The following is a 57,671-nucleotide window of genomic DNA, read 5'->3' as shown; positions in this document are numbered from 1 at the left end:
AGTGCCCGCCCCAACCGGCTCCCACAAGGCTCTGAACTGGGTGAACAAGGCTCAAACCTTCGCCCTCGACTGGTTAGAACCAGACCTTCCAATCGCCAAAGCCGTATGGCAAAAAATTGAGACGTGGGCGACTTCTCCCAACAAATTTTTCTGAATCAGGTGTCATTTACGTCTAAAAATGGCACAATGTAAAAGTGCCCAAAATTATCGGATCTACCCTGGCAGAACACCGCCAGCGCACACGCAACCGACTCTTCGAAGCCCTCGCCGAACTACTCTCAGAACGAGCCTTCGAAACCGTCACTATGGCCGAAATCGCGAAAACCGCTGGGGTGGGGCGCACAGCCGTATACAACCACTTTCCAGATAAAGAAGCGCTACTGTTAGCCTTCATCGCGCACGAAACCGAAGAATATTCCAAAAAACTGGAAACCTCCCTAACCCATGTGGTCGATCCAGTACACGGGCTGCGCGTGTACATTCGCAGCCAGCTCGAACTCGGCGCCGCATATTCGCTGGCCCCCGGCCGTGACTTGCGGCGCGTAGTGTCGCGCGAAACGGAACAAAAACTGCACAATCACGGCGACAAAGTTGCCGCAATATTGGAACGGCTGCTCCGCCAGCTCATGGACAGCGAACAGATCCCAGAACAAGACATCCCCATTCTAGTGTCCCTAATCAATGCGACCCTGGCTGGGCGCACACTCCCCAAAGAGCCCATGGCACGCGAATACTTGATCCTGTCGGTACAATCGTTCATTCTGCGGGCGGTAGGCGTCACAGCAGAATTCATCAACGTCCCCGGCATGGCGGTATTTGAACAACTGCGCAAGTCCGGTTCGCTTGAACACGTAGTCGACGAGTTCGGGGCCAGCGCCTGCCCCGTCCACCATTAGTAGGTGCGCCAACAGTGCCGGCAAAAGCTTGGCAATAGCGCTGTTTCTTAGGGCAATTGGGTGCTTTCACTAGCTTTCATACATAAATGGCTGTACGCTCCATACTGTGGGTGAACCAGAACCAAAAGAAAATAACCGGCTAGAAGGTGCCGGTTTTACCTCCCGCGCCCACAACTCACCGAGCCCTAATTCATCTGCAGGTAGCTCCGGGGTAAACAAATCCAGGTCCGGAAACGACGGTTTCTTTGCCACAGTCACCCGAACCAAAGATGGGATAGTAGCCGGTGGAGCCTCCGCAATCAGCGGCGCCCTCGCCAAAAATCCGCAGCCCGCCCACGGGCATACTGAAACCAAAAAGCCCCCAAAGAGCCCCAAAATTACGGCCGTAACCGCCGTAATACTACTAGTGGCAGGGCTGGGCGTGGGCGGGGCCGCCCTAGCAATGATCGACTCCCACCGCACCCTGCCGCACTCGGTATCAAAAACTGAAACCCCCACGCACGGAACTACACCGCCGCGAAGCCACCCCACGCCCTCTAACCCCACCAGCAAAAACACACAGCAAAAAGAAACTAAATCCGCCCGCCCAACCCCCACGACCTCGGCAGAACCACGTGTAACCGAAAAAACATACAGGGAAGAAACGTGGATCCCTGACGGGCAGGGTGTCGAAACCGAACGGGAAAGCCACAAGCCCAAAGACACCTCCACGCCGGAAAAGCACACCAAAAAGCCCGAAAGTGAAGAACCAACCCCCGACGTCAGCCCCATACCGCACGACGCACTGGAAAATCTTCCGGGCTTCACCACCGGCAATGGCAATGTGTCGTGCCAAATCAGTTCCGAGGGCGTCACCTGTTTAGTGTACAAACATGAAGAATTTGGCGGCGAACAAGACCAGCCTCTGCGCGGGGTAATGGATGCCTCCGGCCAAGTGCTGAGCGTGACAAACGCCGGCGCGCAAGAGGAAAGGCCCCACTATCAGGTGTTAGAGGCCGGGCAAACGGCCGCCTCAGGCTCCCTGGCATGCACCAACATTGGCGAATCGGTGCGATGCTGGAGCGCCAAAACGGGGAGCGGCTTCAAGATTGGCCCCGCTGGAGTCACCCTGCTCTAAACGCAGGCAAACAATCGCCCCACGCGAGTCAGGCAAGGCCGGGGTGGCACCCGCTCTAGGCTCCCCCGGCCCGAACCCTTTATTCGGAGGCAGCAGCCTCGGCCTCGGCGCGCACCTTTTCCATGTCCAAGTCGCGAATCTGCTGTACCACAGACTCGAGCTCCGTAGCGGAAATTACGCCGGCCGTACGGAAAACCCCAATGCCATCGCGGAAGGCCATGATGGTTGGAATGGACTGTACCTGCGCCATCCCCGCCAGCTCCTGCTGCGCGTCAGTATCCACCTTTCCAAAAACGATGTCCGGGTGATTTTCGGAAACCTTCTCGTAAATTGGCGAAAACTGTTTGCACGGGCCGCACCAGCTGGCCCAAAAGTCGATGAAGACAATTCCCTTCTCGACTACCTGCGGGAAATTCTGGACGGTTAGTTCTTGGGTTGCCATGTCTGTCCTTAAAGTAGAGGGCAAAGATTTGGGAGCAGCCGGGCGGCCGCCGCCCCTATTTCAGAGCTGCAGAAACCACTTCTTGAGCGGCCTGCTGCACTTGCTTTAGGTGATCTTCACCAACGAAAGATTCCGCGTAAATCTTGTACACGTCCTCGGTACCCGACGGACGAGCCGCAAACCAGGCGTTCTTGGTACTGACTTTGAGCCCGCCAATCGGTTCGTTATTTCCAGGGGCGTTAACTAGTTTGCCAGTGATTGCCTCGCCCGCAAGTTCTGAGGCCGTTACAGCGTCGGGCGACAGGGCCTTTAGCTTGGCCTTCTCTTCCTTGGTGGCCGGGGCGTCAATGCGGGCGTAGGCGGGCTTGCCGAAGCGAGACACCTGCTCTTCGTGCAGTTGCGAGGGCGTCTTGCCTGTAACAGCCAATATTTCAGATGCGAGCAGAGCAAGGATGATGCCATCTTTGTCGGTGGACCATACCTGTCCGTTGCGGCGCAGGAACGAAGCCCCCGCCGATTCTTCGCCGCCAAAACCGATCGAACCGTTTAGGAGGCCCGGAACAAAATACTTGAACCCGACCGGAACCTCTACCAGTTCGCGCCCCAAGTCGGCAGCAACAGCGTCGATCAACCTCGAGGACACCAAGGTCTTGCCCACCGCACACTTGGAATCCCATTGGGGCCGGTGCGTGTACAAGTATTCGATGGCCACAGCCAGGTAGTGGTTGGGGTTCATCAGCCCGTCGGCAGTAACAATGCCGTGCCTGTCGGAATCGGCATCGTTGCCGGTGGCAATGTCGTAGGGGGTGTTGCCATCCGAATCCGGGGTCATTTTTTCTAGTAGGGAAGCCATTGCCGAGGGCGAAGAACAATCCATGCGGATCTTGCCGTCCCAATCCAGGGTCATGAAAGACCAGGTGGGGTCGACAGTAGGGTTCACGACTGTAAGGTCGAGGGCATATTTTTCGGCAATTGCCGCCCAGTAGTCGACGGAGGCGCCGCCCAGGGGATCGGCCCCAATGCGCACCCCGGCGTCGCGGATCGCGTCCATGTCGATTACCGAAGCCAAATCGTCGACGTAGGAGCCCAAATAGTCGTAGCGTTCTACATGCTTGTCGGAATGGATTTGGTCTGCGGGAATCCGCGGGATGGACTGCCAATCCTTCAGCAGTTCGTTTGCCCTAGCCGCAATGGGTTCGGTAGCGTTCGTGTCGGCCGGCCCTCCGGTGGGCGGGTTGTACTTGAAACCGCCGTCGCGTGGGGGATTGTGCGAGGGCGTAACCACAATTCCGTCTGCCAGTCCCTCGCCCTCTTGCCGCACCCCGTGGTGGGTGTTGGCCCCGTTGGCCCGCAATATTGCGTGAGAAACAGCGGGGGTGGGAGTGTAGGAATCGCGCGAGTCGATGCGCACGGTTACGCCTGCGGCTGCCAATACTTGAATTGCCGTGCGCCAGGCCGGCTCGGAGAGAGCATGTGTGTCGCGGCCGATAAATAGGGGGCCGTCGATGCCGCGGTCTTTTCGGTATTCCACAATGGCTGCGGTGGTGGCAACGATGTGGGCTTCGTTGAAAGCGCCGTCAAGGGAGGACCCACGGTGGCCCGAGGTGCCGAAAACAACCTGCTGGTTCGGGTTGGTTGGATCGGGTTCTATGTCGTAGTAGGCGGATAGGACTTCGTCGACGTTGATGAGGTCTGCGGATGTTGCTTTGATTCCAGCTCTTTCGTGCATACTTCTATTGTGCACGCCAAAGCCGGCAAAAGCCTGCGCTGCAACTGTGCATTTCATTAACCGGAATGGGCGTCTCAAAAGTTAGAGGCGGGCCCAGTGGACCCGCCTCCTAATATTTCCCCTGTATTTTGGGGATTTTGTTAGCGCAACGAAACCTGCCTGGAAACGATCCCGGCTTTGGCTCGCCGCTCAGCATCGGTCAGGGGGGTGGTCTCTTTCAGTGCAGCTTGCAGCCCCTCGGTCAGTTGGGCAAGTGGTTCAGCAAGATCTGCGCTCAGATGCTCGATTTCGGCCTCGTCGGAAAGTTGGAAGACGGGGGCAACCAGGCCACAGGCGCGGAACGCCCCAATAAAGTCGCTGCCCTCGCCCACGTTCAATTTGCCGGCTGCGCGCAGGCGGGCCAGGGCATTTAGTACGTCCTCTTCGTCTTCAGAGAGGACCCACCGCAAGAACGGGTGGGTCATGTCGGCCCAATAGGCGCCACGGTGGCCAGCAACTTCGCCCATCTGCACAATCGAGTCGGCAGATTCTTCGATGGCGCGTTCCACCTCGGGGGTGCGCTCGGTGGCTTCGTCCAGCCAAAATTCGAAATTGTTGTGCAAGGTAAAGGTGCCCATTTCGGCGGGATCTAAAAGTTCGGTAAGGGCTGGCGCCTCGGTACGCGGGTCTAGACCTTCGATGGTAGTTCCCGGTTTGGCCTTTAGGGCCCTATCCAGCACTAGGGCGAGGTCGTGGGCAGGGTCGCCAGAGCGATTGCGCGTGTTGAGGGCAACCTTTATGGTGCCGTCGTCGTGGATGAGGGCCTGGGCGTTGCGTGGCAGCATAGTGCACAAGGTGACGGGCTTGCCGGAGACGGTTACTTGCAGCGTTGCCGCTGGCAGGATCTCGCGCATCGCCACGAGTTCAATCTCGCGGGCAAAGCCTGCAAAGGGACGTTCGTTGAATTCGACCGTGAAAGTTTCCTTCTTGGGGGCCTTCTTTTCGTTTTCTGCTACCAGGGCGTCGATCTGTGCCCTGCGGGCTGCATACTTGGCCTTGCGGCGTGACTTTTTACTCATGGTCATTACAGTACCTGGCTGTGGCGATATTCCCTATCTTTGTCCTGGCTAAGCTGTGGTTTCTTTGCAATTTTTATGTAAAATATCTACGTAGATTTTATGCCGTTTGGGCACTCCTTCGGCTGTGGGTCTACACTTAAAAACGCCCATTCGCGCAGATAAAAAGGCCAGGAGATCGAGTGTCAGACTCACAAACTCGCAAGGTTGCGGTTGTAATCCCAGCTAAAGATGAACAGGACCGTATAGCTGGCACCGTGCGAGCATGTAAGGCCATCCCGGGGGTGGACTTGATCGTGGTGGTTGACGACGGTTCTACCGACGGAACTCAGCGCGCTGCCCGCCACGCCGGGGCAGCTACCGTGCGGCACACCGTCAATCGGGGAAAGGCGTCGGCCATGGAAACCGGCGCGAATATTGTGGCTATGCACGACGCCGAGGGCGCAAGCCCCCACCTTTTGCTTTTCTTGGATGCTGACCTGGGCGAATCGGCTGCCGAAACTACTCCTCTTGTCGAGGCCGTTTCGGCGGGCAGGGCGGACATGGCCATTGCCGCTTTGCCGCCGCAGCCGGGCGCGGGCGGGCGCGGTTTCGTAACGGGTCTGGCCCGCAATTCTATTGAATGCGCGGTGGGGTGGCGGCCCACCCAACCGCTATCAGGGCAGCGGTGTATTACCCGCGAAGCGTTCGACGCCGCCCAACCTTTGGCCTCGGGATGGGGCGTGGAAACCGCGCTCACTATTGCAGTACTAGGAGCCGGTTACACCGCCCTCGAGGTTCCCTGCGACATTGCCCACCGCCCAACCGGCAACGACTTGCGGGGCCAAATGCACCGCATCCACCAGTACAAGGACGTGCGCATCGCTACGGTGCGGCTGCGTTTAGAAGGGCATTTTCTGAAGCCCGAAATGTACGCTGCCTCCCAGCGCAATCAACGCGATTTTCAGCCCTACCACGTCTACTCGCGTTAGGGGCGGCTCCGCAGCGAATCAATTATGGTGTCTGCCGCCAGCGGCAATGCCATTATGGCAGCCACTCCGGGTAGCACAATTCCCGAATCGTTCAGGCCGAATGCCAGTATCTGGGTAACCAGCAGTGCCCAGGCACAGGGGCGGAACCAGGCGGGCAGAGGCAAAAGATGGACTTTCCCACCAGTTACTTTGGGGTGCTTGCCCAACCAGTTGCGGAACTTTTTATAGGCGGGCCTTAGCATTCGCAGCAACGGAGCGGGGAGGGCAGGTGCCCTGCCCCGCAAACGCGGATACGACAGGCAGAACCACACCACCAAAGCCACGAGTGCGGCTAACACTACCCACCTAAGCGTAGAAATTCCCAGCAGCCGCAGGTTAGTTTGCAATTTGCCCACGACGATCGGCATCAGATCGCCATCAAGAGCAGATTGGACGAAGCGCCCAAGATGCGTACGCGAACTGGGGGGACGCAGCCAGTCCAGTAGTGCCACGAAGCTTGCCCCAAACGCCATAACAAACCCTATGGGCAAAATCCAACGCAACTTTAGCTGGTAGCCGGCCAGCAAAATAACGAGCACGCAGATGCCAGGAATAAAAGCTAAGATGCCGCCAAAATCCGCTCCCAACGAGGGCGCCGCATCAATTAGCAGGAACGGAAGAGACGTGGCAACCACAGCTAAGGCCTTGGCCCAGCGGCGGGTAAACAGCGTGCCCACCCAACCGGAGAGCAGGAGCGCCCCAACGCTTAGCAGCGAAAACGTTTCGTTGCCCACCCCATAGAAGCGAGCGGCGGCTAGGGAATTGAACCCGAAGGGCGAATCTATAAGTGCGTTGGTGCCGGTGGCTACGTCTGCCGCAATGGCAACGGCGGTAGCGACGGCTATGGACAAAGCCGGGCGCCCGCCCTCGCGCCAGGGGCCCGCCAGGCAGGCTGCAGCGAGTAGGCCAGCTAGGGCCATAGTGCCCCCATTTAGGGCGCCGTGCGTGTCTTGAAAGTGCCACCACTTGAAGGCCGGCAGGGCCAAGGTGGCAAGGGGGATAGAAGCCAGTGTGAGGGCGCAAAAACGGGCCAGCAAACGGGCGGAAGGGGCTATGTGTACCCCGTAGGCCATTGCCACCGACAGGGCGGCCAAAATTAAAATGACGGCTACCGCGTAGGTGACCACCATGGCGTAGAACCCTGCGCGCACGTCTCGCATAGCGAAGGCCCGGTCGGCCTGGTCGGTCAGGTAATCGTGGCGGTCGGCAAGGGAGGAGTGGTGTAAACCAATCTGGTTGGTTATGGCACTGCCCGAGCCGGGCATGTCGAAGCCCAGCCACTGCCCTAAGGTTGCGGCCACGTCGGGAAGCTGAATTATGCCGTCTTGGCGCACCGAGGATGAGCGGGCGAGGCCTGCCGTACCAACTCCAGGGCCTGCAGCTAGCGCGGTCTGCATGTAGGAGCGCACCCCAAAGTCGGCCGAGGATACCACCAGTAGGCGCGCGTTGGGGGGTACCGCTCGCACGGCTGCTTCGAGGCGTGCCAGTTGACGTTCGCTCTGGCTGGCAACCAGTTGGGCGCGTTGGGTATTGGTTGCCGATTCCTGGTTTGTTTTTATGGAGAAGGAAGCCTCTGGCAGGTCGGGGGCGTCTTCGGAGTCTGCGTTCAGGTTTGCCTTTACTTCGGGGTTGGCTAGCGAGCGCAGCTGGGGGCGAACCTGTACTTCCGTCGGGGGGTTGCCGGTTTTGTCGGTGGCGTCGCGGATTGCCCTGCGCGTAGCCGCGGCGGCCCGGTCGGGATTTTGAACAGTGCTGATCGCGTTGGCGTCCACCAAAGTCAGATCGTATTTGTGCAGGTCTGTGGCCAGCTTGCGGGCCAGTTCGCCATTATTAGAAGGGGCCTTTTGCAAGGTTCCCTGGGGGATGCCCCGGGCGTTGGCGAGGGCGGCGGCAGCCCCGGGCCCTATGGCACGCACGCGCACTTTGTTTCGCTCTACGGCTTCTCCTAGAGCCCCGAGGGTGGGGTGGTTAGTCATTTGGGCCATAGCCTTCGAATAGTAGTCCCACCGTTTTAGAGCGGGGCGGGGCTGGCCTTGGGACACTTCTGGCATTTTCTGTAAGGACGTACAGATTTCGTATCCGCCCAGGGAATTGCGCCACGCCCTCTGGCCGGCATTTATTGCGAGCCACGAATCTATGGGGCAGGTGGGGCCTGAGAGGGAGAGGGGTACCAGGTTGGCGGCTGCGCCTTGGCTTGCCCTCCGGTACAGGGTGGGGGCATTTTGGGGGGTGACCTTTTCCCAACGGATTCCCTCGGTGAAGATGGCCACCACAGGGGTCTTGGCTGCTTGGATGTGGTGGGTTTTAGAGTCGGTGGGACTCGTAGTAGTGGCAGCTAGAGCTATGCCAGCAAGAATGGTGCAGGCGGTGGCGGCGGCAAAATATGTGGGCCACTGGCGGCGGGCGGGGGCCCGGCTTAGAGCTATTTTTCCCGAGGGCGACCAGGCGGATTTATGGAATAGCCCACCACAGATCAGGCTGCCTTCCAGCAGCAATCCTATGGTCAAGATGAGCATCCCTGAGTCGTTTATCAAAGAGGCGCTCACCAGCAAGATTATTGTTGAGAGCAAAACATTTCGGTGGAAGGGCAGCACCCGCGTCTTGTACCTGGGCGAATAGAGCACGTAGGCGATCGCGCCTATAGCCACCAAGAAGACTGCGGCGGCGACTAGGGTTCCGGCAGATCCCCCGACGGTCAACCAGGCTGCCTCGGCTTTGCGGGCAATTATGGGCCAGGCGTTGCCCTCGACGAGGGAGGCTACAAAGCGGCCCAGGTGGGTGCGGGCTTGGGGAGCCTGCAGGTAGTCGACCACCCCGAAGAAAGCAGTGCCAATAGCGGCGGCGAAAAGCGCCGCTGCCACGTGCCGCAGTCGCACCTTTTTACCGCGCACCCATGTAGCAAGGAGCACCGTCGTGAACAAAATGGCGGGCGGGCCCCCGAAGTCTGCACCCATGGTGGGGAAGCCGTCGATGACAGCCAGCGCCAGCCCCATAATGGTGGTGACCCAGGCGTTTGCGCTCCAGGCTGCGAGCACAACAAAGCAGACCGCCATAAGCGTGAATTCGGTGTTCCCGGAACCGAAGAAACGGTTGCCGGCGATGGTGGTGGTGCCGGTTGGTGAGTCCAGTTGCAACGGGGCGCGTACGGCGATCACCCAGGCAAAAACCGTTAGGGTGAGGGCCGCTAGCACAATGGGGGCATTAAGAGGGCGGGTGAAACTGGCTGGCACGTGCGGGCGTAGCCAGTGGGCTATCCCGTGTGCGGTGAGTACTAAGAATCCGGCTGTGGCAAGTATCGCGGTTAGGAATACCAGCACAGCTGTAGGGGTAGAGGCGGTGGAAAAACGCCAGGTGGGAATCAAATTGGCCAGCAGCGCGGCCAACGGCATTGCCCCTGCCAACTGGGCTAAAACTTTGGGCACCTTTTCTATGGCGGTTCCCTTGCGCCCGCGTACTGAAAGTAGCATCCCCGCCACGATGGTCACTCCGCAAAGGGTGAACCACAAGATGAAGAAGGCCGGCTGGCACACTCGTGCCCGGTCGGTTTTAGCGGAGCGGTCAAGTAGCGAATCGAGCCGGTCTGTAAAAGACATTTTGCCCGTGCGCCCAGCTGTCCACACCTGTGCCCCGGGGGCATTCTCGGCTGGTTCCAAGCCCACTGTCTGCAAAATGGTTTGGGTTATGTCGGCGGTTTGCACCAGCCCGTCCCGGCGCAGCGAACCGGATTTGGCGAGGCCCACAGAGGAGGCGTCCGTTTGCATGGCGAACAGCTGCAGGTGGGGTACCGCGTTGCCCTCCCCAAAGGAAGCGAGCAAAACTTGGGTGTTCTTCGGCAGGGCTTCCAAAATCTGCGAAATTTGGCGGACTTTCGCCTGGGCAAGTTTCGTCTTAGAAGGCTCCGAATCCAAGGTGGGGTATCCGTTTTGCGGTGTGGGGTTGAGTCCGTAACCCACCTGCGGGGCGTGAGCCGGATCCACAGCCCCCGCATCCACAATGGTCACTTCGTTTTCACTTGCGGCAGAGGCCACGGTGGCCGCCAAATCACCCCCGTTGTCTAAGGGGGGCGCATCCAAATGCCCTCGCTTGTCGGCCAGAGCAAGTCCCGCCCCTGGGCCCACTGCCGCCACCGACTTGCCCGCCTGCTTTAGAGACGAGCGCAAAAACCCCAAACCTACCTGCCCGGCCGGAATTACCCCGTCCGTTAGGGGGCCCCACCCAGCCACCGTCTTCGAGCTAAGCCGCGGAAAATAACATTTTCCCCCCGCCCGCGAAAGCGTGGCCCGCTGGCCCACCCCAAGCGAAAGCCACCCGTCCGCCGGGCACGACACTGCTGCTGTAGAACGCGCAACCAGGTTGGCGAGTGTGCCCTCTTCAGCGAATTTAGCGAACCGGGCTGCGCGCGGGTCAGAAAAATCTACGTCCTGCCAGCGCAACCCGGAAGTGCCGATCACTACCAGGTGCCCGCTCTGCCGTTGCAAGGGGGAACTATCTGCGAACGCGCGCAGGGGAAGCAAAACCAACAGTGCCGCGATAACTACTAGCAGCACGCGTTTGGTCCTGGTTTCTACAGGCGGGCAAGAAATCATGGTTTAACTTTAGTCGAGTATCTTTGTAGGGCACTTATACGAAAAGGAGTAACCATGGCTAACCTGGCTTCCACAGCTGCTGAAACTACCTGGGCATTCCTGGGGCCGTTTGGCACTTTTTGTGAGCAGGCACTCAGCCAGGTACTTCCTGAAGGGGCCACGGCGTTGCCCTGCACGGGCGAGAAGGCCGCTCTGGATGCGGTGCGCGAGGGGGTGGCCAAGCGCGCGGTAGTACCCATCGAAAATTCTGTCGAGGGTGGGGTAAACGCCACTATTGACGCCCTGGGGCACGGCTCTGCCCTGGTGATTGTGGGCGAAATCTACGTGCCAGTAGGTTTCACGTTGTGCGTGCGCCCGGGCACTGCGCCTACGCAAATCAAACGAGTCGGCACCCACCCCCACGCCTGGGCCCAATGCCGCAATTGGCTCACCACCCACTTTGAGGGCGTGCGCCACGTTCCCGCTACTTCCACTGCGGCCGGGGCGAAACTGCTTGCCGAGGGCGAAGCAGGCTACGACGCCGCCCTCTGCAGTGCCGTATCAGCCACCCGCTATGGGCTAAAAGTGGTAGAGGAAAACGTGGCCGACAACAAGGGAGGGCGCACCCGCTTTGTAGTAGTTTCGCTGCCGGAGGTGCCAGGCCAGCCCACGGGAGCGGACAAGACTACGTTGCAGATAGAGCTTCGCTCGAATGAGGCCGGCGCGCTGTTGTCTATGCTGGAGCAGATGAAGGCCAGGGGGGTGAACCTCTCTCGCATTGAATCGCGTCCGGTGGCGGCCAGGCCCGGCAGCTACTCGTTTTCTATTGACATTGAAGGGCACGTGCGCGAAGAGCGAGTGCAGGCCGTCCTAAACGGTTTGCACAGGCACTGTTCGCAGGTGCGTTTTATTGGCTCCTACCCGAGGGCGGACCACCAGGTGGTGCAGGTTCCGGAAGGATCGCGCGATCAAGACTTTGTGGCTGCGCGTGCCTGGGTCGAAGACGTGCTGTTGGGGCGTGGCGTATAGCGCTGTGCGAGTCGGCGGCGCTGCCACATACAATCGGAGCTATGAGTCAGTTTCCGAAACGCTACGTGAAAGTGGCGGTGGCAAAAGTTGGGGCGGCAGCCAGGGATTTGTCCGCCTCTTTAGGTAGTGTGCCAAAAACCGCTCGCCGCAGTGGTTTCCACCCTAGGGATTTGCTAGCTATAGCCGCCGGGCAAGGGGCTTCGTGGGCGTCGCGCACTTTGGGGCGCGGCAGCGGCGGCATGATAGGCGGCACTGTGGCGGCGCGCATGAGCCCACATCTTTTAGCAGACTTGGCTAGGCCGATGCGCACGGTGATCGTCACTGGCACCAACGGCAAATCCACCACCACCCGCATGCTTTCTGAAGCCTGCGCGGCTGCCGGTTTAGAGGTGGCCACCAATCGCGGCGGGGACAACATGTCCGAGGGCGTGCTGGCAGCTTTGATGGAAACGCCCACCGCTGACGTGGCAGTGTTGGAAGTTGACGAGATGCACGTGCGGGCAGTGGCCCGCCAGGTGCGCCCCGATGTGTTGGTGTTCTTGAATCTTTCGCGCGACCAGCTCGATCGTGTCGGAGAAATTGCCACCATAGAGCGGCGATTGCGCGCAACCGTCAAAGAACAGCCGCAGGCCTACGTGGTGGCAAACGTAGACGACCCACTGATGACTTCCGCAGCCTGGGACAGTGCCAAACCGGTGTGGGTGGCAGCCGGCAAAGGCTGGTCGGGCGATTCACTCACCGCTCCCCGCACCGGGGGCGCAATCCTCTACACCTCCAAACAGGCTGCCCATTCCGGAAACGATACTAAGGTCTACTGGCATTCGGTGCCCCTAGACGAACTAAAACTCGCGGGGGGAACTACCACAGCCGCCCCCAACGAGGCTGGCGAGGCCGTAGCCGGACTCGATGCGGCAAACCCCCAAGATTTTTACCGCCCCGAACCTACGTGGACCTGGCAGGGCAGCGATTACACCCCAGGGCAAACCATGCGCGTATCCAGCCCCACGGGCACCCTCGACGTGCAAATAAACCTGCCCGGGCGGGCTAACCGGGGCAACGCCACCCAGGCGCTCGCGGGGGCGGTCGCCCTCGGGGTGGATCCGCGCAAGGGGGCCTTGGGGATAGCTCGAGTAGAGGCTGTGGCGGGCCGTTACGCCCGCTTTGACGTGGGCGGAAAGTCGGTGCGGTTGCTGCTGGCAAAAAACCCGGCTGGGTGGCAGGAATCGCTGACGATGCTCGATCCAAAAGCCGCTCTGATCGTAGGAGTAAATGGCCAACGTGCCGACGGTACGGACCTGTCTTGGCTGTGGGACGTGGACTTTGACAAGCTGGCTCGGGCGCGCGTTTGGGCAACCGGCGAGCGAGGCGCCGACTTGCAGGTGCGGCTGCGCTATGCGGGCGTGGACGCCCGGTATGCAAGCACGCCTTTGCAGGGCCTGCAACAGGTGCCCGCTGGGCGTGTGGATATGCTGCTGAACTACACTTCGTTCCGCGATACGCGTGCAGAATTGCTCAGGAAGGGGCTGTTAAAATGACCGATGCGCTTCGAATCGGAGTGCTAATGCCCGAGGTGCTGGGCACCTACGGCGATTCCGGCAATGCGGTAATTTTGGCTCAAAGGGCGCGCTGGCGCGGTTATGAAGCGCAGATCGTTCACGTTGGGGTATCCGAGGCTATCCCTGCCGAGTTGGACATATACACTCTTGGAGGCGGCGAAGATATTGCCCAGACGATAGCTTCCAGGCACCTGGCTGGCGACACTGGGCTGAAGCGGGCAGTCGAGGCCGGCAAACCCGTTCTAGGGGTGTGCGCTGCCCTGCAGGTGTTGGGCAACTGGTATTCGGATGCTCAGGGCAACCGAACTCCGGGTGCTGGGCTGTTAGACGTGGTCACCATGCCGCAAGGAGCTCGGGCTATTGGCGAGCTCGCCACCACTCCCGCCTTGGACGGGCTCACCGAGGTGCTTTTGGGTTTTGAAAATCACGGGGGAGCCACCATGCTGGGCCAGCAGGTTCGCCCTCTGGGGTATGTGCAGGCGGGCATCGGCAACGGGCTTCCCGGGGTGGCGCCTAAGATTGACCAGGGCATTTCCCAGGAGGCGGGCGCCAAGGCAGGGGTGGTTCTCGATACCGAGGTTCCTGACGGCTATCGCGCTCGCATTGACGGGAAGGCTGTCGAGGGCGCAGTTTGCGGTTCTATAGTTGCCACCTACATGCACGGGCCGGTGTTGGCTCGCAACCCCCAGTTGGCTGACTATCTGTTAGCTGGCGTATTGGGCGATTTGGAACCACTTCAGGTCGAGGGCGTAGACCGGCTGCGTGCAGAACGCTTGCAGGCTTGCGAAATTCAGCAGAAGGCACGGAGAGCGACGGAAGGTTAGATATCATTCACTCATGGCTGTTTTAGCTCTTGTACTTGCTGTGGTGGCGTTGCTGCTTGCCGGCTTGGCCCTGTTTTTGGCGTCCGCCGCGCACACTAGGGCCACCCAGCTTGAAACCCGTCTGAGCGCCGCCTCCCGGGCCCGAGGCACGAGCGGACGGGCACTTTCTAAGAAGCCGTGGGTGATCGTGAATCCTGCCCGGGTCGAGAACATGGGCGAGTTCAAAGAGGTGATCGAGGGCTGCGCCTTCGATGCCGGCTGGGAGGCGCCCCACTTCGTGTATACCGAGGTCGAAACCTCTCCGGCGGTGCAAGCCCGCCAGGGGGTCGAAGCTGGGGCCGGGGTGGTGTTGGTTGCTGGCGGCGACGGCACGGTTAGGGCAGTGGCGGCCGGGTTGGCTCACACGGACGTGCCCATGGCGATTTTGCCGGCGGGTACGGGCAACTTGATGGCTCGCAATATGGAAGTGCCCTTAGATTCGCTGCGGGAGGCAGCCTCGATAGGGTTTACGGGCCGCACTCACTCGATAGATCTGGGCTGGCTGCGTACCGAACACCATCCCACTCCTGTTACCGGAGGGGTAAAGAACAAGCGCGTGCCTACCGCGGCGGCCGAGGTGCCGGATCCCGAGGGTCAGGTGCTTGCTCCTTTGGGCCAGCAAAAGTGGGCGCCCGGGCAAGATGAGTATGCTTTCTTGGTTATGGCTGGGGTGGGCTTCGACGCGGACGTCATGGCTACCACCAAGTCCGAGATGAAAGAGAAGATTGGCTGGTTCGCCTACGTCCTTTCGGGTTTGCGCCACGCTGCCAAGCCCACGATGAAGGTGGAATTAACCCTGGGAAAGCACGGGCGGGCGAAACAGGTTTCAGCCACAACGGTGTTGTTTGCCAACTGTGGGGTGCTCACCGCTAACGTGGTGTTGTTGCCCGATGCGCGCCCGGATGACGGGTGGCTGGATGTGGCGCGTTTGGATGCGCGCATGGGCCCGCTGGGCTGGCTTGAGCTGGGGTGGCGATTGCTGTTGCAGGGGCTGGGAATTCGCCCCAAGCTTCCCTCCCTGAATGCCGATTTGGACGCCCGCCGGGCACGCCAGGCCGAGTTGCGCGTGCAAGAGCCACGCTACGTCGAGGTCGACGGCGACGCCATTGGCATGGCCACCCACATTTGGGTGCGCACCGACCGCGGCGCGGTAAAGATTCGCGCCCTCTAAAATTTCTGCCTTTGCACCAAAGGGTGGTGCCTAGGGGGGTGGCTTGAGGGCGCCAAAGTGGGTTAGCTGAGCTTTGGCAACGAAAGTGGCAGACGCGGGCCCAGGTCCGTACGTATTCCTGAGGCGGTAACCGCCCCCTGGCGTACAGCCTGCTCGAAGCTTGTGATTCCGGTGGCCAGGGCTAGCCAGGTGGTCTCGTCGCATTCGACCACAGCCGGTGGGGTGCCGCGCCTGTGCACGGTGCCTGCTATGGCCTGTACGGCGGCAGCGGGGGGAACCCGAATCTCTACGGAGCGCCCCGGGTACACTTCCGCGAATTCTTCTAGCGACCAGCGCACCGCCGCCCTGCGCACCTTGCGGTCAAGGGTTTTGGTGGCTGCAACTAGTTCCGTGCTTTGGCCTGAGGCGCGGGCTGTGGCGGTAACCTTCCACCACTGCCGTAGCGCCCCTAGGCCCTCTTCGTCACTGATTCTGCGTTGCACCTAATGCCTCGTTAAAAATAGCTAGAGCCCTCTCGCGTGCGTCTACCGCGCTGAAAGCTCCGGTGTAGGGGCCGTACATGTCGCCGGGATCTTTCCCGATCACCGCGATGGCTGCCCTCTTGCAAGTGTCCAAGTTTAGTTGCGAAATGTAAGAACCGACAGTTTTTATTGCCGAGGGCGCCATAGACAATCCGTGTACGCCCATGCCGGTTAGCACTGAGGCCAGGACCGGATCGGCCGCGGCCTCCCCGCACACGCAGGCTTGCTTGGAATGGCGGGCGGCGGCCCGGGCAACGTGTGCGATTAGGGTCAAGATTGCCGGCTGCCACGCGTCCAGGTAGCTAGCTAAATACGGGTTCGTGCGGTCGGCGGCCATCAAATATTGGGTTAGGTCGTTGGTGCCGAGGGAGGTGAAATCCACGATTTCGTAGAGCGGGTCAGCTAAGAACGCCAGGGCGGGCACCTCGATCATGATGCCGGGGCTCATGCCGCGTTCGCGCACCAGCTCGGAAAACATTTGCGCCTCGTCCAGTGTGGAAACCATGGGAGCCATTACGCGCAGGGGCTCCTTGCGGTCTTGCGATACCGCCGCTAGGGCATCCAGCTGGTGTTCGAGGACGTCTTTGCGCCGTAAAATAGTGCGCAGTCCGCGCACGCCGAGGGCGGGGTTTTCCTCGGGCTGGGTGCCCGCCCACACCACCGGCTTGTCTGAGCCTGCGTCGAGCGTGCGGGCAATAAAACGTTTGTCCGGAAACACGTCGATGACCGATTTGTAGGCGCGGATCTGTGCATCCAGGGTGGGCTCGTTGTGCGTGCCCAAAAAGGTCAGCTCGGTGCGCAGTAACCCCACCCCGTCGGCGCCGACCTTGCGGGCCTGCAATGCTTGCATGCGATCTTGCACGTTGCCGTACAGGTAGATTCGGATCCCATCTTTAGTGCAAGCCGGCCCCTCCCACGTGTCTTCGGCCTGGTGGCGGGCTTCGTCGAGGGCGATTATCGACCTGGCGTGCCCGGCATCCGGGTTGATAGTGATATTGCCTTTGGCGCCATCCACCAGCGCCAACGAACCGTCTTCAACCTGGTCTATGCCCTTGGCCGAAATGATGCAGGGGATGCCGAGTTGGCGGGCGACTATAACAAAGTGCGAGGTGGGTCCGCCCCCGCGGCAAACCAGAGCCTTCACGTACTTCGGGTCTAGCGCGCCGGCATCGGCAGGAGCCAGATCGTCACAGAACAATATGGCCGGTTCGCTAAGCTGCGGGAGAGCGCCCTCGGGCATGCCGTGGATTTGTGCAACCACCCGGTCGCGCACGTCGATCAGGTCGGTCACCCGCTCGGCAAGCGCGTCGCCAGCCGCCACGAAACGGCGGGCAATGTCGGCAATAGTTTGGGTGGCCGCCGCGTCGGCGGGGGTGCCAGCCCTGATCAGTTTGTGGGTTGCCTCGCGCCAAGCCGGATCGGTGGCCATGGCCGCGGCCACCCGCAAAAGATCTGAGGAGGAACCGATAGACTTTTCGGCCCTCGAAAGTAGGCGGGAGGCTACAGTGTCTGCCGCGGCGGTGAAGCGCTCGACCTCGCGCTCACGCTTGGATTCAGGGACAGCAGCAGAATCTAACGAGACGGTTTTAGGGCGCACAACCCACCGGACGGGAGCGAAAGCAGCGCCCGTAACAACGGGGATGCCGCGCGCGTTAAGACGGCCATCCATGTGTCCTCCTAGGCCTCTGGATAACCCCATAATGCCGCGTAAATTCGCTCCCTAGGGGAAAAATAGCTGTGACGCGTCCCACCAATTGCACTAAACAGGGCAGAAATTCGTAAAAAATCCCGAAATAACGGCAAAAGTCCCAAAATATGCTATTTTGGCCGCGACATTGGACACAAAGATTTCCCCAACCGTGGTCAGTGTGTACCCTATTTACGGCGCCAGAAATTCTGGCTAGCAGTAAGGAGATAGCTTGTTCAGTAAGACCGTCAAAGTTGGTTCCTCTGTAGGACTACACGCTCGCCCGGCTGCCAAAGTAGCGCAGGCTGCTGCAGATTTTGCCGAGCCGGTAACTATTCGCTCTGAAAAGGGCGAACCAGTAGACGCCTCCTCTGTAATGTTGCTAATGACCTTGGCGGCAGGGCAAGGCGACACCCTGATCGTGGAATCCGAAAACGAGGACGCAGTGCGCGCCGTATCCTACGTGCTAGGCAAAGACCTAGACGTATAGCACTATCCCCAAACGCCCACCCAGAGCCTCCGGCTGTAGGGTGCTAGGCCGATTTTGCCGCCTAACTGTGGTTCAGGCGGCATTTTGCTAGCCTTTTCCCGCGCGCCCACGGGTATTACATGAGACCCTGATTACATGACGCGTAGGAGGCAAATCTACCCCGTAGCACCGGGTGTGTTAGTGCCGGTGCTCGAACTAATTCGGAAAAACAACCACGTGCCCACCGATTTTCCGGAACGGGCGAAAACAGAAGCTAAACAGGCGGCAGCCAACTGGCAAAAGTGGGCGGACAAGCTGAAACTAGCGGACCGCTCCGGCGGCCAGCCCTGGCTAGTAGAGGAGCTGGGCTTCGAGGTGGGCGGGGAAGGCTACCCACCCAACTATCCGCGTTTAGATGCCACCGCAATTCCGTTGGTAACGATCGATCCACCCGAATCAAAAGACCTGGACCAGGCTATTGCAATCGCCAAAGTAGCCGATTTGCCTGCCCAGGCTCTGTCAGGGCAGATCCGAGTCCCAGAACACGTGCTGCAGACCCGCCCAGGCCCCTCACCTAAGCCAGCCAAATACCTACTTGCGTACTCGATCGCGGCACTATCCTGCTTCGTAACGGCCGGCTCCGCTTTAGATCGCGAAGTACACGCGCGCGGAAACACACTCTATTTTCCCGACGGATCCGTGCCGCTACACCCGCGCGAACTGTCTGCGGGGGCGGCCTCTTTGCTGCCAGGGCAGGCCACGCCCTCGTTCTTGTGGCGCATCTGCCTAGACGAGGACGGGTATGTAGTCTCCTGGCGCGTAGACTTAGCCGTCGTAAGATCGCGCGCCCAACTCGACTACGAGCAAGTCCAAGCAGTAGTAGACGGAAAGGGTACACTCCCCGCCCAGGCCGACCAACAACTGCCCTCGCTGCTGCGCGAACTAGGCCAGCTGCGCATCGAACGCGAACAAGACCGCGGCGGAGTGTCACTGCCTCTCCCCGAACAAGAGGTCGAAAAAGAAAACGGCGGTTACAAGCTTCGTTTCAGGGCCTCCCTGCCCGTAGAAAATTGGAACGCACACATGTCACTGCTCACCGGCATGTGCGCAGCAGCTGGAATGCGACGTCTAGGAGTTGGAGTAGTGCGCACCCTGCCGCCCGCGTCAAACGAGGACGTCGCTCGCCTGCGCAGGGCTGCCCGCGCGTTGGGAGTCAAATGGCCGCTGCAAATGTCATACCCGCAGCTCGTCCCCACACTGGACGAATCAGACCCGGCCCATAGTGCCTTCATGGACAGAGCGGCCTCGCTGTTCCGCGGTTCAGGCTACCTGGTCTACGGCCCTGCTATCGAGGGGCGCGAAGAAATTGGGCAGATGCACCCGCCAGGCGACCGCAGGGTGGTTCACTCGGCCATCGCCGCCGAGTACGCCCACTCCACGGCACCGCTGCGGCGCCTAGTCGACAGGTTTTCCTTGGAGCTAGCCTGGGCCGACACTAAACGCGAAGACGCAGGCGGCGGCCAGGTAGGTGAGTTTGTTCCCGCGTGGGTGCTAGAGGCCCTGCCCGAGTTGCCCTCCGAAATGGGGCGGGCACGCCAGGCCGGAGCAAAAAACGAAAAAGAAGTCATTGCGGCAATGGAAGCACTCACGCTTTCGGGCCACGAAGGTGAAACCTACTCGGGCGTCATATTGGATGCCAAAGAACACAGCGGGCACATTATGCTTTCCGACCCAGCAATTATGGCTCCCGTCGAGGGCGAGGATCTGCCCGTGGGCGAGCGTGTAGAAGTCGACCTTACCAAGGCCGATCTAGAACAGCGCAAAGTGGTGTTTGCCCTGGCTAAGGCTGCTTGAAGGGAAAAGTAAACTTCGGCGCGAAGCGGCGACCCCACCTTTGCGCTTCGCGCAAATGTCGTATCCGTTGAGCTTAGTGAGTAGGGTGCGCTCCCGCCCTTGCGCTTCGCGCATATGGCCGCCTGCGCACTTGGGTAAGCAGGGTGCTCTCCTGCCATTGCGCTTCGCGCAAATGTCGTATCCGTTGAGCTTGGTGAATGGGGTGCGCTCCCGCCCTTGCGCTTCGCGCAAATGCCCGTCCGCGCCCAGAGCGCACCCCATTCACCAAGCTCTTGACCAATAATGCCCGTCCGCACCCGGAACACACCCTACCTACCCAAGCACGACAATAATGCCGGGTCGCGCCCGTGAGCGTACTACGTACGTGTACTAACTGCCACCCCGCGCTAAGCGGTGAACGCGCCCTCATGCAGCAAGAAGGCCCACCAATTGGTGGGCCTTCTTGAAAGGGATTATGCCAACCTTACTTGGTGGCTGAACGCAGGAACCAAGCCTGCTGCTCCAACCCGGAAACTACGGTGATCAGCAAGTCCCCAGTAATCGGATCGGCATCGTCAGCCTCCGACAGGTTTTCGCGAATCTTGTCGCAAACTGCCTGGACCTTCTGAGCCATTACTTCGTAAGTCTTGTCAACCGGCAGATCCCCGCTCTCGAGCTCATCGAGGCTGGAAGTCTTCGCAACGGTGGCCTCGCGGCCGTCGGGGTTGCCACCGATAGTGGCTAGACGCTCCGCAACTTCGTCAAGATCGTTACGTACTAGAGAGACGACCTCATCAAGTGCCAGGTGGAGGGCGCGGAAGTTGGGGCCCTTAATGTTCCAGTGGGCCTGCTTAGCCTGCAGTTCAAGAGCGATCAGATCGACCAGCGTCTGCTGCAGAGTGTCGCCAACAATTCCTTCAACCTTGACCATGTTGATTCCTTTCTGGCCCAAAGGGCCTAACTGCTTGCCCGCCACAGTGGGCAGCGCCAAAGACATAACTAAGCCTAGCACATAATCTGGAATCAATCCAGAAAAGGTCTACAAAGCGCATTATTCAGCGGATGAATAAAATGTGTATGGCTAGTGAATGGGTGGTGAAAAGTGGGCGCGTGCGGCAGAATGAACCCATGGGCGACTTCAGCGAGCACGCAATAATTTGGCACCTCTACCCGCTCGGGGCACTCGGTGCGCCCAAAGTAAATCCGGCCTTCTCCGGCGAGGGCGACACCACCCCCGGCCGCACCTTGGCCGACCTGGTACCGTGGCTCGACCACGCGCGCAAACTGGGCGCAAATGTTTTACAGCTAGGGCCTATATTCGAGGCGTACTCGCACGGCTACGACACCCTCAACTACTTCAAAATAGACCCGCGCCTGGGTGACATCGATGACTTTCACACCCTTATAGACGCCGCCCACCAGCGCGGATTTTCCGTTATAGGCGACGGCGTGTTCAACCACGTCTCGCCCGCCTGCCCGCAGATGCAGGACTTGGCCAAGCGGGGCCAACAATCCGCCTACGCCAACGCGTTCCGCATAGATTGGCGCGGCTGGCAGCCCGGCCACCTACCCAACTACAAAACGTTCGAAGGGCACGCCGGCCTAGCGGCGTTGAACCATTCAGACCCCACGGTCCTCGCCCTCGTCAAAAACGTAATGGACTACTGGTTAGGCAAAGGGCTGGACGGGTGGCGCCTGGACGCGGCCTACGCGATCGACCCGGCCCTGTGGGCGCAAGTGCTGCCGCCGCTACGCAAAAAATATCCGCACCTGTGGGTAAGCGGTGAGGTCATCCACGGCAACTACACGCAGCTCCTAGAGGCGGCAGGCTGGGATAGCCTAACCCAATACGAACTGTGGAAATCCATCTGGTCTTCCCTAGAACAGAAAAACTTTTACGAACTGCAGTGGAACCTGCGTCGGCACCTGGAATTTTGTGAACATTTTTGGCCCCAAACCTTCCTGGGTAACCACGACGTAACGCGCATTGCCTCCCGGCTCAGCCCCGCCCAAGTGGGCCAGGCCGCAGCCATCTTGTTCACGCTTCCCGGCATCCCCTCCATCTACTACGGCGACGAATGTGGGGCGCGCGGTGTAAAAGAGGAACGCCTAGGCGGCGACGATGCGATACGGCCCCCTCTGCCTGCCTTCCAAGGCCCCCAAAACCGGGGCGAAAAACAATTTTGGCACTACTATGCTTCCCTAATAGCTCTGCGCCGCCGCCACTCGTGGCTGGCCCACGCTAACGTAGAAATAACTCACCTCGAAAACGAAGTAATCGCCTACAGGGCCTTCGCGCGCGAGGGGGACGGGCAGCTGCTAGTTGTGTTGAACAACTCCGAAAAACCGCTTCCTACCAGCCACAGCGCCTTGGCGGGCGCCGGGGAGCAGCTATTAGCTGACGCGTTTCACAATGGGGAACTGGCTGCGGGGGCATTTGGCATCTTTGCGCTGAACCATGAAACAATGGGGCCGTGATACGCGGCGACGGCCAACTGAGCCACACTTTGGATCTAAACGACGACCCTGCACCGCAAGATCAGTGCGGTGTTTTTGGCGTTTGGGCCCCCGATGAAGACGTTTCCCGACTAACCTACTTTGGCATCTACGCTCTCCAACACCGCGGCCAACAGTCCGCCGGCATCGCCACCTCGAATGGCGAGAAGATCCTGGTTTACAAAGACTTGGGGCTAGTCAGCCAAGTGTTCAACGATCAGGCACTGGAAGGGCTAAAGGGGCACGCGGCAATTGGCCATGCCCGCTACGCCACCACGGGGGCCGACGTATGGGAAAACGCCCAGCCCACACTTGGCCCATCCGGCACGGGCACGTTGGCGCTCGCCCACAACGGGAATCTAACTAACACCAAACAGCTGCGGCAGGTAGTCACCCAAAAATTGGGTTCGCGCGGCGAGGTCGCCCGGGGTGCTTCCACCGACACCGCCCTGATTAACGCCCTGCTAGGCTCAGGCGAAAAACTTGCCGAAATTGGTTGGGATCTGCCCGAGGGCGGCATCGAGGCAGCCCGCAATAAAGGCCCGGCAGACGCCCTCGACAACGAACCGCCAGCCCCCCTAATCGAAGCGTCACTACGCGTGTTACCCCACCTAAAAGGCGCCTTCTCGCTGGTGTACATGGACGAACAGCACCTGTACGCGGCCCGCGACCCCCACGGGGTACGCCCCTTCGTGCTGGGCCGCCTACCCCAAGGGTGGGCACTCGCTTCTGAAACCGCCGCCCTCGACATTGTGGGCGCTACGGTGGTACGCGAAATTGAGCCCGGCGAACTACTTTCCATCGACCACTCGGGGATACGCTCATACAGGTTCGCCCCCGCAACCCCCAACGTGTGCGCGTTCGAATACGTCTACCTGGCCCGCCCAGACACGCGCATCGGCGGCAGATCAATAATCCAGTCCCGCCGCGAAATGGGTGCCGCCCTGGCCAGGGAACACCCAGTGGAAGCGGACCTAGTCATGGCCACCCCGGACTCCGGAACCCCCGCCGCCATAGGCTACGCCGAAGAAAGCGGGATCCCCTTCCAACAGGGCCTAGTCAAGAACGCCTACGTGGGCCGCACATTCATTCAGCCCACCCAAATAATGCGCCAGCGCGGCATCAGACTGAAACTAAATCCGATCCGCGAAATTATCCAGGGCAAACGGCTGATTGTAGTAGACGATTCCATTGTGCGCGGCAATACGCAACGCCAAGTCGTAGCCATGCTCCGCGAGGCAGGAGCAGCCGAAGTACACGTGCGCATTTCCTCCCCTCCCGTACTGTGGCCCTGCTTCTTCGGCATCGACTTTGCTACGCGCGCCGAACTAATCGCCGCCTCCATGGACACGGACGAAATCTGCCAATCCATCCACGCCGACTCGCTAGGCTACCTGAGCATCGACGGGATGGTGGCCGCCTCCGGGCAAAACCCATCCACCCTGTGCATGGCCTGCTTCAATGGGGACTACCCAATTTCCATTCCCGCAGGCACCCCCGTACCTGGCGGCAAAGGTGCGGTAACCAGCCAAACTGTTAGTGCCGACTAGCTCACGAAAGGGCACACATGTCTAACGAAATAACCTACGCCTCCGCTGGCGTCGACACCGCTGCCGGGGACCAGGCCGTAGAACTCATGAAAGAGGCCGTCTCGCGCACCTTCACCCCGCAGGTGGTGGGAGGCATCGGCGGTTTCGCGGGGATGGTAGACGCCTCCGCGCTTGCCGGCATGAAAAAGCCATACCTGACCACCTCCACGGACGGGGTTGGCACCAAAATTGCCATCGCGCAGGCGCTAGACATCCACCACACCATCGGCCAAGACCTAGTGGGCATGGTAGTCGACGACATTGCGGTAGTGGGGGCCCGCCCTCTGCTAATGACCGACTACATTGCCTGCGGGCACGTCGAACCACAGCGCATCGCCAACATTGTGCGCGGAGTAGCAGAAGCCTGTGCAGCCGTAGACACCCCCCTGTTAGGTGGGGAAACCGCAGAGCACCCCGGCCTGATGGGTGCTAACGACTACGACATAGCCGGGGCAGCCACCGGCGTAGTCGAGGCCGACCAAATGCTCGGGGCAGACCGTGTGCGCGAGGGTGACGTGCTAGTGGGCCTAGCCGCCTCCGGACTGCACTCCAACGGATATTCACTGGTTCGGCGCGTTTTGGAGGTATCCAAGGCCGATCTGAATGCTCAGGTAGCGGAATTTGGGCGCACGCTAGGCGAAGAACTCCTAGAACCAACCCGGCTGTATTCGCGCATGTGCCTACAAATCAAAGACAAAGTTGGCGTTGAAGGACTACACGCCCTCTCACACGTAACCGGCGGCGGCCTGGCAGCAAACCTGGCCCGCGTTCTGCCCGTAGAACTAGGCGCTGTCATCGACCGTGGCTCCTGGCAGGTGCCCGCCGTCTTCGACTGGGTGCGCACCCAAGGCAACGTTTCGTGGGACGACCTGGAAATGACCTTGAACCTGGGCATAGGCATGGTAGCCGTCTGCGCCGAAAACAGCGTCGACGCCGTACGCGAGAGCGCCAAACAGGCCGGGTGCGAATCGGCAATCCTAGGGCAAGTCGAGGCAGATCCCACCGCCACTGGGCGCGTCGTCTCGGAAGCCAAAGGCGTAAAGGGTGGCAAGGTAGTGCTGACCGGCAACTACACCCTCGCCTAAAAGCCCCCGTTCAACGGGCCGCAACCTAACCCGCGCTTTACGCAACGGCTTGTTCCGCGCACGCTTAGGTGAGTAGGGTGCGCTCCCGCCCTTGCGCTTCGCGCAAATGCCCTTCCGCGCACGCTTGGGTGAGTAGGGTGCGCTCCTGCCCTTGCGCTTCGCGCAAATGCCCGTCCGCGCCCAGAGCGCACCCTACTCACCCAAGCGCACCATGCAAATGCCCTTCCGCATCCAGAGCGCACCCCATTCACCAAGCTCTTGACCAACAATGCCCGTCCGCGCCCAGAGCGCACCCTACTCACCCCAGCGCACCCTACTAACCCAAGCGTGACAGCGATGCCCGCCCTCACCTTATTTTTGATACCTGGCCCAGCATTTAGCCGTTTTTGCAGGTGGGAGCTGTAGGTTTACGATACCTCTTAGAAAAATGGGCAAAGCTGAAAGATAAAAGCCATGCACGCAAGCGATCCACTCAGGCAAAAGCGTCCCTTCCGCACAGAGATTCAGGGGCTTCGGGCTATTTGCGCACTGCTGATAATTGTTTTTCATGCCTGGCAGGTTGGCTCGCCCATTGGCGTCGACGTGTTCATAATGATTTCGGCCTACCTGCTGACTGAATCATATGTGCGCGGGTGCGCAAGCGGGAAGATTCCGTCGGTGCTGAAACGGTGGGTGCGCACCTTCCGGCGCCTACTTCCGCCGCTGGTGGTAACCATACTTTTTGCGGTGGTCTTGACGTTGAAATACCTGCCCAAGACCAGGTGGGGCGAAATCATCAACCAGTCGTGGGCGAGCTTGTTCTACTACCAGAACTGGTATTTACAAACTGAACTCGTCGACTACTTTGCAGCAGACCATTCCCTGTCCTCGCCGCTAATGCACATGTGGTGCATCGCAGTCAGGTGTTCTTACTCTTCCCGGTGGTACTCGCCCTCGTAGCAGCAGTGTCGCGACGGCTTGGCTGGCAGGTGGAAAAAGTAGGCATAGCCGTATTTGCGCTTATAGCAGTCGCCTCCTTCGCCTGGCTCAGCCTCAAATACTTCCAAGGCAGCAGCCAAAACTTCTACTTCGACACCCGCATCCGCATGTGGGAGTTCGCCATCGGAGCCATCGCCGCCCTCGTGCGCCCCAAAAAAGTTCTTCCCCACTGGCTCCGAGACCTGCTGGGGTGGGGAGCACTAGTTGTAGTCGTGACGTTCGGACTGGTGAAAGTGGGCGTGTACCCGGGGCCGATTTGTTTGCTGCCCATCGCGGCAACCGCGGTACTTTTGCTACTGGTACGCACTGACGTGTATTCAGGGAAATTTTTGGCGCTCAAACCACTGGTGTTTCTTGGCAACAATTCCTACGCGCTATACCTGGTGCACTGGCCGCTGTTTGCCGTGTACTTAGGCGTGCGTAAGCAGGCTAATTTCTCCATTGTCGAGGGCGTAATCCTGCTAATTTTGTCTCTGGGGTTGGCCCTGCTGCTCACCGCGGCCGTAGACGATCCGGTGCGCAAGTGGCGGTGGGCGAACAACCGGTGGTGGGCCCAAGCCATCTTGGTGCTCACCTGTTTTGCCGTGGGAGCGGGCGGCATTCATGTGGCAGGAGCCCGAGCCGATTCGCAGCTAGTGCGCGTTGGCACAGCCGGCACGAACAAATTCCCCGGTGCCGCTGTACTGGCCATGAACCAGGAGCCAGCCTATGCTGCAAAGCCAATCCCAGGGCCAGCGGATTTGCCGAAACAGTGGGCAGGATTTCCCAACCCGTGCGTGGGCGCCTTTGCCGGGGCGCCAGATTTCGGGCAGGTGGCCAAGCACGCCAACTCGTGCAGGCAGATGCGCGAGGGCGGGGGCTCCGGCCCCAACGTGTTAGTTTTTGGTGATTCACACGCGGAACAGTACCTGCCCGCAATCGAATATGCTGCGAAAAAGCGAAAGTGGAACCTGGCCGCACTCCTAATGGGCGGGTGCAAGCTTTCCCTCACCTACCAGGGCAATGACGACACGTGTAAAAAGTGGGTGGAAGCTGGCGTGCGGTGGACGGTGAACAAGGTGCGCCCTGATGCGGTGATCGTAGTGTCTACCCTGGCGAGCCCGAAGCACCCCGACGAAGTAGTGCCAGGGCACTCTGAGGTAGTGCGCGCCTTCTTAGACCATGGCATCAAAGTTATTGGGATGCGCGACAACCCGATCTTTGCGACAAACAAGTACGAGTGTGCGGTAACAGCCACCGATCCAAACGAGCAATGTGCAGAACCGTACCGACGCGTGTACGCCACCGACCTGCCCGGCCTCACAGAATCGAAAAACTACCACTTCGTGGACCTGAGCGAACAGATCTGCCCAAACGGGAAGTGCCCCCCGATAGTGGGCAACATCTACGTCTACCAAGACCACGAACACCTGTCGAAAGACTATTCGGGAACGCTAGGCCCCTACTTCGAACAGGCCACAAAAGATATTCGCCTGTAAGGGTTAAACATTTTGGCGGCCTGGTTAGTGCCCAGGCCGCCAAAAAATACTAGTCAGCGGTGTGCTGATGCCCAGTCTTCCCAGTCATCAGCATCGTCGTCAGCATACATGTCCGCGTATTTATCTGCGTACTTTGCATACGGATCGTCGTCGTACGACGCCTGGTCGTCCGAGTCAACCGTCTCGCCTCGTTGAGCCGCAAGTTCGCGCTGCAATGCCGCGTAATCGGTATCGGCGCTGAAGTACTTGAGCTTGCGTGCAACCTTACGCTGTTTCGCCTTCTGACGGCCGCGCCCCATGGGGTCGACCCCCTCTATTCTTCTCGTCGGGAAGGCACAAAGGTGCGTCCCGGATGTTCAACTTAAATGTTTCGTGTCTATAGGGTACAACTTCGTTGCGCCCTTTCGCTAACCATAAGCTTTTGGCGAACCCATGTCGCCGTAAAGAAATAGTTAGTTTCGCTTAGCGAAGTAGGCAATGCCAAGGGCAGTAATTAGCGCCCCAGCTGCGCCAGCAACCGTGCCAATGGCCTTCTTGTCGCCAGCTTGAACCTGAGCGAAAAGTGATTGAGCTTTCACTTTCGTCTCTTCAGCTTTAACCTTGGCCGTGTCTTTAAATTCTTGGACCTTCACCTTGGGATCGAGCTGGGCTGCCAGCTGATCCACGGTGTCCTGCATTTCCCTGCGCGCGCGCCGGAGTTCCTCTTCAATTTGTTCGGGAGTGCGGTTTTCGCTCACTTGCCCAATCCCTTCTGTGCGCCAGTCTTAGCTGCTTCGATAGATTCTTTGAAACCTTTTTGTGGTTCGGGCTTATCTTTTGTGCCCTTCTTCAGCATAGAGGAACCGATCAACGCCAAGATCAAAATGATCAACAGCAGTACGCCGGCAACGATCAAGCAAGAGGCCCACATGGGCAATGCCACGGCAATGCCATAAACGGCCGCCCACAGCAGCAGCCCCAACATGTACAGGGCCAACACCCCTGCCACAGCCAGCAACGCACCACCGGTGCCACACTTCTTGGCCATCTGGCCGGCCTTGGCTTTAGCCAGATCAATCTCGCCTTGAACTAGGGTGTGTACCTGGTCAGATAACTTCGAAAACAATTCCCCCAGGGAAGATCCGCTCTGAGTGCGGACAGGTGTTGGGCTCGATATGGGGGCGGCGGCGGTGCTGCCTGCATGCGCCTTTGGATCTACGGAAGGACTAGTCACATTGGCCTCCTGGGCTTACGGTACGTACTGGCCTTATTTTGCCACTATTTCGAAAACTTCTCGCCTTTTGCGTTAAATTTCCCTCGAGCCAAACGGCCTCCGCGGGGTCTCACTCGTCAGAAATCGCCTCCAAAATGGGTTTGCGCGAAGCATTGAAGGCCGGGATGATTGCCGCAATAATCCCAACAGCGACAGAGCCAATCGCCAAAACAATAATCACATTCCACGGGATAGAAACAGTGTTTATTCCCGAGGACCCCAGGTACTTAAGCAGCGCCCATCCTAAATAGCAGCCTGTCAAAATGCCAGCCAGGGCGCCAAAAATTGTGATCAACACCGATTCGACAGTGATGGTTCCGGCAATTCCCAAACGGGACATGCCCACCGCCCTCATCAAACCGATCTCGCGTGTCCGCTCGGATACGGAAAGCGACAGCGTATTTACAATGCCCAAAATAGCAATGATTATCGACAGCCCCAACAGGCCATAAAGGATGCCCATAACCTGGTTGATCCCAGTTTGTACAGAACTATCCAACTCAGAGGGCGTAAGCACTTCGAACGTGTAGGTGTCCTTCAAAATGTTTTGCACCCGTTTTTGCACTTTTTCCACCTGCTGGTGGTCGGTGGGATTCGCCAAACGCAAGAATGCCCCACCGGAAACTGTCTGGGAAAGGCCCACGCGGTCGGCCTCGTCCGGCAAAACTAAAGCCGTAGCCTGAATTACAGCAGACTTATACCGGGCAACGACGGTGAAGGGGACGGGCGTGCCCGAACTGCCAATTACGTTGACCTTGGAACCCACCTTCAAATCCTCGCTGGCACCTTCGGAAACAGCGATCTTTTGCGATCCCAAATCGGCGATCTTGCCGGCTTCTACCTGCAGTTTCAAATCCTTCGCCATTTGGTCGGGGGAAAAGCGGCCCACCAAAATGGGTTTTGCCTGGCGCGGGCTAGCCGAAGCGCCGTAGGCGGCGGCAACGCCTACCTGCAACGAATCGTTGATAGAAGTGACGCCGTCAACTGCCAAGATTTTATCCTTTAGCGGCTTCGACAGCGGCGTTGGCTTAGTGCCCTGAATAGTGTTGATCACCAGGGGAGCTTTCAGCTCGTTCTTCATCTGGTCCGCAGTGGATTCGCGCACCGAAGCAGCCAGGGTGGAGCCTGCAGAAACGAGCGCCATCCCGATAAGGAGGGCGCCGGCGGTGGAACCGATGCGGCGTGGGGAACGCAGCACGTTGCGCAGCCCGATTCGCCCCTGCGGCCTAAAGATTCGCAGTGGCCAGGCAAGCAGCCACGCGATTGGTTTAGCTAGGGTGGGAAGCAGCGCAATAAGGCCAAATAGGAGGGCGGCCGCCCCGATTCCCAGCAGCAACCCCGGAGAGGAAAAACGGACGGTTTTGGTGGCTACCGCAAACGTGAGGAATAAGCCGGCTGCGACGAGTACGCCACCAATAATGTTGCGCACGGTGAGCGGCTTTTCGTTCGCCCCCTGGGCGGTGCGCATGGCTTCGACGGGTGCGGTGGAGGCCGCTTCGCGCGCCGGCAGGAGCGCCCCTAACACGGTCACTAAAATGCCCACTATCAGCGCGATCCCCGCCACGGACAAAGGCATCGCGTGCTTGATCTCTAAAGGCAATCCGAGGTGGGTGACGAGGGCGGCCATTAGCGATAGCAGCCCCGTCCCAACGGCCACCCCTACCACAGAGCCGATAAGACCTATCACAAAGGATTCGAGGGCAACAGAGGTGAAGATTTGCCCCGACGAGACCCCAACGGCGCGCATCAAAGCGAACTCCTTGGTGCGGGCCTTCACCGACATCTGGAACGTGTTAGCAATAATGAAAGTGCCAATGAACAGGGCTAACAGTACAAACACCAGTAAGAAAGTGTTCACAAACCCCAGGACCTGGTCGATGGTCTTATTGTCCTCGTCAGCTAGCTGGCTGGCAGTTAGAGCCTGGTTCCCGCCCTCTAAAACCTTGTCAATATTCTTTGCCACCTGCGAGGCCGAAGCGCCCTTGTCCGTTGCAACCGAAAGGTACATGGCCTTGCCGGAGGCACCGATTAATTCTTGGGCCTGCTCTGGGTTCAAGTAGATGATCTGGTAGGCCTTCACCTCTTGAGGCAGCTTGTAAAAGCCGCTCACGGTGAAGTCCATGGGGGTGCCTTCCGCAACCAGCTTCACCTTGTCGCCCGGATGTAGCCCAAACTTCTTGCCATCTTGAACCGGCAGGGCTAACTGGTTTTGCTGGGGCGGCTTGCCCTGGGTTAGCTTGGGGCCGCCCTCGCCGGGTTCGACCACCTGCGATATGGCCGTTGCCGCAGAGCGCAAAGGCGTGCCGTCGGATTTCATGAGCACGGAAGTGGCCACGTAGTAGGGCAGCACCTTCGACACCCCGTCGACCTGGCTGACCTTATTCTGCAAATCGATAGACACCTGGTCGCGCATAGTAAGGGGCGAGGACGAATTGGAAATCTTCGGGCCCACCACGTACACGTCGGCGGTACGAGCCGAAGCGGTAAGAGACTTGAAATTGTCGTCCAGTACCTGCCGCAGTGACAGGGTGCCCGAGAGGAAGGCAATGCCTAGGGCCACCGCGATCATAGTCAGCAGGAAACGCCCCAGGTGAGCGCGAATTCCGCGAAGAGTAACTTTCAGCATCACTTGTTCTTCCGCTGCGCACGTGGGGGGAAGGCCAATGGAATTTCGCCCGTGGGCGGGGTTGGGTGCGGCGGAGCGTCTACTTCCCTAGTGGCAACGTGGGAGCCGCCGCGCGTAACCGGCTCGTCAGTTCCCTGGGCGCCCTCGCCCCCGTGGTTTTGCTCTGGCTGCGCTTTGGTGCTGGGAGGCTGGGAGTCTGTGCCAGGCAGCTCGGTGTCGGTGGCAGGCAGCTCGGTGTCGGTGGTGGGCGGCTGGGCCGCGGCCTCGGCAGAATTGAGTTCGCGCAAGGCATCTAAAACCGAATCCGGATTCGGATCCTCTAGCTGGGCGACCACCTTGCCATCTACCAAAAACAGGACGCGGTCGGCGTAGGCGGCTGCATCGGGTTCGTGGGTAACCATAACCACGGTCTGGCCGAACGAATCGACGGCTCCGCGCAGGCGGTCTAACACCTGCCGAGTCGAGGTCGAATCCAAGTTCCCGGTAGGTTCGTCGGCAAAAACAACGGCAGGATCGCCAACCAGGGCGCGAGCGCAAGCAACCCTTTGTTGCTGCCCGCCAGAAAGCTCGGCGGGACGGTGGGAGAGGCGCTCGCGCAGGCCCATCTGGTCGACCACCGTGTTGAAACGCTCCGGGTCGAGTTTGCGGTGGGCGACATCGGCCGGCAGCGTAATATTTTCGGCGGCGCTCAGCGTGGGAATTAGGTTGAAAGACTGGAAAATGAAGCCAATGCGGTCGCGCCGAAGCTTGGTGAGCCTAGCTTGGGTCAAGCGAGTTACCTCAATATCGTCGAGCATTATTTTGCCGCCTGAAGCACGGTCGAGGCCGGCGAGGCAGTGCATCAACGTGGACTTACCTGAACCGGATGGGCCCATTATGGCGGTAAAGCGCCCCCGCTCAATCTGCACATCGACATGGTCTAGGGCCACCACCTGGTTGGAACCTCGCCCATAAACCTTAGTTAGGTCGCTGGCTTTTATCACCGCGTCCTGGACCGGTTGAATTGGCTGCAAAATAGAGGTGGAAGTAGAAGGTTCGACGGTGGTTTTTCCCATAAGAAAAACTTATCAAGAATGGGCGATGGGCGCCTTGCCGAAGCGCCGGCAGCGCAGCCCCTACCTCTGAGCGCCCGTCCCTTGGCTTCGTCCCCTGGCCTCGCCCGCTGAAGGCCCCTAAAGTCCGTGGGGCCAAAACCGGGGGAAATTATGCCTGGCTTTGCAGCGCCTGCTCGATTGCGCCCTCGAAAGAAGCGGGCTTAGTGGTGGGAGCGTACCGGTGAATTACCCGCCCGTCGCGCCCAACTAAGAATTTGGTGAAATTCCACTTTATTGCGGCAAATATTCCACCCGTTTCAGACTTCAAATATTCGAATAGTGGCTCGGTGTTGCGCCCATTTACCTCTATTTTTGCTAGCACGGGGAAGGTGACGCCGTAGTTGAGTTTGCAAAAGCTCTGAATTTCGTCGTTAGATCCGGGATCCTGATTTGCGAACTGGTTGCAGGGAAAACCGAGAATGACCAGGCCCTTGTCGGCATATTTTTCGTGCAGGCGCTGCAGCTCTTCCAGCTGCGGGGTGAAACCACACTTAGAAGCAGTATTTACAATCAGCAAGACTTTTCCCTGGTGCTGAGAAAGGTCGTAGTCACTTCCGTTGGCGGCTTTTACGGTGAAATCAAAAACTGACATCTTCCAATCTCCGATCCGGGGCACTCTTATACGCCCCTCACCCTAGCCCCCAAAGATTAGAACGCAGTCAATATGCCCCTTACCTGCTAAAACGTCTAGAAATACCCATTTCTTTTGGAAAGGTGTGAGGGCGGCAAAATGCCTGGGGGCCGCTTCTAGAGGTTTACTTTTGGGGGCATATGGGTGAGCCTCGCCCCGGGCAATGGCTCTATTTGCCCAGGGCAAAGCTCAACACGGCTTGCACAGTTGGCTCTGCGCTGTCTTTGCACACGAGCACCCAGTTCCCTTCCCGCATCCGTGCGGGTGTAACGGGAGATGAGAGAATCTCAAGTACATTAAGAAATTATCAGATTCACTGTGATAATCGAAATTATTTTATTTTTTGCCGCATGTTTTCGCCCGTCCTAGGCCTGGCCAGGCCACCCCTAGCGTCCTACGGTGCCTGCGTTCCAGCAGTAGGGGTGCCAATGCCGGCGCGAATCTACCCCCTGGTCGAGGCCGAATGCGCCCTCGGTAATCCAGGCCACAACGTGGGGGCTTCCGATTGCAATAGTGTTGTTGCAACCCGGGCAGACGTATTCCTTTTCGGCTGCGGGCAGGCGTTGGACTTGGTAGGTGTTGCCGGCGCGCACCTGGGTGCGCGGCATTGATGCCAGGCGACGCATTTGCAGAGGGCGAGCCGGCGCTGCCCACTTGTTAGTCCGTCGTTTCCGTCCCATTGCTCAACTTCCAATATTTCGCCGTGGCGCCCTGCACCTCCAGGCTGATGCCCGCGGTGGGGTCTAGGCGCTGCGTGTGCGGAACCCTGCCGACCCGCGCCGGGTAGAACTCTACCAGGGAGGCGTCAACTAGGATTCGGTCGCCCGCCTCGACGTCTAGTTCGATTCGTTTGCCCACGGTTATGCTGCCCCCGGACGTGAACTCGGCCTCCCAGGCGGGCAAAGCCTGCACCTGCTCTAGGCTTACTTCCTCTTGGCGCAGTTTCTTCAGGCCTTCGAAGGGGGCGAAGTAGGGGGCAGCTCCGTTCGGGCCCTCGGCGATGCTAATTGTTCTTGGGAAAGTCAGGGCTCCGGCTTGGCCGTCTTTGGCGACCTCGCCAAGAGGGCGGACCTTCGATTCGGGGGCCCACGCAAACATGGTGGGGGTGCCGTCCAACGTGGCGATCTTGGGGGCGAAGAAGTCTGGGCCGTCGTCTACGCGCCCTGCCTTAGTGGCGTGGAAGTGGGGGACTTCGCCCTCGAAATTGATGGTGCCTAAAGCCCAGCCGACACTATCTTTGAATGTGTCGCGTTGGCGCAGTGAGGCGATGAATAGCCAGCGCCCACCCTGGTTCACCAGTTGAGGGAATTCCCAGTTGGGGGCCGAGAGGGCTCCGGGGGCTTCGCTGGCCCTAAAGAACACCCCTAGTTCGTGCCAGGATTCTAGGTCGTTGGCATCGTAGATTACTACGCCGCCCTCGTCGCCAACTTGCCCACCCTGGATGGCATAGCGGAAGCCGTCGTGTACGAACACGCAGGGCGCACCCAGTTTGGCGGCTTCGGCCTGCCGGCCCTCGACCTGGACGGGGGATTTGTCTGTGAACACTTTGGTGTCGGGGCTGCCCGTAGCCACAATGGGTTGGCATACCCCGTTTGATACGCCGCTGACGCCCGCGTACACCAGCTTGACGGTGTCGCCCTCGGCGAGGGCGGTGCCACCCCAGCAACCGTTGTCGTCGACGCCTTCTAGCTCGGGCCGCAGGGCTTCGGGAAGGTTGGTCCAGTTCAGCATGTCTTTGGAGGCGGCGTGCCCCCAGTGCACCTGCTCGCGGATTGTCGAGTTGGGGTTGTGCTGGAAGAAAATGTGGGTTACGCCGGCAGAACGGTATAACCCTGCCGGGTTCGACAGCCAACCTTTTTCGGGGCGAACGTGGAAACGGGGGTGATGAGCGCTAAAATTCACTCTTTATGACTAACACAATTGTTTGTGTAGAGCGAGCCCACCGGCCGCGGTGCTCCGGCAGGCTCGCCTTTTGCACGCCAACTATGTGAAGGGGGGCGTTTACTTGTTGAAGAGGGCGTTTACTTGCTTGTTTGCCTCCTTTAGGGATTCGGTGGGTTTGGACCCGCCTACTACCGCATCCATTGCCGGTTGCATGATGGTTTGGAGTTGATCCCACCGGGCGGTTACGGGGGAAGGGACCGCGCGTCCATTGTCCTTCAGGTAGGTGGAGTAGGCGTTTGCGTCGTAGCCCAACTTTGAGACCGCTTCGATTGCTTTTTGGCTGGATTCTTTGAGGGAGGGGAAGACGACTGCTTGTTTGGCTACTAGGTTTTGGCATTTGGGGGTGCCCATGAATTTGACCCATTGCCAGGCTTCGTTGGGGTGTTTGGTGCCGGCGAATATGGAGTCGCCTACGCCATTCATTACGGAGGCGCGGTAGCCGTGCGGCCCGATTGGGGCGGGGGCTACGTTTACGCCCCATTTTTCCATCTTGGGTTTGATGTTGGCGTTTTGCCAGGCCCCTTCGATCAGGGTGGCGTATTTGCCTCCAGACAGCGATTCGATGGTGCCTACCCCGGAGGTGGCGGCTGCTAGAGGAGGCATGTACCCCTTGGCGATTAGTCCTTTCCACCAGTTGATGGTTTCGGCCAATTGGGGCGAGTCGTAGTTCCATTTGGTGATCCACTTGCCGGCCTCTGCCTCGTCGGCGTTGTAACGCCACCCGTTTGCCAGGGCGAAGGTAGACCATTGCACCTGCCCGTAGCCTGCCCCGGATTCGTTGTAGCCGAGCCCGTAGACGTCTACGTGTTTGGGGTCGAAGCCTTCTTCGTCTCCGCGGACGCCATTTTTGTCTACGCTCATGTGGGCCAGGAATTTTTCAAAGGTACCCCCGTCTTTGGGGTTCCAGGTCAGGTTCCACAGGTCGGCGGGGGTGTAACCGGCGTCTTTTAGGTAGGTTTCGTTGTAGAAGAGGCCTTCGGTGTCCCAGTCTTTGGGCAGGCCGTAGAGGCCTTTGCCTTCTTTGCCTTTGAAGAGGTCGACTAGCCCATTTTGGTAGGCGCTCAGGTTTACGCCGTCTTTTTTGACGCGTTCGGATACGTCCAATATTTGCCCTAGCTGCTGGTATTTGGGCATTTGTTGGGTGTGGTTTACGAACACGTCGGGGGCGGTTTCTGCCACCATAGAGGCGGTTATTTGAGTCCAGTAATCGTCCCATCCGTATTGGTTGATGCGCACGTCTATGGTCGGGTTTTCTTTTTCGAAGGCCTTTTCGCAGGCGGTGTAGCCGGGCAGTTGGGCACTGTCCCAAAGCCAGTAGTTGATGGTGGTCTTTCCGCGTTCGCCCACGTTGGCGCCGGCACACCCAGCAAGCAGAAGGGCGCTTATAGTCCCAAGGGCGAGGGCGAGGACCCCTTTGCGTTGTTTGTTCATTTTGCGTTCCTTGTTACTTCAGGCCTGAAAATCCGATGGAATTGACTATTCGTTTCCCTAGGAGGGCGAAGAGAATCATGATTGGTACCGCCGCGAGTAGGGTGGCTGCCATGAGGGCAGACCAGTCGGGGGCTCCTTGCGGGGTTTGGGAGCGGAAGATGCCTAGGGCTACGGTCAGTACGCGCACTTTTTCGTTTTGTCCCACTAGTAGTGGCCACAGGTAGTCGTTCCACTGGGTGATGAAGGTCAGCACGAATAGTGTGGTGATTGGTGCCTTTGCCATGGGGATGATCACGCGGAAGAAGGTGCCTATGCGCGAGGCGCCGTCTAACAGTGCGGCCTCTTCTATTTCGCGTGGAATGCCAAGGAAGAATTGGCGCAAAAAGAAGATGGCGAACGGGGTCATCAAGAGGGTGGGCAGTACGATTCCGGCGTAGGTGTTTAGGAGCCCCATTTCTTTTATGAGTACGAAGTTGGGGATGGCCGTAAATATTGAGGGGATCATTAGTGCCGATAGGAAGAACGTGAATACTACGTTGCGGCCGGGCCATTTTAGGCGCGAGAAGGCGTAGGCTGCCATGGCGGAAAATAGGGTCTGCCCTACGGCCACCACGGTCGATACTATGGCCGAGTTACGCATGTATACCCAGAAGTTTATTTGGGCTCCCGCCCCGCCTTGGGCCAGGTTTTCGTCCAGGCTGGTAAGGCCTAACACGCGCCTGTATGCGTCGAGGGTGGGGTGGGCGGGAATCACGTTGGATAGCGAACCGGTGATCTCGGAGTTGGGGGTTAGGGAGGTGCGCAGCATCCACAGGAACGGCACCACGGTGATTGCCAGGATTACCAGTAGGCTAGCCCAGGCTAGGTAGTGGCCGAGCCCGCGCCTTACTTTGGTACCTTTGCGCCCAGTTAGTTTGGCGTTTTTCTGTTTTTGTTCTGCTGTTGCAAAAGCGGTTGCGGTAGTCATTTTCGCCCTCACAATTCGTCGGATTCGCTAGCTCGCATTAGCTTCATTTGGATCAGCGCTACCGCTAGCAGCAGCACGAATAGTGCTACGGCGAGGGCGGAGGCGTACCCGAAGTCGAGCTGGCCGAAGGCTAGGTCGTAGATGTAGAAGTAGAGGACTCGGGTGGCGTTTACCGGCCCACCCTTGGTGGTGACCGAGATGGTGTCGAAGATTTGGAACGAGCCGATCATGGTCACCACTAACACCATGGCCATTACGGGGCGCAGCAGCGGCAGGGTGATCGAGAAGAACTTGCGTACCTCGCTTGCCCCGTCAATGGAGGCGGCTTCGTAAACTTGCGGGTTTATGGTTTGCAGGCCCGCAAACACGAGGAGGGCGGTGTAGCCCATGTGCCGCCACACGTTGATAGCGGCCACGGTTGGGATGGCCCATTTTTCGTCCCCGAAGAAGGCCACCGGGTCGATCCCCACCCACTGCAGCAGCGAGTTCACGATGCCGATGTTGTAATCCATCATGAAATACCACAGCAGGGCCACAATTACGTTTGCGACGAAGTAGGGCAGCAGCGCGGTGCCGCGGATGAACGTAGATTTGGTTAGTTTGTGCAACAAAACGGCTAGCACCACCGCGATGATGGTTTGAAAACCAATGTTCAACACCACGTAGTAGAAGGTCACCCACAGGGCGTTCCAGAACAGGGGGTCGCTGAACATGCGGGCGTAGTTGGCCCCTCCCACAAACTTGGGTGGGGTGAGCACGTGGTATTCCGTAAACGACCAGTACAGGCCCCTAATTGCGGGGAGCAGGTAGAAGACGATTAGCCCTATCGAGGCGGGCCCCAAAAAGAGGGCGACGGTGCCCCACAGGCCCAATTTTGATTTGCGCCGGGCGGGCGCTTTGGTTGCGGACATGGCGTTCCTATTTCTTCTTTGAAACTTTCAGCAGTAGTGCCGATTCGGGCAGCAGGGTGGGGATCGGCACTCCCACTTCGCTAAGTACGGCCGCGGGCACGGACACAGTTTGCCCCCACTGGGGCCACCAGGCCGGGGCGCTGCGCGGATCGAATATTTGTTGGGCCGGCCCTTCCAGCGAAACTTCGTATTCGCCCTCGGCATCTAAACCGGGCAGACGAATCGGCGCAAAGGGGGCGTTTTGCGAGGTCGAAAGGCAGGTGAGTTCGAAAACGCCCTCGCCACCTTTTACCACCCCACGGCAGGAAAGAGCCGAATCAGGGCTGTCTAGGCGCACGGTAGTGCCAGAATGCAACAGAGGGCGCAGCTTTTTGTAAACCTTTATCCAGGCGGACAGCCGCTCGAGTTCGGTGGGTGTGGCCGCCCGCAAATCCCATTCGATGCCAAAATGCTGGAATAGCGCGGTGATTGCACGGTAGTCAATCGAATGTGAGCGCCCCGTAGTGTGCGAAACCGTAGAGGCCACATGGGAACCAATGAGCTCCGGAGGTAGCAGTAATAGTTCGCCCTTGTGAATGGCCTGCCGCTCTAGCGGATCAATACAGTCTGACCCCCAAACGCGCTGGCAACGCGACATGATCCCCAAGTCGATGCGGCCCCCGCCAGAAGAACACGACTCGATCTCCAGATAGGGGAAAGTCGCCCGCAACTTGTCTATTAGCCGGTACAGTGCCTGCACGTGCGAGCGGTAGGCCGCCCTACCCTCCCCACGCGCTCCGCCCTCTAAAATGTCGCGGTTGTAATCCCACTTCACATACGAAATCTGGTATTGCGACAGCACCTTGCTCACAGCCGTGAACACGTAGTCAAAACACCCTTCGTCAGCCAGGTTCAACACCTGCTGGTGGCGCGCCTCAACGGGGTAGCGCTCGCGGGAGGGAGCTAGGATCCACTCGGGGTGAGCGCGGGCCAAATCCGAATCCAGGTTCACCATTTCTGGTTCAAACCACAGCCCAAATTGCATGCCCTTACCGGTGACCGCGTCCACGAGCGGGCCGAGGCCGTTCGGCCAGGCTTCTTGGGAAACCTGCCAATCTCCCAGGCCTTTGGTGTCGTCGCGGCGGGCGCCGAACCAACCGTCGTCTAGCACGAAGCGTTCTACCCCGATTTCGGCTGCCTTGTCGACCAGGTCAAGAAGGGGTTGTAAGGAGTGGTCGAAGTAGACCGCCTCCCAGGCGTTCAGAGTGACAGGCCGGGGTGAGCTCGGGTGCGAATCGAGGCCGCGTACGTAACCGTGGAAACGCGCTGCCACCTGGTTTAATCCTTCCCCCCACGAGCCGAACAGGGTGGGGGAAGTGTAAGAGCGGCCGGGAGGTAAAATCACTTCCCCGGGGTACAGGTATTCGCCGCCGGCAAGGTAGGTTATGCCCGAGCTGGTCTTCTCGGCCCACGTTTGCACAGAACCGGAATAGCCCACGTGAATGAGGTGGGCACTGCCCGTCTCGAATGCTGCCCCCGGTGTGCACGTGCCGTGCAAGGTGGAGCCTGCAAAGTCGCGGCTCACCAGGTTTTGGCGCAGGTGGGTGCCCACTGTGAAGGCGTGGGTTTGCAAGTGGCGCTCGCGCAGGTGGCGCGAGGCGAGGTCGAGTATTTGGTTTTCTTTGGCCGGGGTGGGCAGGGCGAGGGCGAGGCGGGAAAGCTCGTAGTTGTCCCGCCCGGTATTTGTGAGTTGGGCAGAAAGCGCCAGCAGGCCAGAATCTGTAATTTTTACGTTTATTTTTAGCTCGAGGGCGGCCTCGCGTGCTTCGTAGCAGAGTTCGGCTGTGGTTTTGGTGGCGGCGACGTCTGTGAGGGCGAATTTGGGGGCGAAGTCTTTGCCGTGGCGCGAACCTTGTAGCCCAATGGTGCCTAACCAGCCATTTGATTGTTGCGGAATCAAACTAAGTGTTGCGGGGGTGTCCGTTGCACTGGGGGCTAATCCCGGCGTAAAGAATTTCCTATCCAAGGGCGCAGCGTCGCCTTCGGGTAGTGAAATTTCCTTACCCCAATAAATTGGACCTGCGGTTTCGGTAGATTTTATGTCTAGAATTAGGCAGGTGCCGCCATTGGATAGGGGAAGTATCTGCGTCTTTGCCATGGGGAACCTTTCGACGGTGAAAAGCGATGCAACCACTGTACTTTGTTTTACGGTAAAATAAAAGCCGTATTTTAGCCGCGACCATCTTGAAGAAGGTGACAATGGGGTCTTCAGCCGTGCAACTGGCACACCAGATTGTCCGCACCGCGCCGGTGGGACGGCGCGTGCTGGCCTCCGCCCTCGACCTGTCCCCAGCCTCGGCCACCAGGTTGGTGAAACAGCTAATTCAAGCCGGCATCGTCGAAGAGGGCGAGGGCGCCGAACCCACGGTGGGGCGCCCGGCAATTGCTGTCCAACCGTCCTCAAAACTGTTGTTTTCTGGAATTACCTTTCACACCCGCGGGGCCACCGCAGTGCTCATGGATGGAAGCGGCACCGTACTGGAGTCTTTAGAAGCTGAACTATCCGACCACTCCACTCAAGCGGTTGCCGCCCTCGGCAACGAACTGCTTGGCGAATTAGCCAAGATTGCCCCCCGGCGCATCACCGCTTCCGGGATTTCCCTGGGTGGGGCCGTAACCGAAAAAGGTTGGGTTAGCCGCGCACCGTTTTACGGTTGGCGCGACAGCGATCTGGGGGCTGCCTGGGGCAGCAAAAAACCCACCGTATTTGTGAACGACGCGGACGCGTTTGCGCTGGCAGAACTGTGGTTTGGGGTGGGCAGAAAATGCGCTGATTTTGCCATCTTGACCATAGGCATGGGGGTCGGTCACGCCGTAGTGCGCGGCGGCAAACTACTGGAAAGCCCCTATTCTGGCATAGGCCTGATTGGGCACGTGCCCATCGCCGGCGAAGAAGTAGTGTGCGAGTTGGGCCACCACGGTTGCGCCTGCGCGGTGCTGGCAATGCCCGCCCTCTACAACAACCTGCGCGCGGCCGGGGTGCAGGTGGCCCCAATCGACGATGCGGACGCCTTTGTGCGCTCGCTGCAGCAAATTCTTCGCCAGGGCGAGGGCGCAGGGTTGGCAGTGACGGAAAACTATGCGCGCGCCCTGCGGCGGGCGCTGAGCATAGTTGGTAACGTCTCGCTAGTTTCGCACGTGGTAGTGGGCGGTGAACTTGCCCCGCTGGCGGCTTGCGAACAGCTGCACGTAGGTGAAGGGCTGGCCAAAATGCATGACCCGGACGAACCCGGACTCACTTTGCACGTGCGCGACGGAGCCTTCACCGACTGGGCACGCGGGGCCGCGGCCGCAGCCTACCGCTCCTGGATAGCGGACAGACTAGCACAGTGAAGGTGGGCTACAAATCCTTTGGGGGCTGATAGGTGAAAGTCTTGTCAGCTTCGGTGAGCGGCCGCAATATGCGTGCGGGAACGCCGCCCACTACAACGCGCGGGGGCACGTTCGCACTAACCACCGCACCTGCGGCAACCACTGCGCCCTCGCCAATTGTTACCCCCGGCAAAACCGTTACGTTAGCGCCCAACCACACTTTGTCCTTCAACGTGATCTTTGAAGAAAACTGCGCGTAAGTGGCCCTCAGCTCGGGATCTAGCGGATGCCCCGCGGTAGCCAGCGTGCAATGTGGGCCAAGCAAAACATGGTTGCCGATCTGGATTTCAGAATCGTCAATGAGCGTAAGACCAAAATTGGCGTACACGTGATCGCCAAAAAAAGTGTGGCAACCGTAGGCTACGTGCAGGGGAGGCTCCACCCACGGCTCTTGGCCAACCCTGGCAAAAATCCGCTGTAGCAGGCGGGTGCGCCCAGCACCGTCGCGGGCCGAAGTGCGGTTGTACTTGTCGGCCAATTCCTTACCGCGAATACGCGCCTCTTCGAGTGCTTCCAGGCCGGGGCCAAAATCAAGATAGAGTTCATTTTCACGCATGCGCCGGCGCACTTCGCGTTCGCGGGGATCCATGTTGCCTCCATGCAGAAACGGGATCAGTGCCTCTATCCTACGCGCGCATCCGGCTGCCAAGCGCAGTTTTAGACCTGCAATTTGGCAGAAAAACCGGCCGGGCTCGCGTTGCGAAATTCCCGGCCGGAAAATAGAAGCTATTTATTCAGGTATCTTCATGAATACTGGCTCGTCAGTGAAGCCGGCCTGAATACGGATCAGGCCTTTAGCCTCTGTGGGAACTGACATGTACATATCACCGGTAACACTTGCCCCCTTGTACATCTCCTCGTCCAGGAGGGGGTCCTTATCAACATATGGAGTGAAGCTGAAGGTGTTGCCCTTCGTGTTTACAAAGGCAAATTTAATGGAACTAGGGCGCCCCACGTCCTCGCCGTTGTACGTGAGAGTCGCATTCACCAGACCATAGTTTTGACCCCGCATCGGCTCCTTGTAGTAGTGAACCCTATCCCTCACCTTTTCGTTGGCGTTAGGCTCGAAGGAATTGACCTTTACGGTCCACTCTTTGTTCTTGATCTCGGTGCCAAAATCGTAAGGGTTGTTGCGTGAACCTTTCCTGTTCGGGTCCGGTTCTTCGCTGGGCGAAGCAGACTCGTCCTCGTCAAAATCGTACGAATCAGAGGAGGAATAATCAGAGTCATAATCACTGGAGTGCTTGTCCATGCCACCCAGGGCAGTTGCCAACACTCGGACGCTAGTTATGGAAAGCAAGATAACAAGCAGGATCGAGAGGATGGTTGCCACCCCAGAGCTCTTCTTTTCCTTTCCGCGCATAAAGAACGAAACAACGGTCAAAATGACCGCGGCAAAGAACAATATCCAACCGAAGATAAAGGTGGATTTGAAAAACCCTAAGACTAGCCCCAATACGGCTACCCCAACGCCCACTAGGCCCACTATGTTCAACGAGTTTCCCTCGCTTGTAGGCGCCTGCCGGTTTTGAGCGGGCGCGCCGGGGTAGGCGTGATTTGCCCCGGTCGTGGGCGACCAAGCCTGGTTGGCCGGCGCCGACTGCTGGCCGCGATTTTGCCACGGGGAGCCCTGGGGGTTCGGCTGGGTAAAGTTCTGGTTGCCAGGTTGCCTAAAATCCTGGCCCGGCTGCGTTGGGGGCTGCTGGTTGCCCGCGTGGTTGCCCGCACCCGCAGGCGAGGCCGGGGTGGAACCGGTTGCGGGGCGTTCGGTGTTGGCGCGCGAACTAGGGCTTTGGAAGGGGGCCGCGCCCTCGCCCTCGGTGGCGTTCGGGTGGCCGCCAACGTGGCTGCCAGTGTGGCTGTCAGCGTGGCTCTGGGAAGCATTCTGTTCTTCGGTACTGCCGTCTTTGCGGTTCCTGTTCGGATCCGAATCCGGCGTGAATGGGCTCGACATCAGTCTCTCTCTTCTGCGGAATACGAGTAGAATACAGGTCTAATTTACGTGTGTATTATTTGTATTTGCAACTATTAAAAGGGTCTAATGTGGCTCTGCGGCGCCATTTAAACGGTCGCTCCAGCAATCCGTTGCCCGCCGACGTAGGTGGCTACGATTTCTACGTCGGCCAACTCCTCGGGGCTTAGCTGCAGCGGGTCAGCAGCAAAAATGGTCAGATCCGCAAGCTCTCCCACAGCGATCCGGCCACCTGTGCTGCCATTGGAGCCCGCCACCCCGCGCGTGTAACACTGCAGGGCTTGCCTATTTGTGAGGGCCTGTTCAGGGGTTATTGGGCGGGAAGCGGGATCCTTCGTGTGCCTGCGGCTGATGGCGTCGGCCATGATCTCGCGCGGATCAAAATTCGCGATCGGCCAGTCCGATCCCAGCGCCAAATGCTGGGCAGCCTCGAACACGTCGCGCAGGCGAAAGGCTCGCTTAGCCCGTTCCCGGCCAAGACGCCTAGACCAGGCGTCGGCCCCATCCGGATCCAAAAAGTGGGTGCAGTGGGTGGGCTGCATAGAGGCCGACACCCTAGTGCTGGCCAGCGCGTCAACTGCCCGATCCGTGATCTCTTCTATGTGCTCTATGCGATGGTAGACCGAAGTGTGCCCGAGCGAGGCAATCGCCTCGATCACAAACTCAATCCCGCGATCGCCAATTGCGTGGGTAGAAGTTGGTACTCCCGCAGCGTCAAAAGCGCGCAAACACTCTAAGTACTCATCCGTGTTTGCGTAGGCCGAATGGGTTCCCTCGCCCATAGCATCCGGTTCGGCAAGCCAACCACTGCCGTTGTCAATAGTCCCGTCGATCATCATTTTTGCCCCGCGCACGCAATACCTCCGCCCGCCTATACCCTGCATGTCGATGATCTGTTGAACCCGGCCTTTAGGATGCCCGGAAAGTACCCAAGGGGCTACTCGTAGTCGCAGCGGCAGCTCGCCCTCGGCCTCGATCTGGGCAAGCACTTGCAAAGACTGCGGGTCGTCAAAATCTAACATCTCGCCACCCGTGAGCCCATTTTTTGCCATCGCCCGCAAAGTAGCAAGCGTATTTTTTACTTTTTGCTCAAAAGTTAGCGGCGGAGCGGCCTCCTTCAACCTGTTTATAGCGCTCGCCTCACGCAAAAAACCGGTGGGCTTTCCCGCCTCGTCTACGATTATTTGGCCGGCCCCGGCAAGAGGTTCGGCACCCTCGATGTGGGCCTGCTCTAAAGCCTTAGCGTTGGCCAGGGCCGCATGGCCGTCGAAAAGCATCACAAAGACAGGATTGTGTGGGAAAGTCTCAGTGAAATCGGCCCCCGAAGGGGTGTCTGCCCCAAAAGCGGATTGTTCCAAACCCCACGCAAAAATCCACTCCCCAGGAGCCACCTCACCTACCTGCTGTGACAAGAATTCGGCTGCGTGCTTGCTGCCGGTTACTTTACCAAGGTAGGTGCCGCGGGCAATCTGCTGGCCCCAGATAGGATGGACGTGGGCATCAACTAGCCCCGGGGTTATAGTGGCGTCCAGGTAGTCCGCACGGCTTGCGGCCTGCCACAATTCAGCTTGGGCGCGGGTGCCTACCCTTTCGATCCTGCCCCCGGTTATGCCAAGGGCGGATATCGCGTTCGTTCCTGCCGGGGCGGGGGTAAGGGTGTGAATGTTGCGGGCGGTAATGATTAGGTCCATTTGAACTCCATTCGTCATTTAGGCGCTGGGCGCAAAGTCAATAGAAGGACTTACTTGTACGGTGCTAAAGCTCTTGCGATGCTGGGTGAGGGAGGGCGAAAGTTCCTCCGCGGCAGCTACTTCGGGGTTGCTCCCAGTGTTGCCACTGCGGTTAACCGTCTAACTGCAGGGGTGGGGGTGGTTTGGTAAAGCCTTTGGTTTGCCAGGCCAGGATGCCGACGCCTACGACCACCCAGGCGGCCCCTACGAGGTAAGAGAACCATTCCAGGGAACTCCACAGGTAGGAGATGAATGCAAACCCGGCCAAGGGGGCTAAAAGGTATGAGAAGAGGGCGCGCATTCCCCTTTTTTTCTGGTCCACCCAAAAATACTTGAAGGCTGCTAGGTTGACGGCAGCAAAGGCCACTAAAGCGCCGAAGTTGATCATGTAAACAGCCTGCTCAAGTGTTAGCAGAAGGGATACAAGCGAAAGCCCAGAGACGAGCAACGAAGCAACGTAGGGGGTCTTAAAGCGCGGGTGTAGGCGCGACAAAACCATTGGCAGCACCCGATCCCTGCCCATGGTGAAAAGCACGCGCGAGACCGACATTTGCGCTGCCGTACCGCACAGTGTCGTACCAAAAATGTAGATCGCCAAAAAGACTGTGGCCAGCATGGGCCCGCCAATCTTTCGCATCATTTCTGTGCCCGCTGCATCCAGATTAGTCAGGTCGCGCCAATTTGGGTACAACTGCGAGCCGGCCCACGCAACCAGAAAAAACAAAATGCCAATAATGAGTGTAGAAAGCATTATCGCCCTCGGAATATTTTGGCGTGGCTTTTTGGTTTCTTCAGCAAGGTTAGACACTCCGTCGAAACCTAAAAAGGCGAAGGAAAGAACGGCGGCGGCCGCCATTACTGTGCCGAGCGAACCCGACTGGGGAGCGATAGGAGCGATTAAAGTTTCGGCGCTGAGATGGTCGGCGTGAATAAAGGCGAGTACAGAAAAAATCGCAACTATGCCGCTACCTGCTACGGCCAGGGCGATGTTTAGTTTCCCCACCCAGGTGACGCCAACCATGGCCAAAATGCCAACTAGAATTATTGACGCCAAAGTGAATATCCACGGCGGGATAGAAGTGAATAGGGTGTTCAAATACAAGCCGGTCAGAAGAAAGTTCACCATGGGCAGGAATATGTATCCAAGCAACATTGTCCAGCCGACGAAGAAGCCCGCATAGGGGCCAAAGGAAAGACGCGCATACATGTATGCCGAACCTGACTTCGGTACGGCCCAGGCCATGCGCGCGTAGGAGTGGGCGGTGAGGAGCATTGCGGTTAGGGCGATTATGTAGGCAGCGGGAAGGTGCCCATCCGAGAGCTTCACCCCGGTGCCGTAGATGGTGAATACGGCTAGCAACCCCATCGAAGCTAGGCCGTAGGCTACCACCGAGGGTAGTCCTAGAACCCTATTCATGGCTTCGGTTTGGCCTGCAATTTTATCTTTTGTTGTGAGCGGTGGGCTAGAGCGAGCTGCCATACGTACCCCCTTGTACGTTGTGGTGTGGTACGCAACATACCAGCTATCTGGGACTTAAGTCTTGGGTTGTTCCATTATTTGGACCCCTTATTGACGAGGGCGGGGCGGTGGCAGTGCGGGCAAGGGCCAGTTGGGTGCGCTCGGTAGGGGTGCTAGTTAGACTCGAGGGGTGAAAAACGCAATTGTATTTACGGCTGGGTTTCTTGCCCTCGACTTTGTGCTGTACTGGGTGGTGCTTTCGCTGGCAACCGGGCAGGGCTTTTTCGCACTCAAAGCAAGCGTGCTGATTGGGGCACTCATGGCGGCTACCGCCACCACCGCCTTCTGCGTCTACAAGTTCGGCAAAGATAAGGGTGCCCCGCGCGGGCCGCAAACCTCCCAATCTGAAAGCCCGTACGAAGAACGCCGGTAGTCCGGGCGGGCTTTTCGGCGAAAAGTAGATGCCAGTTGTTAGGGCGGCAAGGCCCTGCCGGCTAGCCGGAATAGGCTCGGGCAAGCCGGCTGAAGCAAGGCCCCGCTAGGGCAGGTCGCTGCGGCACACGGCAGGGTTGGCCTTCGGCTAATCGGTGCGGCTAGTCGAAGGGAGTAGCCAAGGCGGCGAAATCTACGCGCGAACCCAAAGTGCGATGCGACCACCAGGTGAGCACTCCTGCCAGGGGGATGCCCACGGCGGCTGCCCCAACTAGCACTGCCAGCGCGGGGCCAGATGAGGCGGCCTGGTTGACGGTCAGGTTGTAGGCCTCGTTGACCGTGGACGGCAACAGCACAGGGTAGGCGGCAACGTAAACCCACACGGTAGCTAGTACCAGGGGAGAGGTGGCCAAAGCAACGTGCAGGGCGAGGATGCGCCCTCGGAAAACGAATTGGGCCGCCACGGCCACCACCAGTAGGGCGATCACCGCCCAGCCAGCTTTATTGCGCCCGTAAGCGATCTGCCCCCAGAACGCCCAAGCCAGAAGGAGGATACCTGCAACTGGCGAGAGATTGGTGCGCAGGGTGTAAGCGCGCTCTTGGGGTTCGCATTCGAAGTTGATGCGCTGTAGGGCCCACACCGCGCCCACGTACGCCAAGTAGATTAGCAGCGCTAAGGCTCCTACCAGTGCGAAGGGGTTGAGGGCGGATAGGGGGGATCCGGTTACCGAATGCGCGTAGGCCGCCAGGTCGGGGTTTACGGGCCCATTTGGGTCTATTAGGGAGGGGTCTGCTATGGCCCCGCCGCGAGTGTTAATAACCTCGACGGGTAGGCCGCGCAGTTGGGTGGCAAAGATGATTGCGAAGCAGAAAGTGATCACTACCGTGCAGGCGATGTGTGCCCAGTCGAGGGCGGCCCCCACCTTAGCTGAGACTTGCTCGCGCCATTCGATGGTTACCACGCGCACTACGAGGGCGAAGATTAGCAGTAGGAAGTAGGTTTGCAGCCCGGAAAGTAGGGAGGCGTACCATTCGGGGAATGCTGCGAATAGTGAGGACACGAACGCGATGAGCCATACTTCGTGGCCTCCCCAATGTGGGGCAATAGTGCGTCCGAGCAGGGCTCGTTCGTCTGCGCCTTTGCCTATGAGCGGGAGGGTGAGGCCGGTCCCCAAATCTAACCCGACTAGCGCTAGCGTGGTGGCCATCAGGGCGCAGGCCAAAAAGTACCAAATGAATTGCAGTGTGGTGATCATTGGAAGGACAGCTCCCTAGCGTGGCTTTGACGTTTGCGCGCCTTGGGTAACCCGGCACGCACCTTTTTGGCAACTAGGACCGCCCATACTACGGCTAGCAGCAGGTACAGCAGGGTGGATAGGGTCAGCGAGAGCGCCAGTTGGGTGGGGGAGACTCCCACCTGTGACAGGCCCTGGTTGGTTAGCAGGTACAAGTCGGTTTTGCCGCCCTCGAAATTGGGGTGAACGATCCACGGTTGGCGGCCGACTTCGGTGTAGACCCACCCCGCCACTGCGGCAAGGGACGGCAGCGGCAGCAAAGCTAGCCCCCACAGGCGGCCCTTGCGGGGCGTTCTGCCCGAGCGCGTAGCTATAAGAGCCCCTATGGCAAAAAGGGGCACTAGCAGCTGCAACAGTATCATCAGGCGGAAAGACCAGAAGGTGAGCATAAACGGCGGGTGGTAGCTGTCAGTGCGGCCGCGCTCAGAGCCGGCCTTGCCGAAATAATCCTGGTAGGAACGTTCAATCTCGGGTACCGACAGTACCTTGCCCGTAAAGGAACCGGTGGCTAAGAACGAAAGGCCGCCGGGGATAGCGCCATAGGTTTTGATGTTGGAACAATCTGACCCGAAAGCAATGAGCGCCAGCGGGGCTCCCCCTTCAACGGGTTTGCAGTAGGCCTCGCCCGCAGCCAGCTTCATGGGCTGCTCGGTGGCCATCTGAATCCCCTGCAAGTGTCCCGTTATTAGGGTTAGCACAGAAGAAGCCAGTATGGCCCACGCGCTAAAGCGCACCAGGGGCCGCCAAGTTCGCGAAGCACTACCTGCCGCTGCGCTACCTGCCGCCGGGGCCGGGCTAGCCTCGGGCGAGGCCGGAGTGGGGGATGGGCGGGCGGCATTGGCGTGGGTGCGGCGCGTCTTCACCATCCACCACCAGGAAATGCCGCCTACTAGGGCGCCCGCCACGATCCACGAGGACACGCACACGTGCAAGATGGCGGTCCAGAGTGTCCAGTTGGTAATGATCGCAACAAATCCGGCCCACCCGTCGAGGGCGGCGCGGCCGGTGGCCGGGTCGAATACGGCCCCGACCGGATGTTGCATCCAGGAGTTTGCCCCAATGATGAAGCAGGCGGAAAGATGGGCCGCCAGGGTGAGACCCCAGATGGTGGCCGTGTGCAGGCGCGGAGAGAGCGCGCCGTAGCCGAAAACCCACAGCCCTAAAAGGACTGATTCGGTGAAGAAGGCGAACAGTGATTCTAAAGCCAACGGGGTGCCGAACACGTCGCCCACAAACCGGGAGTATTCTGACCAGTTCATGCCGAATTGGAATTCTTGAACTAGGCCGGTGGCCACGCCCACCGCGAACGTGACCACGAAGATGGGGCCGAAAAAGCGCACGGCCGACCACCAGTGGCGTTCTTTGGTGCGCAACCACATGGTTTGGCAGATCGCCAAGAATAGGGAAAGCCCTATGGAAATCGGCACGATTATGTAGTGGTAGATGGTGGTGATGGTGAACTGCCAGCGGGCTAGAGCTAGTGGATCTAGCCCGCCTTTGTCGGGGGCCACCCCATCGCCTGCGGCCTGTAAAAGCCCGTGCGCAAACCCCTCTTGAAGCAGGTAGGGAACCATGTCACCGGCCTTCCGTTGCGTCGGGGTCGACCCAGCCGTTGGGTTTGCACCCACCCAACTCGTAGGTTTGTGATTGCATGACGTTTGCTACTTCGCCTTGCCCGGGGCAGTCGGCAGCCTTCTTTCCGGTGGCTAGGCCAATGAAGTAATTCAGCAGGTAGGCCCGGTATTCGTCGGCGCTGCCGCCGGCGTCGTGCCAGGCGTCGGCTGAGTTGAACCAGCGGTCGGAATTTAGCATTACCGTGTTGCCAACCAGGCAGGAGGCAAACCCGTCGTCAACGGTACCCGCGCAACGTTTCTTGATAGTGCCGGGGGTGACCAGCTGCAGGTTTACTTGCGGCTGGTAGTCGGTGCGGGAAAAGCGCATTCCCTGGGCCGGCCAGGAACGCGAATCGTTCAGCGTGTTGTGCACCGATTCGGCGAAGGCGGCCGAGTCAATGGGCATGCCTTCTTCGTATGAGAGGTTGTAGGCCACCTGTTTGCCCTCGCCTTCGGGGGCGGGCTTTTGGCCTGGGATCGCAATCAATCTGCCTGTAGCGGTAGGAGCATCGTAGCTGCCTTTTAGCCCCGAGGGCACTTCTGTGGTGCGCACGGTAGGTACCGGGGAGGGCTCTGTCGAGGGCGTGGGGGAGGCCGTTGGGGAGGCGGAAGTTTTCTTGTCCGAGGGCAGCACCTGGCTTTCGGTATCGGGCCGCTGCAGTTTGAAGAACCCGAAAATGGCCCCAGCAATTAGGGCGAGCAGGCAAATAACTATTGCGGCCCCTAGCCACCAGCGCGATTCTTGGCGTTTCAATTCCGAGGAAGAGCCGGATTCGGTTTCCTCTAGGTTGGCCTCGCGGGCGTTTTTGTGGGCGGTCTCTTCTGCAGGGGCGCTAGCTAGCGCGGCCGTGCTTGTATCCGCCCTCGCGGGAACGTGGGCGCTGGCGATGGGGGCGGCTTCGCCCTGGCTGCCCCTAGCGGGATTCCCCTTGGCCGGCGAGGCGGCACTTTGGGAACCGGTGGGGCCCGGGGGTGTAGTTTGCGCTCCCGAGGCAGAGCGGGCGGCGGACTTGCCAACGATTGGGGTCGAACCTGTAACAGGCTTGATTGCGGGCAGGTGCGTCAAAGTTGTCGAGGGCGAGGTGGCGTCGTGGGCGTCGTCGTAGTCGCGCATAGACAGGCGCGGGTTGTGGATGCGGCCCTTTTGTGATTGGTCTAAGGAAGCCACTCGCGGATCCATGGTGGAATACCAGCGTGGGGAGGTTTTCCGGCTGGCTGCCTGCGTGGGGCGCAGGGCGGGGCGCGAAAGCGAGGAGGCGCGTGTGCGCAGTGACTTGCGTGGTTTTAGGGTTTCGGATTTAGCCGCCGTATTGGAGCGTTTGAAGGAGCGGCCTGCCCCGCGCCTGCGCGCCTTAGGGGGAACCGACTTTTCAGGTGCGGGCGGCTCCGGCACGCTGCCACCTGCCGCCGCGGGTGCGGATGAGTGGGTGCGGCGATGTGAGCCACGTGCTGCGCGGCGGCGCGAGGAACGCGAGGGAAACTCGTGGGGTACACTACCACCCTGGCCGGCCGAAGGCGTTGCGCCTTCACGGGACGGTTTCTGGTTCATAGTCAAAGGCTCCCTGGACCTGTGGGAAACATTTTTAGGCAGGGCTATTAGTCGCTGTCAGCAACCCCGCTGAGATCGGCGACCACAGACCGCGATCACCCATAAATGCTACAACATGGCAGCAACTGGCGGTGTTTACCGGCAAAAATGTGATACGCGGACAAAATTAATTGGGTACACACGTGTGCATAAAAAGGCTTTTTGGGTGGCACGCTATGGTATGGGTGGCTCGTTTTGCCCAGGGCTTGCCTAGCACGAGGGCGGCGCTACAGTATCGCGTTCTACTAAGGTGGGGGCGAATCTAATGAGCTCGTGCCCGCCGGCGTCACCGGATTCGATGCGCTCGAGCAGCATTTTTGCGGCGCGTTGGCCTTGCCGGTAGGGGTGCTGGTCAATGGTGGTCAGGCCGGCGCGGGCGGCGGTTTCGGTGCCATCAAAGCCGATGATCGAAATGTCTTCCGGAACGCGCAGGCCCCTGCCCCGAACTATGTCCAAAACTTTCAGTGCGATCAGATCGTTGCCGCAGAAGAAGGCGCTAGGGCAGTTAGGCGAATTCAAAAGCTCTCCGATAGTGTTGGCGCCGCTGCCGTTTTCAAAATCTGCGTCCACTACTTGCGGCGTTAGGCCTGCCGCCTCCATGGCGCGGTAGTAGGAGACCTGCCTATCTTCGTAGGGGATGTGGGAGGGCAGACGCACGTGGGCAATGCGTTTGTGGCCCTTGCCCAGCAGGTAGTGCGTTGCCAGGCGGCCGCCCTCGGTGTCGTGTGAACAGACTGAATCTATGCCCTCTTTTTCAATGTCGCGCGTAACCGACACGAAGGGAATAGATCTTGATGCAGCCAGAAGCGATTTGGTAGATCCAGAATAGCCGGCAAGCACAATTGCGTCTGGCCGGAAAGAAACCAGCGAACGCAAGTTGGCATCTTCCTTATCTGGGGATACCCCGCCCTCCATTACTAATATTTGGTGCCCGAGCGGCGACAGTACCGAGGCCAACCCGTTCCAAATCTGCACAAAGATGGGGTTCACCAGGGAGCTAACTAGTAGGCCTACGAGCTTGTGGGCCCTGTTGCCGGCGAGCGAGGTGGCAATGTCTGAGGCTATGTACCCCATTTCTTGGGCAGTTTGCAGTATGAGCTTGCGCTTTTCGTTGCTAACTCGCCTAGACCCGTGCAGTACCTGGGATACCAGCGGCCTGGACACGCCGGCGCGGCGGGCTATGTCGGCCTGCGTGACGTAGTGGCGCCCCTTTCCAGTCATGACAACAGCCTACACAGAGGCGCCTTGCCGTTAGGGAAGGGGCGCACGCTAGTCATTTGATTGGCCGCCTACTTGACCGCAACCGGTTTGCCGGTTTCAGCTGATTCGAGTGCGGCGGCAATTACCTTCATGGTGGGAATTGCCTCCGAGAACGGGTTCGAAACCTGTTCTCCCTTCACCAGGGCGCGCACGAACTCCTGAATTTCTGCCATGAAGGCTTCGCCGTAGCCGGTGCCAACGCCGCGGCCGGGCATTGCGGCGGTGTATTCGAAGTAGGGCATGGCGGGGCCGGCAGAAATGACGCGCGGGCCGTCGAAGCCGTCCTCGTTTTGGCCTTCCTCGTAGACGATGAGCTGGTCCATGGCAAGGGACGAGAACTTGGCGTGCCCCTTGGTTCCGTACACTTCGATCGCTAAATCGTTCGGGGTGCCCTTTGTGATGCGCGAGAGGGTGACGTTGCCGATTGCGCCGTTCTTCAGTTTCAGGTTCAGCAGTGCGTTATCGTCGTTCGTTACTTCGCCGACCTCAGTTTCGGAGGCCTTCTGCGAGTGTCCGATGCCGCCTGCCGGCATGGGCCGCTCCTTGATTACAGTTTCGAGGAGGGCGGAGGAGACCTCTGTGACGTCGTCGATTATGTAGCGGACGGTGTCGAGGGTGTGGGCGCCAATGTCGGCTAGAGCGCCACCGCCGGACTGTTCTGCCACGTAGCGCCAGGTGCGGGGTTGCTTGGGGTCGGCCGCGTAGTCTGCGTAGTACATTGCCCGGAAGAAGTGGATGTCGCCTAGGCGGCCGTCCTTTACCAGGTCGTGTAGTGCGGCGAGGGCGGGGATGCGGCGGAACGAGAAGCCTACCGCGTTTAGGGTGCCCGCCTGCTGGGCGGCGTCTACCATTGTTTGGGCTTCTTTGCCGTCGAGGCCGAGGGGCTTTTCGCAGAAGATTGCCTTTCCTGCGGCCAGAATTTCGGGGACGATTTTTACGTAGAGGCGGTTGGGTAGCGCAATAGAAAAGGCGTCGATGTCGGGGCGCTCTTCTAGGACCTTCTTGTAGTCGGTGGCTACGTTTTCGAAGCCGTATTTGTCTGCAACTGTGCGGGCGAGTTCCTCGTTGCCGTCGATGACGGTGTCCAGAATTATTTTGGTTCCTGCTACCTCGGGGTCCATTGCGGCATTCCTGTAGCCGAAGGCGTGGGATTGGCCTGCATAGCCGGCGCCGAGTAGTGCGATTTTAATAGTTTTGTTTGCCATGATGAATCTCCTCTTTGAGCGATTGGCCCCCCATTGGGTCAAAAAGTGCGACGAAAAAGGTTTCCGACCTGGGCCTTGACACTATTTGTGAGTTCCTTTATCGTCGAACTACGCACAACGCTATCACGTGATAACATGGCGGTCAACGACGAAGTTCAGATTGCAAAAGTCATCAAAGGAGATGCTTAAATGTCTGCAACAAAGCCCGCTTGGAAACTCGGGGACGAGGCTCCAGGCATACAAAACATAGACTTCAATAGCCCAGCTCATAGGCAGCATGCGCGCCGGAAAATCAATATCGTAACTCTAGCTATCACCATGGGCGCGCTTGCCTTCGGCTACGACACGGGCGTTATTTCTGGGGCACTCCCATTTCTTACTAATCCGATTTCTAAAGGCGGGCTGGGGCTGACCCCGTTTACGGAAGGGCTAGTAACCGCTTCCTTGCTGCTTGGAGCTGCCTTCGGGGCAATTCTTACGGGACGCTTTTCTGACGCTTACGGGCGAAGACGTTCAACCCAGGTACTGGCCCTGGTCTTCTTTGTGGGGGCTCTGGGAACGGCGCTGGCGCCGAACGTGGTGGTGATGGTCGTTTTTCGAATTATTTTGGGATTCGGCGTCGGAGGTGCTTCGGCTACTATCCCAATGTTCATAGCTGAGCTTGCGCCCTCGCACGTGCGCGGGCAATTGGTGTCGCGAAATGAACTCATGATCGTTACCGGCCAATTGTTGGCCTACACCTCGAATGCCGCGATCGGGCAGTGGGGCAACGAAGCCAACGCGTGGAGGTGGATGCTGGCACTATGCGCTATTCCGGCCGCACTACTATTTATCGGCGTTCTATTTGTACCCGAATCGCCGCGCTGGCTGATAAGAAATGGGCGACTCCAAGATGCCTGGCACGTACTTGCGGATCTGCGCACTGAAGATCCCCAAGCAGAAATAAAAGAAATAGATGCGCTAGTACAGCGTGATGCCCGCGAAAAGGGGACCATAAAAGATTTGGCCACCCCGTGGATACGCCGCATCACCCTAATCGGGATCGGCTTCGGCATTGTTATTCAGCTGACTGGCGTGAACGCCATCATGTACTTTGCGCCCACAGTGCTCATATCGACGGGGCTAGGAACGCAGGCCTCTTTGGTGGCAACCATTGCCAACGGCGCGGTGTCAGTAGCGTCAGTGGCGTTCGGGCTCTGGCTGCTGGGATACATGAACCGCCGGAAAATGTTGATGATCGGCATGAGCGGGATCGTTATTTCGCAGATCCTACTCGGAACCGCATTCTTGGTTTTGCCACAAAGCTGGGCGCGCTCCATCATAATTTTGGTGCTGATGCTAGCCTTCCTATTCTTCATGCAAGCATTCTGCGCGGTCTGCTTCTGGCTGATGATGGCGGAAATCTTCCCACTGAAGGTGCGCGGCATAGCAATGGGGGTTGCCGTCTTCTGCCAGTGGATATCGAACATGATCGTAACCTTCATGTTCCCAATTCTTCTGGACGCCCTCGGCGGAAAAACCTTCTACATTTTCGCCGCCATAAACGTATTGTCTTTGCTGTTCCAATGGAAATACTTACCTGAAACGCGGGACAAAACCCTGGAGGAACTAGAACGGGAATTTGCCGCCGGAAAATCCGGCAAAGAACCGGCTCCAGCAAAACCCACCAAAACTCTACCTGCTGCGGAGGGATAACACACTAAAAAAATACGCCCAACCGGGTTGAACAATCGGCCTCAACGCGAATACACCTATTCGCTTCTTCCACTAAAACTTGCAAATCCATTCAACAAAACAAGGAGTAACAATGACGTTCGCAAACTCTGAAAAGTACCCCAAGCTGACCCTAGGCATCGCGCCGGATTCGTGGGGCGTATGGTTCCCAGAAGATGACAAGCAAATAGCCCCTCTAGACACCCTGGACCAGATGGCAGAAGCTGGGTTTTCGGTGCTGGAAACAGGCCCGTTCGGCTACTTCCCGAGCACTGCCGAACAGCTAAAGGAAGAAACTGAAAAGCGTGGCCTAAAGGTTGTTGCCGCCACCACCCAGTCGGGCGCCCTCTACGACAAGGGCACGTGGGAGGAAACCGAAAAGGTTATGCGGGCCAATGCCGAACTGCATGCCGCTCTGGGAGCTGAACACGTAGTGTTCCTTCCGCCCTCGTTCATCGACTACAAGACTTGGCAGCCTACCGAAGATCACGACCTAAATGACGAGCAGTGGCACACATACATGGACGGTCTAAACCACATGGGCAAGATTCTGAAGGAGGACTACAACCTGACGTTGCAGCTCCATTCGCACGGGGACACCCACATTGAAACGCGGGCGGACATTGACAGGATGATGGCCGACACCAACCCCGAATACGTTTCCTTCTGCTTAGATACGGGCCATGTGGTCTACGGTGGGGAAGACCCGCTGAACATTATTCGCGACTACCCAGAGCGGATCGGGTACGTCCACATCAAGGCCATGGACGTGGACATTTTGAAGGAAGCCCGCAAGAACGGCTGGCCTTTCGGTGAGGCAGTAGCGCACGGGGTTTCCGTAACCCCGCCAAAGGGCGAACCCGAAATGCACGACCTGGTCAAGGCTTTGGCTGATCTGGACAAGGAACTGTACGTGATCATCGAACAGGACCTATACCCTGTCGATCCCAAGTTCCCACTTCCGAACGCAATTGCTACCCGCAAGTTCCTGGCCGACTGCGGGCTCGGCAAGTTCGAGGAGTAGGAAGCCGAACCTGCGCTGATGTGAGGTGCTGCGGCCGGTCTGCGATGTTGTCACTCCGGCGTGTGGCAGCAGAGCCGGCAGGTAGATTGCGGCGCCCATATCAGGTGGAAATGTCGCAGGTAGGCATCTTATAGGTGAAGTAGACGCTTCGGCGTCAGGGGGAGTCCAGTATGGGTGGGCTCCCCCTTTCTTCTGCCCGCAGCGCAGTGGGGGTGTGCGTGGGGTTTTGGTGAGGGCGTGTGGTGTGGTGGGTTGGTTTGGTGTGTTGGTGTGGGTGTTAGTGGCCTTGTTCTTTTTCGGCGTCGTTGGTTAGGACGGTGGTGGTGTTGGTGACTTCGAAGGGGGTGGATTGGGAGGTGGTTTGTAGGTTTTGGTCTAGTTTTGCGCTGGGTAGGCCGGGGGCTTGGTAGTAGATTTCCCAGGTGGTGGTGAGGGTGATTTGGCGTTTTTTGGCGGGGGCGTATTCGTGGGTGATGGTTTGGTTGGGGTAGGCGGCGCCGGGGGTGTGGGTTTGGGTGGTGGTGTTGTCTCCCCAGGCCCAAGT

At 59.0% G+C, this 57,671-nt stretch carries 47 protein-coding genes and 1 pseudogene (1 of these 48 running past the window's edge); 19 read left to right on the top strand and 29 right to left on the bottom strand.

What is annotated here, in order from left to right; genetic code table 11:
• The 3 genes from G437_RS0100245 to G437_RS0100235 form a co-directional block, all read left to right on the top strand.
• Nucleotides 1–154, top strand: partial view of a (deoxy)nucleoside triphosphate pyrophosphohydrolase gene (locus G437_RS0100245; protein WP_024330597.1) — the 3' end only. The gene continues 335 nt to the left of window position 1, outside the view; the window shows 154 of its 489 coding nt (coding positions 336–489); the start codon falls outside the window, past its left edge; it ends in the stop codon at nucleotides 152–154.
• Between the two features lie 40 nt (nucleotides 155–194).
• Nucleotides 195–896: a TetR/AcrR family transcriptional regulator gene (locus G437_RS0100240; RefSeq protein ID WP_024330596.1), complete on the top strand. Its 702-nt coding sequence runs from the start codon at nucleotides 195–197 to the stop codon at nucleotides 894–896.
• 106 nt (nucleotides 897–1,002) lie between these two features.
• Nucleotides 1,003–2,013 (top strand): hypothetical protein, encoded by a 1,011-nt coding sequence (locus G437_RS0100235; protein WP_024330595.1) that lies wholly within the window; start codon nucleotides 1,003–1,005, stop codon nucleotides 2,011–2,013.
• Between the two features lie 79 nt (nucleotides 2,014–2,092).
• On the opposite strand, the gene trxA is transcribed toward G437_RS0100235, so the two are convergent.
• The 3 genes from trxA to G437_RS0100220 all read right to left on the bottom strand — a co-directional run bounded on the left by trxA (nucleotide 2,093) and on the right by G437_RS0100220 (nucleotide 5,242).
• Nucleotides 2,093–2,455, bottom strand: coding sequence for a thioredoxin (trxA, locus tag G437_RS0100230; protein ID WP_024330594.1), 363 nt, complete (start codon nucleotides 2,453–2,455; stop codon nucleotides 2,093–2,095).
• Nucleotides 2,456–2,510: 55 nt separating this feature from the next.
• On the bottom strand, nucleotides 2,511–4,184 hold the full coding sequence (gene pgm / locus G437_RS0100225; RefSeq protein ID WP_024330593.1) for a phosphoglucomutase (alpha-D-glucose-1,6-bisphosphate-dependent): 1,674 nt from the start codon (nucleotides 4,182–4,184) through the stop codon (nucleotides 2,511–2,513).
• Between the two features lie 140 nt (nucleotides 4,185–4,324).
• The gene (locus G437_RS0100220; protein ID WP_029769101.1) at nucleotides 4,325–5,242 is read right to left on the bottom strand and encodes a DUF5926 family protein; all 918 of its coding nucleotides are present in this window, start codon (nucleotides 5,240–5,242) and stop codon (nucleotides 4,325–4,327) included.
• Between the two features lie 179 nt (nucleotides 5,243–5,421).
• Here G437_RS0100220 and G437_RS0100215 point away from each other — a divergent pair, with 179 nt between their 5' ends.
• Entirely contained in the window at nucleotides 5,422–6,210 is a 789-nt protein-coding gene (locus G437_RS0100215; protein ID WP_024330591.1) for a glycosyltransferase family 2 protein, read from the top strand.
• Here G437_RS0100215 and G437_RS0100210 read toward each other — a convergent pair.
• A complete protein-coding gene (locus G437_RS0100210) occupies nucleotides 6,207–10,835 on the bottom strand; it encodes a hypothetical protein (RefSeq protein WP_024330590.1) in 4,629 nt (1,542 codons plus the stop codon). The two genes, G437_RS0100215 and G437_RS0100210, sit on opposite strands and share 4 nt — an antisense overlap.
• 54 nt (nucleotides 10,836–10,889) lie before the next feature.
• Between G437_RS0100210 and pheA the strand changes: the two genes are divergently transcribed.
• Genes pheA through G437_RS0100190 form a run of 4 tightly spaced genes read left to right on the top strand, consistent with a single transcriptional unit; the run spans nucleotide 10,890 to nucleotide 15,433 of the window.
• The gene (gene pheA, locus G437_RS0100205; RefSeq protein WP_024330589.1) at nucleotides 10,890–11,843 is read left to right on the top strand and encodes a prephenate dehydratase; all 954 of its coding nucleotides are present in this window, start codon (nucleotides 10,890–10,892) and stop codon (nucleotides 11,841–11,843) included.
• Between the two features lie 41 nt (nucleotides 11,844–11,884).
• The gene (locus G437_RS0100200; protein ID WP_176745076.1) at nucleotides 11,885–13,378 is read left to right on the top strand and encodes a MurT ligase domain-containing protein; all 1,494 of its coding nucleotides are present in this window, start codon (nucleotides 11,885–11,887) and stop codon (nucleotides 13,376–13,378) included.
• Nucleotides 13,375–14,223, top strand: a complete 849-nt coding sequence (locus G437_RS0100195; RefSeq protein WP_024330587.1) for a type 1 glutamine amidotransferase — start codon at nucleotides 13,375–13,377, stop codon at nucleotides 14,221–14,223. The genes G437_RS0100200 and G437_RS0100195 overlap by 4 nt, the downstream gene beginning before the upstream one ends.
• Before the next feature lie 13 nt (nucleotides 14,224–14,236).
• Nucleotides 14,237–15,433, top strand: a complete 1,197-nt coding sequence (locus G437_RS0100190; RefSeq protein ID WP_024330586.1) for a diacylglycerol/lipid kinase family protein — start codon at nucleotides 14,237–14,239, stop codon at nucleotides 15,431–15,433.
• A gap of 62 nt (nucleotides 15,434–15,495) precedes the next feature.
• On the opposite strand, the gene G437_RS0100185 is transcribed toward G437_RS0100190, so the two are convergent.
• Nucleotides 15,496–15,915 carry a sterol carrier family protein gene (locus G437_RS0100185; RefSeq protein WP_024330585.1) on the bottom strand — a complete coding sequence of 140 codons (420 nt, stop codon included), beginning with the start codon at nucleotides 15,913–15,915 and terminating at the stop codon, nucleotides 15,496–15,498.
• Complete coding sequence (locus tag G437_RS0100180; protein ID WP_024330584.1) at nucleotides 15,896–17,623, bottom strand: phosphoenolpyruvate--protein phosphotransferase; 1,728 nt, start codon at nucleotides 17,621–17,623, stop codon at nucleotides 15,896–15,898. Before G437_RS0100180 ends, G437_RS0100185 begins: the two co-directional genes overlap by 20 nt.
• A gap of 250 nt (nucleotides 17,624–17,873) precedes the next feature.
• Between G437_RS0100180 and G437_RS0100175 the strand changes: the two genes are divergently transcribed.
• Both G437_RS0100175 and G437_RS0100170 read left to right on the top strand, forming a co-directional pair.
• On the top strand, nucleotides 17,874–18,131 hold the full coding sequence (locus G437_RS0100175; RefSeq protein ID WP_024330583.1) for an HPr family phosphocarrier protein: 258 nt from the start codon (nucleotides 17,874–17,876) through the stop codon (nucleotides 18,129–18,131).
• A gap of 135 nt (nucleotides 18,132–18,266) precedes the next feature.
• The gene (locus tag G437_RS0100170; RefSeq protein WP_070454552.1) at nucleotides 18,267–19,964 is read left to right on the top strand and encodes an RNB domain-containing ribonuclease; all 1,698 of its coding nucleotides are present in this window, start codon (nucleotides 18,267–18,269) and stop codon (nucleotides 19,962–19,964) included.
• A gap of 463 nt (nucleotides 19,965–20,427) precedes the next feature.
• Here G437_RS0100170 and G437_RS0100165 read toward each other — a convergent pair whose 3' ends face one another.
• Nucleotides 20,428–20,874, bottom strand: coding sequence for a Dps family protein (locus tag G437_RS0100165; protein WP_024330581.1), 447 nt, complete (start codon nucleotides 20,872–20,874; stop codon nucleotides 20,428–20,430).
• A gap of 146 nt (nucleotides 20,875–21,020) precedes the next feature.
• Between G437_RS0100165 and G437_RS0100160 the strand changes: the two genes are divergently transcribed.
• From G437_RS0100160 to G437_RS0100140, 5 genes are all read left to right on the top strand, one after another.
• The gene (locus G437_RS0100160) at nucleotides 21,021–22,421 is read left to right on the top strand and encodes an alpha-amylase family glycosyl hydrolase (RefSeq protein ID WP_231782332.1); all 1,401 of its coding nucleotides are present in this window, start codon (nucleotides 21,021–21,023) and stop codon (nucleotides 22,419–22,421) included.
• Nucleotides 22,418–23,989, top strand: a complete 1,572-nt coding sequence (purF, locus tag G437_RS0100155) for an amidophosphoribosyltransferase (protein ID WP_024330579.1) — start codon at nucleotides 22,418–22,420, stop codon at nucleotides 23,987–23,989. Before G437_RS0100160 ends, purF begins: the two co-directional genes overlap by 4 nt.
• A gap of 17 nt (nucleotides 23,990–24,006) precedes the next feature.
• Nucleotides 24,007–25,113: a phosphoribosylformylglycinamidine cyclo-ligase gene (gene purM / locus G437_RS0100150; RefSeq protein WP_024330578.1), complete on the top strand. Its 1,107-nt coding sequence runs from the start codon at nucleotides 24,007–24,009 to the stop codon at nucleotides 25,111–25,113.
• Between the two features lie 453 nt (nucleotides 25,114–25,566).
• Nucleotides 25,567–26,052, top strand: a complete 486-nt coding sequence (locus G437_RS0100145; protein WP_024330577.1) for an acyltransferase family protein — start codon at nucleotides 25,567–25,569, stop codon at nucleotides 26,050–26,052.
• Entirely contained in the window at nucleotides 26,001–27,569 is a 1,569-nt protein-coding gene (locus tag G437_RS0100140) for an acyltransferase family protein (protein WP_141739521.1), read from the top strand. The genes G437_RS0100145 and G437_RS0100140 overlap by 52 nt, the downstream gene beginning before the upstream one ends.
• A gap of 53 nt (nucleotides 27,570–27,622) precedes the next feature.
• On the opposite strand, the gene G437_RS0100135 is transcribed toward G437_RS0100140, so the two are convergent.
• From G437_RS0100135 to G437_RS0100080, 12 genes are all read right to left on the bottom strand, one after another.
• Entirely contained in the window at nucleotides 27,623–27,868 is a 246-nt protein-coding gene (locus G437_RS0100135; protein WP_024330575.1) for a DUF3073 domain-containing protein, read from the bottom strand.
• A 153-nt stretch (nucleotides 27,869–28,021) separates the two neighbouring features.
• The gene (locus tag G437_RS0100130; protein ID WP_024330574.1) at nucleotides 28,022–28,306 is read right to left on the bottom strand and encodes a DUF3618 domain-containing protein; all 285 of its coding nucleotides are present in this window, start codon (nucleotides 28,304–28,306) and stop codon (nucleotides 28,022–28,024) included.
• Nucleotides 28,303–28,782: a phage holin family protein gene (locus G437_RS0100125; RefSeq protein ID WP_024330573.1), complete on the bottom strand. Its 480-nt coding sequence runs from the start codon at nucleotides 28,780–28,782 to the stop codon at nucleotides 28,303–28,305. The genes G437_RS0100130 and G437_RS0100125 overlap by 4 nt, the downstream gene beginning before the upstream one ends.
• 109 nt (nucleotides 28,783–28,891) lie before the next feature.
• On the bottom strand, nucleotides 28,892–31,447 hold the full coding sequence (locus G437_RS0100120; RefSeq protein ID WP_024330572.1) for an ABC transporter permease: 2,556 nt from the start codon (nucleotides 31,445–31,447) through the stop codon (nucleotides 28,892–28,894).
• Nucleotides 31,447–32,502, bottom strand: a complete 1,056-nt coding sequence (locus G437_RS0100115; protein ID WP_029769096.1) for an ABC transporter ATP-binding protein — start codon at nucleotides 32,500–32,502, stop codon at nucleotides 31,447–31,449. The genes G437_RS0100120 and G437_RS0100115 overlap by 1 nt, the downstream gene beginning before the upstream one ends.
• A 148-nt stretch (nucleotides 32,503–32,650) precedes the next feature.
• A complete protein-coding gene (locus tag G437_RS0100110; protein ID WP_024330570.1) occupies nucleotides 32,651–33,133 on the bottom strand; it encodes a glutathione peroxidase in 483 nt (160 codons plus the stop codon).
• Between the two features lie 425 nt (nucleotides 33,134–33,558).
• On the bottom strand, nucleotides 33,559–33,852 hold the full coding sequence (locus G437_RS0100105) for a hypothetical protein (RefSeq protein WP_024330569.1): 294 nt from the start codon (nucleotides 33,850–33,852) through the stop codon (nucleotides 33,559–33,561).
• Entirely contained in the window at nucleotides 33,830–35,074 is a 1,245-nt protein-coding gene (locus tag G437_RS0100100) for a glycoside hydrolase family 32 protein (protein WP_024330568.1), read from the bottom strand. The genes G437_RS0100105 and G437_RS0100100 overlap by 23 nt, the downstream gene beginning before the upstream one ends.
• A gap of 99 nt (nucleotides 35,075–35,173) precedes the next feature.
• Nucleotides 35,174–36,547: an ABC transporter substrate-binding protein gene (locus G437_RS0100095; RefSeq protein ID WP_024330567.1), complete on the bottom strand. Its 1,374-nt coding sequence runs from the start codon at nucleotides 36,545–36,547 to the stop codon at nucleotides 35,174–35,176.
• 13 nt (nucleotides 36,548–36,560) lie between these two features.
• Nucleotides 36,561–37,514, bottom strand: a complete 954-nt coding sequence (locus G437_RS0100090) for a carbohydrate ABC transporter permease (protein WP_024330566.1) — start codon at nucleotides 37,512–37,514, stop codon at nucleotides 36,561–36,563.
• 8 nt (nucleotides 37,515–37,522) lie between these two features.
• A complete protein-coding gene (locus G437_RS0100085) occupies nucleotides 37,523–38,425 on the bottom strand; it encodes a carbohydrate ABC transporter permease (RefSeq protein WP_024330565.1) in 903 nt (300 codons plus the stop codon).
• A 7-nt stretch (nucleotides 38,426–38,432) separates the two neighbouring features.
• On the bottom strand, nucleotides 38,433–40,562 hold the full coding sequence (locus G437_RS0100080) for an alpha-galactosidase (protein WP_024330564.1): 2,130 nt from the start codon (nucleotides 40,560–40,562) through the stop codon (nucleotides 38,433–38,435).
• A 101-nt stretch (nucleotides 40,563–40,663) separates the two neighbouring features.
• Here G437_RS0100080 and G437_RS0100075 point away from each other — a divergent pair, with 101 nt between their 5' ends.
• Nucleotides 40,664–41,797, top strand: coding sequence for an ROK family transcriptional regulator (locus G437_RS0100075; protein WP_024330563.1), 1,134 nt, complete (start codon nucleotides 40,664–40,666; stop codon nucleotides 41,795–41,797).
• A 7-nt stretch (nucleotides 41,798–41,804) separates the two neighbouring features.
• Here G437_RS0100075 and G437_RS0100070 read toward each other — a convergent pair whose 3' ends face one another.
• The 4 genes from G437_RS0100070 to G437_RS0100055 all read right to left on the bottom strand — a co-directional run bounded on the left by G437_RS0100070 (nucleotide 41,805) and on the right by G437_RS0100055 (nucleotide 47,018).
• Nucleotides 41,805–42,425 carry a sugar O-acetyltransferase gene (locus G437_RS0100070; protein ID WP_024330562.1) on the bottom strand — a complete coding sequence of 207 codons (621 nt, stop codon included), beginning with the start codon at nucleotides 42,423–42,425 and terminating at the stop codon, nucleotides 41,805–41,807.
• 141 nt (nucleotides 42,426–42,566) lie between these two features.
• Nucleotides 42,567–43,790, bottom strand: a complete 1,224-nt coding sequence (locus G437_RS0100065) for a DUF4352 domain-containing protein (protein WP_024330561.1) — start codon at nucleotides 43,788–43,790, stop codon at nucleotides 42,567–42,569.
• Between the two features lie 107 nt (nucleotides 43,791–43,897).
• Entirely contained in the window at nucleotides 43,898–45,499 is a 1,602-nt protein-coding gene (locus G437_RS0100060) for an amidohydrolase (protein ID WP_024330560.1), read from the bottom strand.
• Nucleotides 45,500–45,650: 151 nt separating this feature from the next.
• Entirely contained in the window at nucleotides 45,651–47,018 is a 1,368-nt protein-coding gene (locus tag G437_RS0100055) for an APC family permease (protein WP_024330559.1), read from the bottom strand.
• 169 nt (nucleotides 47,019–47,187) lie between these two features.
• Between G437_RS0100055 and G437_RS0100050 the strand changes: the two genes are divergently transcribed.
• Nucleotides 47,188–47,430: a hypothetical protein gene (locus G437_RS0100050; protein WP_024330558.1), complete on the top strand. Its 243-nt coding sequence runs from the start codon at nucleotides 47,188–47,190 to the stop codon at nucleotides 47,428–47,430.
• Nucleotides 47,431–47,590: 160 nt separating this feature from the next.
• On the opposite strand, the gene G437_RS0100045 is transcribed toward G437_RS0100050, so the two are convergent.
• The 5 genes from G437_RS0100045 to G437_RS0100020 all read right to left on the bottom strand — a co-directional run bounded on the left by G437_RS0100045 (nucleotide 47,591) and on the right by G437_RS0100020 (nucleotide 54,390).
• Nucleotides 47,591–48,685 carry a cytochrome d ubiquinol oxidase subunit II gene (locus tag G437_RS0100045; protein ID WP_024330557.1) on the bottom strand — a complete coding sequence of 365 codons (1,095 nt, stop codon included), beginning with the start codon at nucleotides 48,683–48,685 and terminating at the stop codon, nucleotides 47,591–47,593.
• The gene (locus G437_RS0100040) at nucleotides 48,682–50,298 is read right to left on the bottom strand and encodes a cytochrome ubiquinol oxidase subunit I (RefSeq protein WP_051141842.1); all 1,617 of its coding nucleotides are present in this window, start codon (nucleotides 50,296–50,298) and stop codon (nucleotides 48,682–48,684) included. The genes G437_RS0100045 and G437_RS0100040 overlap by 4 nt, the downstream gene beginning before the upstream one ends.
• Nucleotide 50,299: 1 nt before the next feature.
• On the bottom strand, nucleotides 50,300–51,886 hold the full coding sequence (locus G437_RS0100035) for a DUF3152 domain-containing protein (protein WP_081638862.1): 1,587 nt from the start codon (nucleotides 51,884–51,886) through the stop codon (nucleotides 50,300–50,302).
• Between the two features lie 249 nt (nucleotides 51,887–52,135).
• On the bottom strand, nucleotides 52,136–53,146 hold the full coding sequence (locus tag G437_RS0100025; RefSeq protein ID WP_024330553.1) for a LacI family DNA-binding transcriptional regulator: 1,011 nt from the start codon (nucleotides 53,144–53,146) through the stop codon (nucleotides 52,136–52,138).
• Nucleotides 53,147–53,214: 68 nt separating this feature from the next.
• On the bottom strand, nucleotides 53,215–54,390 hold the full coding sequence (locus tag G437_RS0100020; protein WP_029769094.1) for a Gfo/Idh/MocA family protein: 1,176 nt from the start codon (nucleotides 54,388–54,390) through the stop codon (nucleotides 53,215–53,217).
• Between the two features lie 189 nt (nucleotides 54,391–54,579).
• Here G437_RS0100020 and G437_RS0100015 point away from each other — a divergent pair, with 189 nt between their 5' ends.
• On the top strand, nucleotides 54,580–56,085 hold the full coding sequence (locus G437_RS0100015; RefSeq protein WP_024330551.1) for a sugar porter family MFS transporter: 1,506 nt from the start codon (nucleotides 54,580–54,582) through the stop codon (nucleotides 56,083–56,085).
• A 112-nt stretch (nucleotides 56,086–56,197) separates the two neighbouring features.
• Nucleotides 56,198–57,127, top strand: coding sequence for a TIM barrel protein (locus G437_RS0100010; protein WP_024330550.1), 930 nt, complete (start codon nucleotides 56,198–56,200; stop codon nucleotides 57,125–57,127).
• A 277-nt stretch (nucleotides 57,128–57,404) separates the two neighbouring features.
• Here the strand turns inward: G437_RS0100010 and G437_RS11385 are convergent.
• Nucleotides 57,405–57,671 (bottom strand): annotated as a pseudogene (locus tag G437_RS11385) (hypothetical protein); the annotation flags it as partial.

This window comes from Winkia neuii subsp. neuii DSM 8576 (assembly GCF_000420405.1).
GTDB classification, from domain to species: domain Bacteria; phylum Actinomycetota; class Actinomycetes; order Actinomycetales; family Actinomycetaceae; genus Winkia; species Winkia neuii.
Note: the sequence above shows the minus strand (reverse complement) of the source record. Positions and strands in the feature narration are given on the sequence as shown.

Excerpts from the sequence above, each read along its gene's own strand:
- G437_RS0100190 (WP_024330586.1), top strand. The coding sequence starts at position 14,237 with ATGGCTGTTTTAGCTCTTGTACTTGCTGTGGTGGCGTTGCTGCTTGCC.
- G437_RS0100120 (WP_024330572.1), bottom strand. The coding sequence starts at position 31,447 with ATGCTGAAAGTTACTCTTCGCGGAATTCGCGCTCACCTGGGGCGTTTC.
- G437_RS0100135 (WP_024330575.1), bottom strand. The coding sequence starts at position 27,868 with ATGGGGCGCGGCCGTCAGAAGGCGAAACAGCGTAAGGTTGCACGCAAG.
- G437_RS0100160 (WP_231782332.1), top strand. The coding sequence starts at position 21,021 with ATGGCTAGTGAATGGGTGGTGAAAAGTGGGCGCGTGCGGCAGAATGAA.
- G437_RS0100180 (WP_024330584.1), bottom strand. The coding sequence starts at position 17,623 with ATGGATGGCCGTCTTAACGCGCGCGGCATCCCCGTTGTTACGGGCGCT.
- G437_RS0100145 (WP_024330577.1), top strand. The coding sequence starts at position 25,567 with ATGCACGCAAGCGATCCACTCAGGCAAAAGCGTCCCTTCCGCACAGAG.
- G437_RS0100080 (WP_024330564.1), bottom strand. The coding sequence starts at position 40,562 with ATGGCAAAGACGCAGATACTTCCCCTATCCAATGGCGGCACCTGCCTA.
- G437_RS0100025 (WP_024330553.1), bottom strand. The coding sequence starts at position 53,146 with ATGACTGGAAAGGGGCGCCACTACGTCACGCAGGCCGACATAGCCCGC.
- G437_RS0100200 (WP_176745076.1), top strand. The coding sequence starts at position 11,885 with ATGAGTCAGTTTCCGAAACGCTACGTGAAAGTGGCGGTGGCAAAAGTT.
- G437_RS0100060 (WP_024330560.1), bottom strand. The coding sequence starts at position 45,499 with ATGGACCTAATCATTACCGCCCGCAACATTCACACCCTTACCCCCGCC.
- G437_RS0100085 (WP_024330565.1), bottom strand. The coding sequence starts at position 38,425 with ATGTCCGCAACCAAAGCGCCCGCCCGGCGCAAATCAAAATTGGGCCTG.
- G437_RS0100195 (WP_024330587.1), top strand. The coding sequence starts at position 13,375 with ATGACCGATGCGCTTCGAATCGGAGTGCTAATGCCCGAGGTGCTGGGC.
- trxA (WP_024330594.1), bottom strand. The coding sequence starts at position 2,455 with ATGGCAACCCAAGAACTAACCGTCCAGAATTTCCCGCAGGTAGTCGAG.
- G437_RS0100110 (WP_024330570.1), bottom strand. The coding sequence starts at position 33,133 with ATGTCAGTTTTTGATTTCACCGTAAAAGCCGCCAACGGAAGTGACTAC.
- G437_RS0100070 (WP_024330562.1), bottom strand. The coding sequence starts at position 42,425 with ATGGATCCCCGCGAACGCGAAGTGCGCCGGCGCATGCGTGAAAATGAA.
- G437_RS0100010 (WP_024330550.1), top strand. The coding sequence starts at position 56,198 with ATGACGTTCGCAAACTCTGAAAAGTACCCCAAGCTGACCCTAGGCATC.
- G437_RS0100045 (WP_024330557.1), bottom strand. The coding sequence starts at position 48,685 with ATGATCACCACACTGCAATTCATTTGGTACTTTTTGGCCTGCGCCCTG.
- G437_RS0100095 (WP_024330567.1), bottom strand. The coding sequence starts at position 36,547 with ATGAACAAACAACGCAAAGGGGTCCTCGCCCTCGCCCTTGGGACTATA.
- G437_RS0100035 (WP_081638862.1), bottom strand. The coding sequence starts at position 51,886 with ATGAACCAGAAACCGTCCCGTGAAGGCGCAACGCCTTCGGCCGGCCAG.
- G437_RS0100210 (WP_024330590.1), bottom strand. The coding sequence starts at position 10,835 with ATGATTTCTTGCCCGCCTGTAGAAACCAGGACCAAACGCGTGCTGCTA.
- G437_RS0100015 (WP_024330551.1), top strand. The coding sequence starts at position 54,580 with ATGTCTGCAACAAAGCCCGCTTGGAAACTCGGGGACGAGGCTCCAGGC.
- purM (WP_024330578.1), top strand. The coding sequence starts at position 24,007 with ATGTCTAACGAAATAACCTACGCCTCCGCTGGCGTCGACACCGCTGCC.
- pheA (WP_024330589.1), top strand. The coding sequence starts at position 10,890 with ATGGCTAACCTGGCTTCCACAGCTGCTGAAACTACCTGGGCATTCCTG.
- G437_RS0100055 (WP_024330559.1), bottom strand. The coding sequence starts at position 47,018 with ATGGCAGCTCGCTCTAGCCCACCGCTCACAACAAAAGATAAAATTGCA.
- G437_RS0100105 (WP_024330569.1), bottom strand. The coding sequence starts at position 33,852 with ATGGGACGGAAACGACGGACTAACAAGTGGGCAGCGCCGGCTCGCCCT.
- G437_RS0100115 (WP_029769096.1), bottom strand. The coding sequence starts at position 32,502 with ATGGGAAAAACCACCGTCGAACCTTCTACTTCCACCTCTATTTTGCAG.
- G437_RS0100065 (WP_024330561.1), bottom strand. The coding sequence starts at position 43,790 with ATGTCGAGCCCATTCACGCCGGATTCGGATCCGAACAGGAACCGCAAA.
- G437_RS0100090 (WP_024330566.1), bottom strand. The coding sequence starts at position 37,514 with ATGACTACCGCAACCGCTTTTGCAACAGCAGAACAAAAACAGAAAAAC.
- G437_RS0100220 (WP_029769101.1), bottom strand. The coding sequence starts at position 5,242 with ATGAGTAAAAAGTCACGCCGCAAGGCCAAGTATGCAGCCCGCAGGGCA.
- pgm (WP_024330593.1), bottom strand. The coding sequence starts at position 4,184 with ATGCACGAAAGAGCTGGAATCAAAGCAACATCCGCAGACCTCATCAAC.
- G437_RS0100170 (WP_070454552.1), top strand. The coding sequence starts at position 18,267 with ATGACGCGTAGGAGGCAAATCTACCCCGTAGCACCGGGTGTGTTAGTG.
- G437_RS0100020 (WP_029769094.1), bottom strand. The coding sequence starts at position 54,390 with ATGGCAAACAAAACTATTAAAATCGCACTACTCGGCGCCGGCTATGCA.
- G437_RS0100165 (WP_024330581.1), bottom strand. The coding sequence starts at position 20,874 with ATGGTCAAGGTTGAAGGAATTGTTGGCGACACTCTGCAGCAGACGCTG.
- G437_RS0100040 (WP_051141842.1), bottom strand. The coding sequence starts at position 50,298 with ATGGTTCCCTACCTGCTTCAAGAGGGGTTTGCGCACGGGCTTTTACAG.
- G437_RS0100075 (WP_024330563.1), top strand. The coding sequence starts at position 40,664 with ATGGGGTCTTCAGCCGTGCAACTGGCACACCAGATTGTCCGCACCGCG.